This window comes from Actinosynnema pretiosum, from assembly GCF_024171695.1.
Taxonomy (GTDB): Bacteria; Actinomycetota; Actinomycetes; order Mycobacteriales; family Pseudonocardiaceae; genus Actinosynnema; species Actinosynnema pretiosum.
The window spans coordinates 291,352-349,022 of sequence record NZ_JAMTCF010000008.1 but is presented as its reverse complement, the minus strand read 5'-3'; the positions used below and the strand labels follow the sequence as shown (position 1 = coordinate 349,022).

The window sequence follows — 57,671 nt, the reverse complement described above, 5'->3', positions numbered from 1 at the left end:
TCCTTGGACGCCCCCTCGATCTGGAACGCCGCTGTCGCGGCCCCCCACACGAAGCCCTCGGGAAAGGAAATGGACTCCACAACTACCCCTTCACAGCACCCTGCATGATCCCGGCGACGATCTGCCGCCCGAGTACGAGGAACACGATCAGCACCGGGACGGTGGCCATCGTGGTCCCGGCGAGCACGAGCGAGTTGTTGATGTAGTAACCGCTCTTGAGCTTCTCCAGCGCGACCTGGATGGTCGGGTTCTCGGCGTTCAGCGCGATCAGCGGCCAGAGGAAGTCGTTCCAGGACGTCATGAACGTGAAGATGCCGAGCATCGCCGCCGCCGGGCGGACCGCGGGCAGGCACACGTGCCAGTAGGTGCTGAGGAGGCTGCAACCGTCCATGCGGGCCGCTTCGACGAGCTCGTCCGGCACGGCGTCCGCGATGAACTGGCGCATCCAGAACACGCCGAAGGCGGTGATCAGGTTCGGCACGATCACCGCGCCCAGCTCACCGGCCCAGCCGAACTCGGACATCGCCATGTACAGCGGGATGATCCCCAGCTGGGTCGGCACCGCGAGGGTCGCGACGACGAACAGCAGCAGCGGGCCCCGGCCCTTGAAGCGCAGCTTGGCGAAGGCGAAGCCGGCCAGGCTGGAGAGGAACACGACCGAGACGGTCACCGTCGAGGAGACGATGAGGCTGTTGCCCAGCGCCTTCCAGAACTCGATCTTGTCCAGGACGTCGCGGGCGTTGACCAGGAAGTTGCCGCCGGGGAGCCAGGGCTGCTCGGCCTTGAAGTGCGCGTCGTCGTGGCTGCCGACCAGGAAGGCCCAGTAGAACGGGAAGGCCGACGCGATGATGAACGCGATCAGCGGTCCGTAGACCGCGAAACCGGGGCGCTTCTCCGACACGGTCTAGTCCTCCCCACTGGAGGCGATCCGGCGGGTGAGCATGAAGTTGATCCCGGCGATCGCGATGACGACGACGAACAGCACCCAGGCCACCGCGGAGGCGTAACCGAGCTCGTACTTGCTGTAGAAGGCCTGGTACATGTAGAGCATCACCGTCTGGAACTGGTTGCTGGCGCCACCGTTGGCGCTGCCGCCGCCAGGCTCGAACAGCAGCGGCTCGGTGAAGATCTGCAGGCCGCCGATGGTCGAGGTGATGACGACGAAGATGATCGTCGGGCGGAGCATGGGCAGCGTGACGCTGAAGAAGCGCCGCATGGTGCCCGCGCCGTCGACGACCGCGGCCTCGTACACGTCGCGCGGGATGGCCTGCATGGCGGCGAGCACGATGAGCGCGTTGTAGCCGGTCCAGCGCCAGTCGACCATGGTGGCGATGGCGACGTGGCTCCACCAGCGCTCGGCCTGCCAGTTGATCCGGTCGAAGCCGATGGCCTCAAGCCAGTCGTTGATCATGCCGTACTGGACGCCGAACAGGTCGCCGAAGATCAGGGTGAGCGCGACGAGGCTGGCCACGTAGGGCAGCAGCACGCCCATGCGCCACAACGTGCGCCCGCGCAGCGCGGTGTTGAGCAGCGCGGCGATCAGGACGGCGACGATGATCTGCGGCACGCTCGACATCAGGAAGATGCTGAACGTGTTGACCATCGCGTTCCAGAACTGCGGGTCGCTGAGCAGCTCGACGTAGTTGTCGAGGCCGATGAACTCGCCGTCCAGCCCCATCTCCCAGTCGAACAGGGAGATGTAGGCGGTGTACAGCAGCGGGAACAGGCCGACGACCGTGAACAGCAGGAAGAACGGCGCCACGAACAGGTAAGGCGAGTACTTCGCGTCGAGGTTGCTGAACCGGTAGCGGCGGGTGGGGTCGACGAGCCCCACCGAGTCGTCTCCCTCAGGACGCCGCGGCGGGCGGGGCGAAGCGCCCCGCCCGCTCGCCACCGAGGTGTCGGTGGTCACTTGGTCGCCTTCTGGGCGTCCTCGACGACCTTCTTCCACGCCTCGTCCGCGTTGGTGCCCTGCTCGACGGAGATCAGCGCCGGGCCGACGATGTCGTCCTGGATCTGGCCGTCCTTCGGGCCCTTGTACTGGGCCACGTCGACCTTCTTGGCCTGCTCCGCGTAGAGCTTGCCGACCTGCTGGCCGAAGTACTCGTTGGTGCTCTCGGTCAGCTCGGGGTTGTCGAGCGCCTCGAGCTGGCTCGGGAAGGTGTTCTTGGCCTTGAACGCCTTGATCTGCTGCTCGGGCGCGGTCAGCCAGGCAGCCAGCTCAGCGGCTTCCTTCGGGTGCTTGCTCTGCTTGGGCACGGTCAGGAACGAGCCGCCCCAGTTGCCGCCGCCGTCGGGGAAGGAGCCGGTGACGACCCACTTGCCCTTGTGCTCGGGGCCGGAGTTCTTCTCGATGTTGCCGAGGAGCCACGCCGGGCAGGTCTTGGTGGCGAAGGCCGACTCGCGGAAGCCGGTCTCCCACTCGGGGGTCCACGCCTTGAGCTTGGCGGACTGGCCCTGGGCGACGGCGGTGGTCACCTTGCCCCAGATGGCCTTGTCGCCGTTCGAGTCGATGACGAGCTTGTCGTCCTTGTCGAAGTAGCCCAGCTCGGCCTGGTTGTGCATCGGGTTGAAGATCTGCGCGGCCGAGTCGAACCAGGCCTTGCCGGTCTTCTCCGCGTACTGCTTGCCCGCGGCGAAGTACGAGTCCCAGGTGGCGAAGGTGGCGGTGATGCTCGCCTCGTCGGTGGCGATGCCACCGGCCTCCAGGAGGTCCTTGCGGTAGCACATGGCCAGCGGGCCGATGTCCGTGCCGTAGCCGATCAGCTCGCCGCCCTTGGCGGTGACCGACTCGGTCTTCCAGTCCAGCCAGCGGCCGTCGACGTTCGGGCCGATCTCCTTGAGGTTGTTGAACTGGCCCGCGCGGGTCATGACCTGGCTGAGGTAGCCCTCCTCGACGCCCTCGATGTCGGAGAGGCCGGAGCCCGCCGCCATCTTGGTGAAGAGGTTCTTGTGGTGGTCAGCGGCCTGGCCGGTCTTGCGCTCGCTCACCTTGATGTTGGGGTGAGCCGCCTCGTACTCCTTGAGGAGCTCCTCGTACCCGAACTGGTTGAACGTGGCGACGGTGAGTTCGATCTTGCCATCGGCACTGGTCCCACTGTCCGAACCGCAGGCGGTGGTGACCGCTGCGAGCACTGCGGTGCAGGCCAGGAGGCTACCCAGGCCTGCTCGACGGTTGCGCACGAGAACTCCTCGATGAGATCGGCGGTGTTGTTCTGGGAGCGCTCCCAGGTTGTGGGCGAGTGTGGTTCGCGCCACGGAGGCATGTCAAGCGTCTGTATCCACGCTGTTACCGGCATTGCGCCTTTTGCCCACCTGAACCGATTCCGTAAACCCCGTTCCAGTGAGCCGTTCGACCACCCCAGGTAGTCCCGAGGGTCCAAAACCGGACAGTGCGACCGGAGCATCCGACTAACGCCGCAGCGGGATGCGCGTTCGAGTGACGGCCGAACCGGTGAACGCTTCCAGGGGCTCCGTCCCGCGTCATCGCAGTCCCCTTCCAGGAGGTCCCCTCATGGCGCCACAGCGACCTTCCACCCGCGGGCGGGTTGGCACCACCCCTGGAAGCGGTAACAGGGGTGCGTCTCAACGGGGGCGGGGGTGGGCGGATTGGCGGGGTGGGTGGGGAGTGGGGGGTGGGGCGGCATCGGGGCGGGCGGGATCGGTTCAGCACGCACGGTCATCGCGCACGGGCACCCGCGATGGGGCGAGCGAGGTCACGGCGGGTGACAGCGGGCGGGTGGGGGTGGAGGCGGGTGGGGGGCGCCAGTTGGCGCCGGACGCACGGCGGGGGCAGGGCGGACCGGATATCGGGCGGCGGGGGTTGTTGCCGAACGGGAGGACGACGAGCAGGCAGACGGCGGGGCGGGCGGCGGCGGGCGATGGACAGGCGGGCGGGCGGCGGACGGCGGGTGGCGGACAGCGAGCAGCAGGCAGCGGGCGGCGGGCAGCGAGCAGCAGGCGGCGGCCGACGGGGGGGCGGCCGACGGGTGACGGACAGCGGGCAGCGAGCAGCGGACGGCTGCCGACGGGTGGCGGGCAGGATGGGACGGGTGGCGGGCAGGATGGATGGGCGCACGGGCCCGAGAGTCGAAAGGCAACGAGGCGGAGGGCAGCAAGGCGGTTCACCGAGCCTCGAACAGGACCGGCCCACGAGCGAACAGCACATACCCACGAGCGAGCGGCGCCTAGGCGGAAAGCGCTTGCCAAACACCTGATCGTCCTCGGCTCGACACCCCTCCCGGACAGCCGCCGAAGTCGAGTTGCGGAAAGCGCTTACCACAAGGGGTTCAAGGCTGCTCCGGCGGGTGAGTTGCTTGCCGCACAGCGACTTGTCGACAAAGCAACCTCACGACACCCCTCGTTTGGAAAGCGCTTGCCAAAGCCGGGCGAACAGCCCCCTCAGCCCGAAAGTTGTCGACAAAGCGACCCGATCTTCCCTAGGAAAGCGCTTGCCCACCACAACGTGAAAGGGGCGGCGGGCCAATGGCCCACCGCCCCTTTCACACCAGCCTGCTCAGCAACCCCGGAGCCAGCTCACCGGCGCTACCCGCTCAGCGCCGCAGACCACGGCACCGCCGGTTCAGCCCCACCGGCCCAGCCCCACCGGTTCAGCGCCGCAGACCACGGCACCACCGGTCCAGCCCCACCGGTCCAGCCCCACCGGTCCAGCCCCACCGGTCCAGCCCCACCGGCCCAGCATCACCGGCCAAGTCCCGCCAGCCCAACCCCACCGGCCCGGCCCCAGCGCCCCAACCTCAACGCCGGTCCTCCAAATCCCCCTCCGTGCTCAAGTACACCGCCCGCAGCGCCTCCAGCGTCGCCTCCTCCGGGTGCTCCCACAGCCCCCGGTCCGCCGCCTCCAGCAACCGCTCCGCGATCCCGTGCAGCGCCCACGGGTTGCTCTCGTTCAAGAACCGCTGGTTCTCCTCGTCGAGCACATAGGCCTCGGTCAGCTTCTCGTACATCCAGTCCGCGACGACCCCGGTCGTGGCGTCGTACCCGAACAGGTAGTCCACCGTCGCCGCCAGCTCGAACGCGCCCTTGTACCCGTGCCTGCGCATCGCGGCCAACCACCGGGGGTTCACCACGCGGGCCCGGAAGATCCGGTTCGTCTCCTCGTGCAGGGTCCGCGTGCGCACCGCGTCGGGCCTCGTGCTGTCACCCACGTACGCCTTCGGCGCCTTCCCCGTCAGCGCCCGCACCGTCGCGACCATGCCGCCGTGGTACTGGAAGTAGTCGTCCGAGTCGATGACGTCGTGCTCGCGGGTGTCGATGTTCTTCGCCGCCACCGCGATCCGCTTGTACGCGGTCTCCATGTCCGGCCTGGCCTGCACGCCGTCGAGCCCGCGCCCGTACGCGTACCCGCCCCACACCGCGTACACCTCGGCCAGGTCGGCGTCGTCGCGCCAGTTCCGGCTGTCGATCAGCGGCAGCAGCCCCGCGCCGTACGCGCCCGGCTTGGAGCCGAAGATGCGCATGGTGGCCCGCCGGTCGTCGCCGTGCTCGTCCAGCGCCGCGCGGACGTGGGCGCGCACGAAGTTGTCCGCGTCCGACTCGTCCAGGTCCGAGACCAGCCGCACCGCGTCGTCCAGCAGCGCCACCACGTGCGGGAACGCGTCGCGGAAGAAGCCGCTGATGCGCACGGTCACGTCGATGCGCGGCCTGCCCAGCTCCTCCAGGTCCACGACCTCAAGGCCGGTCACCCGGCGGGACTGCTCGTCCCACACCGGCCGCACGCCCAGCAGCGCCAGCACCTCGGCGATGTCGTCGCCGGAGGTGCGCATGGCGGACGTGCCCCACACCGACAGCCCCACCGACGGCGGCCACTCCCCCGTCTCGGAGCGGTAGCGCTCCAGCAGCGAGTCGGCCATGGCCTGCCCGGTCTCCCAGGCCAGCCTGGACGGCACGGCCTTCGGGTCGACCGAGTAGAAGTTCCGGCCGGTCGGCAGCACGTTCACCAGGCCGCGCAGCGGCGAACCGCTCGGGCCCGCGGGCACGTACCCGCCGTTGAGGGCGTGCAGCACGTGCGTCATCTCGTCGGTGGTCCTGGCGAGCCTGGGCACGACCTCGCGGGCGCCGAACTCCAGGATGCTGACGACGTCCCGGTCGTCCGTGAGCGTCTCGGCGTGCTCGGGCGCCCAGTCGGCGTCCTCCATCGCCTGCACCAGCTCGCGCGCCTGCTGCTCGGCGGCGTCCGTGTCGACGCGGTCCGCGCCCTGCTTGAGGCCCAGCGCGTCGCGCAGGCCGGGGAGCGCGGCGACCTGCCCTGCCCACACCTGCGGGGCCTGGAGGATCGCCAGCACCAGGTTGACCCGCGCCGCGCCGACCGGCGGCTCGCCGAGCACGTGCAGGCCGTCGCGGATCTGCACGTCCTTGATCTCGCACAGCCAGCCGTCGACGTGCAGGATCAGCTCGTCGAACTCGGCGTCGTGCGGCCGGTCGGTCAGGCCGAGGTCGTGGTCGAGCTTGGCGGCCTGGATGAGGGTCCAGATCTGGGCCCGGATGGCGGGCAGCTTCGCCGGGTCCATCGCGGCGATGTTGCCGTGCTCGTCCAGCAGCTGCTCCAGGCGCGCGATGTCGCCGTAGCTGTCCGAGCGGGCCATCGGCGGCACCAGGTGGTCGACGAGGGTGGCGTGCGCGCGGCGCTTGGCCTGGGTGCCCTCGCCGGGGTCGTTGACCAGGAACGGGTAGATCAGCGGCAGGTCGCCGAGCGCCGCGTCGGGGCCGCAGCCCGCCGACAGGCCGACGGTCTTGCCGGGCAGCCACTCCAGGTTGCCGTGCTTGCCGACGTGCACGACCGCGTCGGCGCCGAACTCGGCCTCCAGCCAGCGGTACGCGCCCAGGTAGTGGTGGCTGGGCGGCAGGTCCGGGTCGTGGTAGATCGCGATGGGGTTCTCGCCGAAGCCGCGCGGCGGCTGCACCATGACCACGACGTTGCCCGAGCGCAGGGCGGCCAGCACGATCTCGCCGTCGCGGTCGCGGGAGCGGTCCACGAACAGCTCGCCGGGCGCGGGGCCCCAGTGCCGCTCCATGTCCTCGCGGGCGTCCTCGGGCAGCGTCGCGTACCACTCGCGGTAGCGGGCGGCGGGCAGCCGCACCGGGTTGCCCTGGAGCTGCTCCTCGGTGAGCCAGTCCGGGTCCTGGCCGCCTGCGGCGATCAGGGCGTGGATGAGCGCGTCGCCGTTGAGGTCGTCCAGGCCGGGGAAGCCCTCGCCGAGGTCGTAGCCCTGCTCGCGCAGCGCGGCGAGCAGCCGGACCGCGCTGGCCGGGGTGTCCAGGCCGACCGCGTTGCCGATGCGGGAGTGCTTGGTCGGGTAGGCCGACAGCATGAGCACGACCTTGCGGTCGGCGGGCGGGGTGTGCCGGAGCTTGCCGTGCCGCACCGCGATGCCCGCGACGCGCAGCGCCCGCTCGGGGTCGGCGACGTACACGGTCAGGCCGTCCTCATCGATCTCCTTGAAGGAGAACGGGACGGTGATGATGCGGCCGTCGAACTCGGGGATCGCGACCTGGGTGGCGGTGTCGAGCGGCGAGAGGCCGTCGTCGTTGTCGTCCCAGTCGGCGCGGCTGCTGGTCAGGCACAGGCCCTGCAGGATCGGCACGTCCAGCTCGGCGAGCGCGCCCACGTCCCAGGCGTCGTCGTCGCCACCGGCGGAGGCCGTCGCGGGCTTGGTGCCACCGGCGGCGAGCACGGTGACCACGAGCGCGTCGGCCTTGCGCAGCTCGGCGAGCAGCTCGGGCTCGGCGGTGCGCAGCGAGGAGCAGAAGATCGGCAGCGGTCGGCCGCCCTTGGCCTCGATCGCGTCGCACAGCGAGTGCACGAACGCGGTGTTCCCGGCCACGTGGTGGGCGCGGTAGTAGAGCACCGCGACGGTGGGCCGCGCGCCCCCGTCCGGGTCGCCGGTGGGCTCGGGGCGCTCCAGCAGGCCCCAGTTGGGCGCGGCCACGGGCGGCTCGAAGCCGACTCCGGTCAGCAGGACGGTGTCGGACAGGAACGCGTGCAGCTGCGCGAGGTTCGCGGAACCGCCGTGGGCCAGATAAGTGTGCGCTTCCGCACACACCCCGCCGGGCACGGTGGACAGCTCCATCAGCTCGGCGTCCGGGTTCTGCTCGCCGCCCAGCACGACGACCGGCCTGGGGCCCGCGAGGAGGTGGTCAAGACCCTCCTCCCAGATGCGCCTGCCGCCCAGGATGCGCACCACCACCAGGTCGGCGCCCTCGACGAGTTCGGGCAGGTCGTCGACGCCGAGCCTGGCCGGGTTGCCGAGCCGGTAGTCGGCTCCGCTGGCTCGTGCGGACAGCAGGTCCGTGTCGGAGGTCGACAGCAGCAGGATCACGTGCGGGCTCCATCCCTCGGGGGTCCTCGCCCCAAGTCGTAGGGGACGGCGTGCGGAGTTCCTGACTCCCCGGGTTTCCCCAGGTCACAGTGGCGGGACCGCGCCGGTTTCGCACCGGCTTCCTCCTGTTGCTTCGCCGTTCAGGCCTCACACTAACTCGGAGTTAGCATCCAGCCCATGTCCCCAGACCGCGATCGCCCTGACGCCTGCCCCGGCGCCGTCGACGTGTTCCAGGCCTCGGACGGCGGGCTCGCCCGCGTCCGCGTGCCCGGCGGCACGATCGACGCCGAGAGGTTCGACGTCCTCCGCCTGGCAGCGCTGGAGCTGGGAGACGGCTGGATAGAGCTGACCTCGCGGTCGAACCTCCAGGTCAGGGGCCTGGCGGAGGGCGCGGAGCTGGAGCTGGGCAGGCGGCTGTCGGCGGCCGGGCTGCTGCCGACGCGCACCCACGAGCGGATGCGCAACATCATCGGCGACCCGCTGGACCCCGGTTCGCAGGCGCTGTGCGACGAGCTGGACCTGGCGCTGCGGTCGGTGCCTTCGCTGGGCGGGCTTCCCGGCCGGTTCATGCTCACCGCGGGCCACTCGGTGTCGGGTCTGGGCTGCGACATCGGCGTGGCCGGTGACGTGCTGCTGCTGGCCGGTCAGGACTCCGGCGTGCGCGTGTCGGACCCGGTCGCGGCGGTGGTCGCGGCGGCGCTGGCGTTCCAGAAGGCGCGCGGCGCGGCCTGGCGTCTGTCCGAAGTGGACTTCGGGGTGGCGAAGGTCACGGCGGCCGTGGTGGCGACCGCGCCGGGTGCCGCCACGAGCGCGGAGCGCTACACCCCGGCCGTGACGCCGGTCGTGCCCGGCCCCGTCCCCGGCCGCGACCTGGTGGTCGCCGGGGTGCCCCTCGGCAGGCTCGACGCCCGCCTCCTGCCTGGCACGGCGGTGCGCGTGACCCCGTGGCGCGCGCTCGTGCTGCCCTCCTCGGCCGACACCACCGGCCTGATCACCGACCCGGACTCGCCGCTGTGGGGCGTCGGCTCGTGCGCCGGTAGCCCCGGTTGCGCGAAGTCGCTCGCGGACGTGCGGACCGACGCCGTGGCCTGGGCGCGCACGCGCACCGACCGCGGTCCCGCACACTGGTCCGGTTGCGCCCGGCGGTGCGGTCGGCCGGCGGGCGAGGTCAGGGAGTTCGTCGCCACAGGCGGCGGTTACGAGGAGATCGGTTGAGCGAGTACGTCAAGGACGGCGCGGAGATATACCGCAGGTCCTTCGCGACCATCCGCGCCGAGGCGCGCCTGGACGGGCTGCCGCCCGACGTGGCGCGCGTGGTGGTCCGGATGATCCACGCCTGCGGCATGGTCGACCTGGTCGGGGACGTGGCCTTCTCGCCGGGGGTGGTGTCGTCCGCGCGGGCGGCGCTGCTCGCGGGCGCGCCGGTGCTGTGCGACGCGCAGATGGTCGCGTCCGGGATCACCAGGAAGCGGCTGCCCGCCGACAACGACGTGCTGTGCCTGCTCGGCGACCCGGCGGTGCCCGCGCTGGCGGCGGAGATCGGCAACACCCGCAGCGCGGCGGCGCTGGAGCTGTGGGGCGAGCGGATGGGCGGGGCGGTCGTGGCGATCGGCAACGCGCCCACCGCGCTGTTCCACCTGCTCGACCTGATCGCGGCGGGCGCCCCGAAGCCCGCCGCCGTGCTGGGCGTCCCGGTGGGCTTCATCGGGGCGGCCGAGTCGAAGGACGCGCTGGCCGCGAACGACCTGGGGCTGGAGTACCTGGTGGTGCGGGGTCGGCGCGGTGGCAGCGCGATGACCGCCGCCGCCGTGAACGCGATCGCGAGCGAGGACGAATGACCGGCAGGCTCTACGGCGTCGGGGTCGGACCGGGTGACCCGGAGCTGGTGACGGTGAAGGCCGCGCGGCTGATCGGCGAGGCGGACGTGGTGGTGTTCCACAGCGCGCGGCACGGCCGCAGCGTGGCGCGCCGGACGGCCGAGCCGTACCTGCGGGAGGGGCAGCTGCACGAGCAGCTGGTCTACCCGGTCACCACCGAGGACTCGGACGACTACCAGGGCGAGATCGACGCGTTCTACGCCGAGTGCGCGGAGCGGTTGGCGGCGCACCTGGACGCGGGGCGGACCGTGGTGGTGCTGGCGGCGGGCGACCCGCTGTTCTACGGGTCGTACATGCACCTGCACAAGCGGTTGGCGCACCGGTACCCGGCCGAGGTGGTGCCGGGGGTGACCTCGGTGAGCGCGGCCTCCGCCGTGCTGGGGAAGCCGCTGGTGGAGCGGGACGAGGTGCTGACCGTGCTGCCGGGCACGCTGCCGGTGGACGAGCTGGCCGGGCGGCTGGCCGGGGACGACCCGGTGGCGGTCATGAAGCTGGGGCGGACGTTCCCGAACGTGCGGGAGGCGCTGGAGCGGGCCGGGCGGCTGGACGAGGCCTGGTACGTGGAGCGGGCCACCACGCGCGGGGAGCGGACGGCGCGGCTGTCCGACGTGGACGCCGACGAGGTGCCGTACTTCTCGCTGGCGGTGCTGCCGAGCAGGGCGGGCGCTCCGGTGGACGCGGCGGACGCGGCGCCTGCCGTGTCCACTGTGGATGGTATGGAACCGTTGGCGGGTAAGGGGCTCGGCGAGGTCGTGGTCGTCGGGCTCGGTCCGGCCGGGCCGGAGTGGTTGACGCCGCAGGCCCGCGAGGCGCTGGAGGCGGCCGACGACCTGGTCGGGTACGTGACGTACCTGAACCGGGTGCCGGACAGCCCGCGCAGGCGCAAGCACGCCTCGGACAACAAGGTCGAGGCGGAGCGGGCGGCGTTCGCGCTGGAGCTGGCCGGGCGCGGCAGGCGGGTGGCGGTGGTGTCCTCGGGTGATCCGGGGGTGTTCGCGATGGCCGCCGCCGTGCTGGAGGTCGCGGAGGGCTACCCGGACGTGCCGGTGCGGGTGCTGCCCGGCATGACGGCCGCGCACGCGGTCGCGAGCCGGGTGGGCGCGCCGCTGGGGCACGACTACTGCGTGGTGTCGCTGTCGGACCGGCTCAAGCCGTGGGAGGTCATCGCCGAGCGGTTGGCGGCGGCGGCGAAGGCGGATCTGGTGCTGGCGCTGTACAACCCGGCGTCGCGCAGCCGCACCTGGCAGGTGGCGGCGATGCGGGACCTGCTGCTGGAGCACCGGTCGCCGGACACGCCCGTGGTGATCGGGCGGGACGTGGGCGGGCCGCAGGAGAGCGTGCGCGTGCTGCGCCTGGCCGACCTGGACCCGACGACCGTGGACATGCGGTGCCTGCTGCTGATCGGGTCCTCGCAGACGCGGGTCTCGCCCAGTGGCAAGGTGTTCACGCCCCGGACCTACCCGACGGGCTGAGCCCTCACCCGAGTCGGGCGCGCACCCAGGCGGCGGCTTCCTCCGGGGAGGCCGCCGTCCTGGCGTCCGGGGGCGGTGGCGGGCGGCGGACCAGGACCACCGGGATCTTCAGGACGCGGGCGGCGTCGAGCTTGGCGGAGGTCATGCCGCCGCCGCTGTCCTTGGTCACCAGGACCTGGATGTCGTTGTCCCGCAACAGGTCCAGCTCTGATTCGAGGGTGTACGGCCCCCGGTCGAGCAGCACGCGCAGGCCGGGGGCGACCTCGTCGGGCGGGTCGACCATGCGCGCGAGGCCGCGCCGGAACGCGCCGACGCCCTGGCGGCCGGTGGTGATGAGCGCCCTGCGGTCCCCGATCGCGGCCGAGGCCTCGGCCAGGGAGTCGACCCACGTCCAGTCGTCACCGGGCCGCTCGGTCCAGCCGGGGCGGCGCAGCACGAGCAGCGGGACGCCGGTGCGCGCGGACGCGGCGGCGGCGTTGGCGGTGATCCGCTCGGCGAACGGGTGCGTGGCGTCGACCAGCGCGGTGACGCCCTCGGCCCGCAGGTGGTCGACCAGCCCGTCGACCCCGCCGAACCCGCCGACGCGCACCTCGCCGACCGGCAGGCGCGGGTTGGCGACCCGCCCGGCCAGCGAGGACACCACGCGCAGGCCGGGCACGGCGGCGAGGAGGGCGGCCAGCTCGCGGCCCTCGCCCGTGCCGCCGAGGACCAGGACGGTGGCCGGGCGCGCGCCGGGCTCGGCAGGCCTGGCGACGGCACCCGGCTCGGCGGCGGCACCCGGCCCAGCGGCGACGTCCAACCCGGCGGGTGCGTCGGGAGAAGGACTCCCGGCGGGTTCGGCAGCGGCCTCCGGCCCGGCAGACGCGACAGCAACACCTGCCCGCACCGGCTCGACGGCGGCACCCGCGCCAGCCCGCACAGCCACAGCACCCCGCCCGGCAGGCTCGACGGCAACACCCGCCCGCACCGGCTCGACGGCGGCACCCGCGCCAGCCCGCACAGCCACAGCACCCCGCCCGGCAGGCTCGACAGCAACACCCGCACCAGCCCGCACGGCAGCGTCCCCCGCCCACGCGGACCCGGCAGCGTCCCCGAGCCCGGCAGGAGCCCCTGCCCCGGCAAGCCGGGTGGCGCGCGCCTGCCCGCCAGGCCCGCCCGTCCCCATCAGGCTTCCGGCACCCGGCAGCGGTTCGCCGAGTACAGGTGGCTGTCCGGGAAGCCCTCCGCCGCCAGCACGCGCCCGACGACGATCACCGCCGTACGCTTCACCCCGGCCGCGCGCACCTGCGCGGCGATGTCGGCGAGCGTGCCGCGCAGCACCAGCTCGTCCTCCCGGCTCGCCCGCGCCACCACGGCCACCGGGCAGTCCGCGCCGTAGTTCGGCACCAGCTCCGCGACGACCTCGTCGATCCGCTGCACCGCCAGGTGCAGCACCATCGTGGCCCTCGACGCGCCCAGGGTCGTCAGGTCCTCGCCCTCCGGCATGGGCGTGGCGCGCGCGGAGGTCCTGGTCAGCACCACGGTCTGCCCGACGCCCGGCACGGTCAGCTCCCGGCCCAGCGCGGCAGCCGCGGCGGCGAACGCGGGAACGCCCGGCACCACCTCGTACGGCACGCCCTCGGCGTCGAGCCTGCGCATCTGCTCGGCGACGGCGCTGAACACCGACGGGTCGCCGGAGTGCAGCCTGGCCACGTCGTGCCCGGCCCGGTGCGCCTCCACCAGCTCGTGCACGATCTCGTCGAGCGTCAGGTTCGCGGTGTCCACGAGCTTCGCGCCGGGCGGGCAGTGCTCCAGCACCGCGACGGGCACGAGCGCCCCCGCGTACAGGCACACCGGGGAGGTGGTGATGCGCTGCACGGCCCGCACGGTGAGCAGGTCGGCCGCGCCCGGCCCGGCGCCGATGAAGTGGACGGTCACTCGTTCTCCTTCGTCACGGCCCACACCGTCACCGGCAGGTGCGGGCGCCACCCGGTGAAGCCGCCGACCGGCGCGGCCCGGCTGACCGAGAGCCTGGTCAGCGTTCCGCCCAGCTCGGCGTGCCAGCGCGCGAGGACGCCCTCGGACTCGATCGTCACGGCGTTCGCGACGAGCCTGCCGCCGGGCTTCACAGCGGCCCAGCAGCGCTCGACCACGCCGGGGGCGGTGACGCCGCCGCCGACGAACACCGCGTCGGGCCGCTCGAGGCCGTCCAGCGCGTCCGGGCTCGCGCCCTCCACGACCCGGACGGCGGTGGGCACGCCCAGCGCGGTGGCGTTGCGGGTGACGCGGGCGGCCCGCTCGGGGTGCTTCTCGATCGCGAGGGCGCGGCAGGCGGGGTGCGTGCGGCACCACTCGACGGCGATGCTGCCCGCGCCCGCGCCGACGTCCCACAGCAGCTCGCCGACCCTGGGCCCGAGCAGGGCGAGGCTGACCGCGCGCACCTCGCGCTTGGTGATCTGGCCGTCGTGCTCGAACGCGCCGTCGGGCAGTCCGGTGGCCCTGGACAGGCCGCCGGGACCGCACTCGACGGCGAGCACGTGCAGCGGGTCGGCGGCGTCGAGGTCGTGGTGGACGCGCTCGGCCGGTCCGCCGAGCTGCTCCAGGACGGTGATCCGGGCGTCGGGGGCCAGCTCGGCGACGGCGCGCGGGTCGGCGCCCAGGAGCAGCAGCCTGCGGTGCGGCTGGAGGTGCGGCACGAGCAGCGCCACCGGGCGGCCGACCAGGCTGACCACCTCGGTGCGGTCGAGCGCCCAGCCGAGCCTGGCGCAGGCGAGCGAGGCGGACGACGGGTGCGGCACGACGGCGACGCGGTCCGCGCCGAGCAACCGGACCAGGGTGGCGCCGATGCCGTGGAACAGCGGGTCGCCGCTGGCCAGCACGCACACCCGGCGACCGGCGTGCTCGGCGAGCAGGCCGGGCAGGGCGGGCAGCAGCGGGGACGGCCAGGCGATCCTGGTCATGTCGCCGGGGACGAGGTCGAGCTGGCGGGTGGCGCCCATGAGCACCTCGGCGGAGGCGATCTCGTGGCGGGCGCGGTCGGTCAGGCCCTCCCAGCCGTCCGCGCCGACGCCGACGACGGTGATCACGTCGGGTCTCGCGCTCACCTCAGGCCCAGCACCCTGGTGATCGCGATCTCGATGACCACGCGCTCCGGGTTCTCCCTGGGCACGCGGTAGCGCTCGGCGTAGCGCCGCACGGCGTCCGCGACCGACTCGGCGTCCTGCCGCACCACCGCACGTCCTTCCAGGGTCGACCAGCGGGCGCCCTCGAACTGGCACACCGCGACGAGCGCGCCCGCCTCACCGGCCGCGAGCACGTGGCGCACCTTATGCGAGCCGCGCGAGCTGATCACCCGGGCTGTCGCGGAGGCCACATCGAGGGTGACGCCGACCGGGGTGACGTGCGGCGTGCCGTCGCGGCGCAGGGTGGTGAGGGTGCAGACGCGCCGCTCGGTCCAGAAGCGGACGAAGTCGGCGGATTTCGCGGCGAGCATGGGTGAATCATGCGACACGGGCGGGTCCGCGCACGACGGCGCGGGTGTGCCGGTGGACACGCTCGCGCTGGCCCCGGAGGCGTCTCAACAGGATGTTGAAAAACGACGAGGGACGGGCCCGCTGCCGGGTCCCGCCCCTCGTCACGCCTGTTCCCGCCACCGCGCGCCGTCCGCGTCGCGGGAGGGTCCGCGCTCCGGGCCGGGCAGCCCGCGCGTCCACTCCCCCGCGTCTCCGGTCCGCGCCGGTCGGCCGGGGTCCGTGCTCCGCTCGCCCCGCTCAGCCCTTGGTCGCGGGCTCGCTGTCGGCGCTCTCCTCGTCCTGCTGCTCGGCGACCTGCTTGCGGACCTCGTCCATGTCCACGTCGCGGGCCTGCTGGATCAGGTCCTCCAGCGCGGTCTCGGGCAGGGCGCCGGGCTGGGCGTAGAGCACCACGCCGTCGCGGACGATCATCAGCGTGGGGATCGAGCGCACCTGGAAGGCCTGCGCGAGCTGCTGCTGGTCCTCGGTGTCGACCTTGCCGAAGACGATGTCCGAGTGCTTCTCGGCGGCCTTGTCGTAGACCGGGGCGAACTGGCGGCACGGGCCGCACCAGCCCGCCCAGAAGTCGACCAGGACCATGTCGGAGCCACCGACCACCTCGTCGAAGTTCTCCGTGGTCAGCTCCACCGTGGCCATGCGCTCTCCTCGCTAGTCGGCTTCGGGGTTCGTCCCCCGACTACCCCGTTCAACGGATCACCTACCCCCCGGATTCCCTTCAACAGGAAGTCGAAGGCTTCAACAAGACGTAGACAGCTTCAACAAAAAGTTGTAACTTCCGGGGACCCGAAGCCAGGAGGTGCCCATGGCCGTGCGCCGTACCGCTCTGACCACCGCTTTCGCCGCCCTGCTCCTGCTGTCCGCCTGCGGCGGCGGCGACGGTGGCGGGTCGGGGTCCTCGGGGACGCCCGGCGTCTCGGACGACCTGCCCGCCACCGGCGCGATCGTGGACGCGGTCACCAAGGACGACGCCCTGGCCGCGTCGCTGCCGCCCGAGGTGACGAGCGCGGGCAAGCTCAAGGTCGGGTCGAACGTCCAGAGCCCGCCCAACAACTTCTACGCGGCCGACGGCAAGACCCCGGTCGGCTCCGAGGTCGACCTGATCAAGGCCGTGGGCAAGCGCCTCGGCGTCGAGGTCGCGCACGAGGACATGGCGTTCGGCTCGCTGATCACGAGCCTCCAGGCGGGCCGCGTCGACCTGACGATGGCCGCGATGAACGACACCGAGGCGCGCCAGGAGCAGATCAGCTTCGTGGACTACTTCACCTCGGGCATCACGATCATGGTGCAGAAGGGCAACCCCACCGGCATCAAGGGCCCGGACGACCTGTGCGGCAAGGCCGTCGCGGTCGCGCTGGGCACCAGCCAGGAGGCGTTCGCCAAGGAGCAGAGCGGCAAGTGCACCGGCGCGGGCAAGGAGGCCGTGACGGTCACCGCGACCGACAGCGACACGCAGAACCAGAACCAGCTGCGCACCGGCCGCGTCGCCGCGATCGTCAACGACCTGCCCACCGCCGTGTACGTGTCCAAGACCGCGGGCAAGGGCGAGTACTTCGAGGCGGTCGACTACGCGCCCATCAACGGCGGCCCGTACGGCATCGGCGTGCGCAAGGACGCCGGGCAGCTCGCCACCGCCCTGCAGGGCGCCGTGCAGTCCCTGATCGACGACGGCACCTACGGCAAGATCATGGACGCCTGGGGCGTCGCGCAGGGCTCGGTCACCAAGGCCACGATCAATGGCGAGTGATCCGGTGAGCACCGAAGTGGGAGCCGGGAAGCGGGACGACCTGGTCGTCGTCCCGCTGCGGCACTGGGGCCGCTGGGTCGGCGCGGTCGTGCTGCTGGCGCTGCTGGGCTCGCTGGGCTGGGCGCTGGCGGGCGCGCAGATCGACTACGCCGCCGTGCCCGGCTTCTTCACCCACGAGATCATGCTGCGCGGCCTGGCGAACACGGTCGTGCTGGCCGTGGTGGCGCAGGCGGGCGCGATCGTGCTGGGCGTGGGCATCGCGCTGCTGCGCCGCTCGGCGAACCCGGTGGCCCGCTGGTTCGCCGCCGGGTACGTGTGGCTGTTCCGGGGGCTGCCGGTGCTGCTGCAGATCCTGCTGTGGTTCAACCTGGCGCTGGTGTTCGACACCATCTCGATCCCGATGGTGTTCGAGGTGCAGACGAACGTGCTGATCACCGCGTTCGTCGCCGCGCTGCTGGGGCTCGGGCTCAACGAGAGCGCGTACATGGCCGAGATCGTCCGCGCGGGCCTGAACAGCGTGGACCACGGGCAGGTCGAGGCGGCGAAGGCGATCGGCATGACGCCCGCGACGACGTTGCGCAGGGTCGTGCTGCCGCAGGCGATGCGGGTGATCATCCCGCCGACCGGCAACAACTTCATCAACATGCTCAAGGGCACCTCGATGGCCTCGGTCATCGGGTTCCTGGAGCTGATCCACGCGGCGAACAACATCGCGTCGCACAACCTCCAGATCATGGAGACGCTGCTCGCCGCCGCCGCCTGGTACATGGTCGTGGTGAGCGTGGCCAGCGTCGGCCAGCACTTCCTGGAGCGCGCCTACGGCAAGGGGGTGGCCCGATGAGCCTGGTCAGGGCCGTCGGAGTGCGGAAGTCCTTCGGGAGCACCGAGGTGCTCAGCGGCATCGACCTGGAGGTCGAGGCCGGGCAGGTGTGGTGCCTGCTGGGGCCGTCCGGGGCGGGCAAGAGCACGTTCCTGCGCTGCGTGAACCACCTGGAGACCATCGACTCCGGCCGGATCTGGGTCGACGGCGAGCCGGTCGGGTTCGCCAGCAGGGGCGGGAAGCTGCACGAGCTGCGCGAGCGCGAGGTGGCCAAGCAGCGGCGCGGCACCGGCATGGTGTTCCAGCGCTTCAACCTGTTCCCGCACCGCACCGCGCTGGAGAACATCACCGAGGGGCCGGTGCAGGTGCTCCGCGAGTCCAAGGCGGACGCCGTCGCGCACGCCCGCGAGCTGCTGGAGAAGGTGGGGCTGGCCGACAAGGCGGGCGCCTACCCGAACCAGCTCTCCGGCGGGCAGCAGCAGCGGGTGGCGATCGCGCGGGCGCTGGCCATGCGGCCCAAGGTGATGCTGTTCGACGAGCCCACCTCCGCGCTGGACCCGGAGCTGGTGGGCGACGTGCTGGACGTGATGGCGGGGCTCGCGGCGGACGGCATGACGATGCTGGTGGTCACGCACGAGATCGGGTTCGCCAGGCAGGTCGCGGACGAGGTGGCGTTCCTGGACGGCGGGGTCGTGGTCGAGTCCGGGCCGCCCGACCAGGTGCTGGAGAATCCGCGTGAACCCAGGACCCGGCAGTTCCTCTCGAAGGTGCTCTAGCGATGCGCATCCCCTCCTCCTACCTCGTCACCTTCCGCGAACCGGAGGGCTACCTGGACTTCGGCCGCTTCGGGCCGCCCTCGCAGGCCGTGCTGGAGGCGTCCACCCGGATGCTGGAGCAGGCGACCGCCGCCGGACCGTCCACCGTGGACGACCTGATGCGGCACGAGCTGCGCGCGATGGCGGCGGCGGCGCGGTTGTGCGGCAGCGACACCGACCACGTGGTGCCGCTGCCGAACACGAGCACCGGCTTGTTCCAGGTCTCGCTGGGCCTGGTCGGCGAGGTGGTCGTGTCGCCCGCCGAGTTCCCGGCCAACACGTACCCGTGGGTGCGGGCCGGGCGGGCGCGGGTGAACTGGCTGCCCGCCGGGCCGGTGACGCCCGAGGCGGTGCGGGCGGCGCTCACGCCGGAGACGACGGCGGTGTCGGTGAGCGCGGTGGACTTCCGCACCGGGTACCGGGCCGACCTGGCGGCGCTGCGCGAGGTCGTCGGCGACCGGCTGCTGGTGGTCGACGGCATCCAGGGGTTCGGGGTCGTGGACGAGCCGTGGCAGGTCGCCGACGTGCTGGTGGTCGGCGGGCAGAAGTGGGTGCGGGCCGGGTGGTCGACCGGGTTCATGGCGCTGTCGGACCGGGCGCTGGAGCGGTTGGAGCCGGTGGCGTCGGGGTGGACCGGGGCGCTGGACCCAGGGCTGTTCGACGGTTCGGTGCACCCGGTGGGCGAGGGCGCGGCGGCGTGGTCGCTGACGAACCTGAACCCGATCGCGTCCGGCGCGTTCGCGACCGCGCTGGAGCTGGTGGAGCTGGGCGGGGTGCCCGCGATCGGGGCGCGGATCGGGCAGCGGTTGGACGAGCTGGGCGAGGCGGTCGAGGCCGCTGGCGGGGTCGTCGTGTCCGCGCGGGACCGGCGCGGCGGGATCATGGCGTTCGAGGTGCCGGGGGTGCCGTCGTCGGCCGTGGGGGCGGCGCTGGTGGACGCCGGGGTGACCGCGACGGTGCGACCGGAGCACGTCCGGTTGACGCCGCACGCCTCGACCACGCCGGAGACGGTGGCGCGGTTCGCCGGTGCGCTGCGGGAGCTGCGGTCGCCCGCGCCCGTCGTGGTGGACGTCGGGGTCGGGTCGGTCGCCGCGGGGCCGGTGCGCGGGAACGTGCTGGACGCGCTGGCGCCGACCGTGGCAGGCCTGGCTCCGGCGCTCGGGCCGGGGACCGAGGTGGTGCTGCACGACCTGTCCGCGCTGCCGAACTCGATCGTGGCGATCGCGGGTGGGCTGACCGGGCGGCAGGTCGGTGGGCCGATGACGGACCTGCTGCTGGGGCTGGTGCGGCGGGGGACGACCCAGGACCTGCCGGGGTACGACACCTACGCGCCGGACGGTCGGCTGATCCGGTCGTCCACGGTGTTCCTGCGCGACGAGCGCGGGGTCGCGGTGGGGTGCTTGTGCGTGAACAGCGACCCCGGCGCGGGCGGGGGCGCCGGGCAGGGCGGGCACTCGGTGGAGGCGTTCCCCGGTGACGTGGACACGTTGCAGAAGCTGCTGGTGGAACGGGCCGTTGAGGCGGTCGGGGTGCCGGTGGGGCTGATGAAGAAGGCGCACAAGTCCGAGGTCGTGCGGGTGCTGGACGAGTCGGGGTTGTTCCTGATCCGGGACTCGGTGGACTACCTGGCCGGGGTGCTGGGGGTCACGCGGTACACGATCTACAACTACCTGAACGAGATCCGGGGGTAGCGGGGGCGCCGGGCGGGTGGTCCCACCGCCGGTCAGCCGTGGTCGTGCCCGTCGTGCGGGTCGTGCGCGGGTCCCGACATGACCCGCCGGGCGTTCGCCTCCGCCGCGCGCTCGAAGCGGTCGCCGGGGTCGGACACGTTCAGGCCCGAGCCGTCGTCCGTCCCGGCCACCGGGCCCTGGCGCTGCTGGATCACGTGGGTCAGCTCGTGCGCCAGGGTGTGCTTGTCGCCGCCGCCCTCGCCGAGCACGACGTCCGCCCCCGACGTGTAGGCCCGCGCGCCCAGCTCCGCCGCCGAGCGCTGGGCCGCCGCGCCGGTGTGCACGCGCACGTCCGAGAAGTCCGCGCCCAGCCTGCTCTCCATCTCGCCCCTCAGCGCGGTGTCCAGCGGCCTCCCCGACGACGCGAGCACCTCGTGGGCCGTTGAGCGCTGCACCGGGTCGGGTTCCCCGGCGCGCTGGGCGGTGATCAGGCGCGCGACGGCGGTGTTGCCGATCGAGCGCTGCAGCGACTCCACCTCACCGGGGCTCATCGGGCCGAGGGTGGTCCGCTGCTCGGTTTCCTGGTGCCGCACCGGGGTGGTGGCCGGAGCGGGCTTGGGGGACGGCTCCTTGGCGTGCATGGGCACCATGCTGGCCGTCTCGGGGAGGTGGGCACAGGCCCTGGAGGGCAGCGGCGGGGCACCGTCGCTGCCCTCCCCCGCTCGCGGTCACGCGGCGGGCGTGCTCGTCACCCCCTCCTGCTGCTGGCGCGCCGCGCGCTGGGCGGCCAGCAGGACGCGGCCGGTGTGCTGGAGCGCGGCGTCCATCGCCACCCCGACGAGCAGGGCGGTGCAGGCCAGCCAGATCCACGCCATGATCACGACGAGGCCGATGATCGAGCCGTACACCCGGTCGTAGGACCCCGCGTACGCCGCGTACACGCCGACGCCGAACGTCGCCACCAGGCAGATGACCAGCGCGAGCAGCGCGCCCGGCGTGATGCCGAGCCTGCCCGGCCTGCGGGTGGCGGGCGGCGCGGCGAACAGCAGCCGCACCGCGCAGCCGGCCAGCAGGACCAGCACCGGCCACTTGGCGACGTCCCACAGCTGGACCGTCGACGGCCGCACCCCGGCCAGCGCCGCGACCTCGTCGGCGATGTCGCCGGTGAACGCCACCACGCCCACGACCAGCATGAACAGCACCAGGACACCCAGGGTGAGCCCGACCCGCAGCGGCACGAGCTTCCAGAGCGAGCGGTGCTCCTTCACGCCGTTGCAGGCCGCGCAGGCGCGCAGGAAGGCGCCCGCGAACCGGTAGGCCGACCAGACCGCCACGAGCAGGCACACCGCGGCGAGCGGACCGGCGACCGCCGGGCGCAGGCCGTCGAGCGCGACCACGAGGATGCCGTGCACCCGGCTGGGGGCCAGCGGGGAGATGACGGTCATGACCTTGGAGCGGGTGTCCTCGCCCAGGAACCCGACGAGCGCGACGGGCAGCAGGGCTCCGGAGAGCATCACGAGCACGGTGTAGTGCGTGAGGGCTGCCGCGCGGTCCGAGAGGTGGTGCTCCCGGTACCACACGACGGTTGTGCGGAACACCGTCCACCACGACCTTCTGGGTGGACGCGTAGGTGCTTCGAGAGCCTGGGCCATACCCGAATGATTGCCCGTTCGGAGGATGGGCATGACGGGGGGTTGACCCTGCGGGGTCGCGGGTAGTCGAGGGGCGGGCCCACCTGGGCCGATGCCTGCGGGGGCGGGCGGCCGGGTGGTATAGGGGTGCGGGGGCTGTTCGGCGGTGACGCCGGGCGGGTGAGCGCGGGCGTGGGCCGAGTGGTCGACGCGGTTGAACGGTTGAGGCGAAGGGGCGCGGTGCGGGTGGACGACAGGGTGGCGGGACCGGGCGGTGCGGGGTCGGGCGGGAGCGGGTCCGGCGGGCGCGAACCGGGCTGGACCGGACCCGGTGGGGCCGGGGGTCCGGGCGCGAGCGCGAGCGGTTCGGGTGGCTCGGGTGGCGTGGGCGGCTCGGGTGGCCCCGGTGGTCTTGGCGGCCCTGGTTCCGGTGACGCCGAGGGCGCGGGGTCCGGGCCTGCCGGGACCGGTGGCGCCGAGCGGACGACCGGCACCGATCCGCACACGGCCAGGTACGCGGGCAACCCGATGGCCGAGCCGAACCCGAAGAACCTCCCCAAGACCAGGCGCGCCCCCGCCGAGGAGCAGGACTTCCCGGCCGAGTGGCCCGCCGAGGAGAGCGACGTCGAGGAGACCGGGTCGGCCTGGCGGCAGCCGGGGACGCCGGATCCGCGTCGGGCGGACGCTGATCGGACGGTTGAAAGCGGGCATTCGGGGCACACCAAGCTTTCGAGTGACACCGCACTTCCGGGTGTCACCGGTCAGGAGAGTGACACCAAGCAGGCGGAGAGCGCCGAGCGGACGGGGGAACGAGTGCGCGAAGACGAGGCGGGGAAGGTCGAGCGGATCGCCGGGAAGGCGGCTGACGGGACCACCCGGATCACCGCCCAGACCGGCGCGGCGGCGGCTCAGGCTGCGGCGACCGCGAGCAGCGCGGTCATCCGCGCGGGTGAGAAGGCGGACTCGGGCACGGCGAAGCCGGGTGACAAGGCGGACGTCACCGCAGCCGAAGGCGCGGCCCAGGTCCACGCGGCCAGCGAGAAGGCCGAGGGGAAGACCGACGAGAAGGCGGGCGAGAAGGCGGACCGGACGGCGGGCGGAACGGCGGGCACGACCGGAACCGGCAGCGGGACCGGGGCAGGCAGCGGGACCGGGATCGGTGCCGCGTCCGGAGCTGGCACTGCGGCTGGAGCTGGCACCACGGCCGGAGCCGGCACTGCGACCGGGGCTGGCCACACGCCTGGATCAGGCACCACGACCGGGACTGGCACTGCGGCTGGGGCTACGGGCGCTGGCCAGAGCCATGCGGCCGGGGCCGAGAGCAAGGGCTCCGCCCAGGGCCACAGGGCCGGGAGCGAGCGCTCCGCCCAGAGCCACGGAACCGGGAGCGGGAGCAAGGGCTCCGCCCAGGGGCACGGGACCGGCGGTGAGTCGGGCTCGGTGGTCGACCGGGGTGCGGACCGGGCGGACGCCGCCGTGGCGAAGGCCGGGGACCGGGCCGAGAGCGCCGCGAGCGTGTTGGGCGACAAGGCCGACCACGCCGCCACCCGGTTGGGCGACAAGGCCGAGAGCACGGCGGAGCGGGTCGGTGACGGGGCGGGCGCTTCGGCGGCGGGTGTCGCCGCGAAGTCCGACGCGGCTGCCGGGAAGCTCGCCGCGAAGTCCGAGGCGACCGGCGCGCGCGTTGGCGAGAAGGCCACCGAGACCGCCGCCCAGGTGGGCGGCAAGGCGGGCGCCGCTGCCGCCGGGATGAGCGCCAAGGCCACCGAAGCGGGTGAGAAGGCCGGTGCTGCCGCCACCGCCGCGGGCGAGAAGGCCGGTGCTGCCGCTGCCGGGGTGAGCGAGAAGGTGGGCGAGGCGGGCCAGAAGGCCGCCGCCGCCGCTGCCGTGGCGGGCGAGAAGGTGGGCGACGTCGCCGCCGAGGCCGGTGAGAAGGCGGGCAACGCCGCTGCCGCCGCAGGCCAGAAGGCGGGCGCCGCTGCCGCCGACGTGAGCGGGAAGGCCGCCGCCACCGCCGCGCGGGTCAGCGAGAAGGCCGGTGAGGTCGCCGAGCAGGTGGCCGGGAAGTCCGGCGAGGTCGCGGCCCAGGTCAGCGGGAAGGCGGGCGCCGTCGCCGCGCGCGTCGCCGACCAGGCGGGCACGACCGCCGCCCAGGTGGGCGAGAAGGCCGCTGCCGCCGCCGCGCGGATCAGCGAGCGGGCCGGGGTCGCGGCGGGCGAGGTCGGTGAGCGGGCGAGCGTGGTCGCGTCCAAGGTCGGCGACCAGGCCGGGGTGGTCGCGGAGCGGTTGCCCGCGTCGGTCAGGGGCGCGATCGCGAAGGCGCGGCAGCACCCGGTGCTGACCGCGTCCGGGTTGATCACGGCGTTGTTGGTGCTGCGGAAGCTGCTGCGAGGAGGTCGCTGATGGCGGGCAAGTTGGTCTACCGGGGGTTCAGCACGGGCGTGAGCCTGCTGGGCGGTTACCTGGCGGGCAAGGTGTTCGGGCAGGTGTGGAAGCTGATCAGCGGTGACCGGCTGGCCCCCGAGCCCACCCAGCGCGACCGGGGCTGGGGCGAGGTGCTGCTGGCCGCCGCCGTGCAGGGCGCGATCTTCGGCCTGGTCAGGGCCGCGATCGACCGGGGTGGCGCCACCGGGTTCAGCAAGGTCACCGGCGAGTGGCCGGGTGAGACCGCCGACGTGGACTGACCCCACCTCCCACGGGCACCGCTGACGCCGCCCGCCCCCGCGCCGCGACCGCTCCCGCCAGGCCCGCCACCACGGTGACCGGCCGACCGGAGCGGTGGGCCGCGCGGGGGCGGGCGGCGTCGTGGTGGGGAACGGGCAGGCAACCGGTTTCCCCGCACGGGGGGCGGGCGGCCTCGTGGGGAGGACCGGGCACGGCAACCCGTTCCCTGCACGGGGGCGGGCGGCCTCGTGGAGGCACCGACGCGGCAACCCGTTCCCCGGCAGGGGGCTGGGCGGCCTCGTGGGGGCACCGGCGCGGCAACCTGTTCTCCGGCAGGGGGCCGGGCGGCCTCGTGGGGGCACCGGCGCGGCAACCCGTTCCCCGGCAGGGGGCCGGGCGGCCTCGTGAAGGCACCGGCGCGGCAACTCGTTCACCGACGCGGGCAACCCCACCTCCCGGTGGGGTTCGGCCGCCGGTGGGCGTGGGTATACCCGGCGGCATGACCGAACCGGAAGAGCCCAGGGTCAACCCCGACCCGCCGCAGCCGCCCGGCACGCCGGAGGTGCCCGACCTGGACGTCGACGTCACCGAGTTCATCAGCGAGGAGGACCAGCCCGAATCGCCGGGGCCCGGCACCGAGCCCTCGTGACCCGGCGCGGGACCGGGCGATCCGGTCCCGCCCCTCCGGCCCCCGGCCACGCTGCGCCACTGTGGAAAATTCCGTCCGCCATCAGGGCGAAGGATGATCCACGATCAGGCGACAGCCCCTAACATCGTGCTCATGCCCCAGCCCCAGGGAGCCGAGCTGGCCGCGCTCAGCGCACGTCGGGACGCCTTGCGCGAGCGCTACCTCCACCGCTCGGCGGCCGGGAGCGGGACCCCGGTGCGCGGGGTGCACCACATCGCCCTCATCTGCCGCGACGTCGAGCAGACCATCCGGTTCTACCAGGAGTTCCTCGGCTTCCCGCTGGTGGAGCTGGTCGAGAACCGGGACTACAACGGCTCCAGCCACTTCTTCTTCGACCTCGGCAACCGGAACCTGCTCGGGTTCTTCGACTTCCCCGGTCACGCCCACCCCGAGCACCGGGAGACCATCGGCGCGGTGCAGCACTTGGCGCTGTCCGTCGACGGGGCCGCGTTCGAGGAGCTCAAGCGCCGACTGGACGCCGCGGGGGTCGAGTACCTGGGGCCGGCGCGCGGGTCCGCCGACAGCATGTACATCCGCGACCCCAACGGCATCGGGCTGGAGTTCTACCGGCAGGAGCTCGGCCGCTTCGAGGGCCGCCCGCTGCTCGGGGACGCCCGCAGGGCGCTGGGCGAGGAGACCGCCTGACCGGGCGGCACCCGAAGGGCTCAGAACACCGGCGCCCGCTTCTCCAGGAACGCCGCCACCCCCTCCGCGTACTCGGCGCTGCGCACCGCCGCGTCGTACAGCCGGGCGACCTCGGCGCTCTCCTCCCGCTCCCCCGCCACCACCCGATCCACGATCTCCTTCATCCCCAGCACGCTCACCGGCGCCCGCGACGCGAGCACCCCGGCCAGCTCGGCCGTCCGCGCCCCCAGGTCGTCGACCACCTCGTTGACCAGCCCGATCCGCAGCGCCACCGCCGCGTCCACCAGCTCACCGGTGAGCAGGACCTGCTTGGCCCACGACGGCCCCACCACGTCCACCAGCCGCTTGGTCGACGTCAGCGGGTACACGATCCCGAGCTTGGCGGGCGTGATCCCGAACCGGGCCCGCGCGGACGCGATCCGGATGTCGCACGCCAGCGCCAGCTGGCACCCGCCGCCGACGCAGAACCCGTCCACGGACGCGATCGTCGGCTTCTCCAGGGTGGCCAGCGCCTGCTCGCCCGCGTGCACGACCGCGCTGTACCGGGCGGTCGCCTCGACCCCGCGCCGCAGCTCGCCGAACTCGCCGATGTCGGCCCCGGCGGAGAAGTGCTCGCCGCCGCGCACGACGAGCACCCGCACCGCGTCGTCCGCGCGCACCCGCTCGACCAGCGCGGGCACCTCGCTCCACATCGCGAAGCTCAGCGCGTTGCGCTTGTCGGGCCGGTCGATGGTCAGGGTGGCGATCCGGCCGTCCAGGTCCAGGCGCAGGGTCATGACCGCAGGGTATCCACGCGACGCGGCCAGGACGATCAGTTTCGTTCCACACTGAAGGAATAGAGTGGAATAACCGGGCGGGCCCCCTCAGGCCGCCGGGAACATCCGCGCCATCCCCGGCGGCGGCGCGAACCGGCGCCACCGGCCGCGCGGCTGCGCCAACCGGTCGGCCACCAGCCACAGCACCGACGTGTTGTGGCAGTACCCGAGGTGGCTGGACGCGACCTGCACGCTCTGCCGCCTCCGCCCCTCCTCCTCCAGGCACGCCCGCCACGGCACGATCCCGTCAGACCGCGAGTACACCGACGTCGCGGGCACCGGCACCGGCGGTCGCTCGGACTCCGGCGGCGGGACGTCGGAGGCGGCCTCGTAGAACATCGCCAGCAGCCGGAACACCGGGTTCACCCGCGTGCACCGGGCGTCGCGCAGCGCGTACGGGCTCCCGAGGGTGATCACCTGCCGCACCAGCTCGGGCCGCTCGCGCGCCAGCTCGCGGGCGAACACCCCGCCCAGGCTCCACCCCACCAGGCTCACCTTGCCGCGCTCTGCGGCCACCCGCTCCAGCAGCGCGCGCGTCCCGTCGACGGTGGCGGCGGACGGCCCGAGGTTGCGGCCAAGGCCCCACCCGCGCACGTCGTAGCCGAGCCCGGACAGGAACTTGCGCAGCACCGCCGTGGACCCGTCCGCGCCGCCCAGCCCCGGCAGCACGATCACGGTGTGCCCGTCGCCGCTGGGCGCGGCGCGCAGCAGCTGCCGCGCGGCGGCGTACTGGCCGAGGTCGACGACGGCGCGGGTCGGCTCGGTGAGGTACCAGAGCAGGCCGGGCGCGTGGGGCGCCTCGGGTTCGGATCCCGGTTCGGGGAGGGCTTCGGGCAGGGGCTCGGGGACGACGGCGGGAACGGCGTCCGGGACGGCGGCCAGCGGGGGCGCGGCCCGGTCCTCGGACGCGGGCGGCGGGAATTCCGGCAGAGCTGTCACAGCCCCTCCCCTCGCTCGGCGTTGAGCGCTCCTGTCCCATGGTGTTTCCCCGAACCTCCCCCGGCTAGTCCTCGCCGGTTGCGATCCGGTCGCGCTTCCCCGAAGCCCTCGCGTCCCCACCGGCGGGAATACCGGGCCCGGCGCGCCGCCTTGTGCGGAGTCGACCGACGAACCGATGTGGGGGTTGCCGTGGAGTACCGTCCGTTCGGACGAACCGGTGTGCGGGTGAGCCCGCTGACGCTGGGCGCGATGCAGTTCGGCGACGCCAACCGCGAGGACGGCGTCCGGGTGATCCACCGGGCGCTGGACGCCGGGGTGAACGTCGTCGACACCGCCGACGTGTACAAGGGCGGGCAGAGCGAGCAGGTGGTGGGCGCGGCGCTGGTGGGGCGGCGGGACTCGGTCTTCCTGGCCACGAAGTTCCACGGCGCCATGGGCGAGAACCCGAACCGGCGGGGCAACTCGCGGCGCTGGATCGCCCAGGCCGTTGAGGACAGCCTGCGCAGGCTCGGCACCGACTGGATCGACCTCTACCAGGTGCACCGGCCCGACCCGGACACCGACTTCGAGGAGACCCTGTCCGCGCTGACCGACCTGGTGCGCGCCGGGAAGATCCGCTATATCGGCACGTCCACGTTCCCGGCCTCGGAGGTCGTGGAGGGGCAGTGGACCGCCGAGCGGCGCGGGCTGGCGCGGCCGGTGGCCGAGCAGCCGCCGTACTCGATCCTGGCCAGGGGCGTGGAGCGGGAGGTGCTGCCGGTCGCCCAGCGGTACGGGATGGCCGTGCTGCCGTGGAGCCCGCTGGCGGGCGGGTGGCTGGGCGGCGGGTACCGCAGGGGCGTGGAGCGGGCCGAGACGCCGCGCATGGGCGGCCACCCCGAGTGGTTCTCCACCACCGCGCCCCGGCACGCCGAGCGGATGGACGCGCTCGACGCGCTCACCGCGCTGGCGGACGGGGCCGGGATCACGCTGGCGCACCTGGCGCTGGCGTTCGTGATCCGGCACCCGGCGGTCACCTCGGCGATCATCGGGCCGAGGACGCTGGAGCACCTGGAGAAGTCGCTGGGCGCGGTGGACGTGGTGCTGTCCGACGACGTGCTGGACGAGATCGACCGGATCGTGCCGCCGGGGTTCTCCTTGCCGCAGGGCGACTTCGGCTACGACCCACCGTCCATCTCGGACTCTTCGACGCGCCGCAGGTGAGCCGGGGCTAGTGGAACGGGCGCCGCCCGGCTCCCCGAGGGGAACCGGGCGGCGCGCGTCACGCGGGGATCAGGGCCGGGTCACTTGCCCAGACCGGCCCTGCGCAGGGCCTCCGCCATCGCGTTGTTGGCGGGCGGGCGCTCCTGCTGCTGGCGCCCCCGGTTGCCGCCACCGCCGTTGCCGCCACCGCGCCGGTCGCCGCCGCCGCGCTGGCCGCCACCGCCGCCGCGCCGCTCGCCCTGCTGGTCCTTGGGCTTGCGGCCGGGCTCGTCGGTCAGGCGCAGGGTCAGGCCGATGCGCTTGCGCGGGATGTCGACCTCCAGCACCTTCACCCGCACCACGTCGCCGGACTTGACCACGTCGCGCGGGTCCTTGACGTAGTTGTCGGACAGCGCCGAGATGTGCACGAGGCCGTCCTGGTGCACGCCGACGTCGACGAACGCGCCGAACGCGGCCACGTTCGTCACCACGCCCTCCAGCACCATGCCGGGCTTGAGGTCGGCGATCTTCTCGACGCCGTCGGCGAACGTGGCGGTCTTGAACGCCGGGCGCGGGTCGCGGCCGGGCTTCTCCAGCTCGCGCAGGATGTCGGTGACCGTCGGCAGGCCGAACTTGTCGTCCACGAAGTCGTCGGGCCGCAACGACTTCAGCACCGCCGTGTTGCCGATGAGCTGGTCGGCGCCCGCGCGCTCCTGGATGCGCCGCACCACCGGGTAGGCCTCGGGGTGCACCGAGGACGCGTCCAGCGGGTCCTCGCCGTCGCGGATGCGCAGGAAGCCCGCGCACTGCTCGAAGGCCTTGGGGCCCAGGCGCGCCACGTCCTTGAGCGCCTTGCGGGTCCGGAACGGGCCGTTGCCGTCGCGGTGCTGCACGATGTTCTCCGCGAGACCGGCGGTGATGCCGGAGACGCGGGTCAGCAGCGGCGCGGACGCGGTGTTCAGGTCGACGCCGACCGCGTTCACGCAGTCCTCGACCACCGCGTCGAGCGAGCGGGACAGCTTCGACTCGGACAGGTCGTGCTGGTACTGGCCGACGCCGATCGACTTCGGGTCGATCTTGACCAGCTCGGCGAGCGGGTCCTGGAGCCTGCGGGCGATGGACACCGCGCCGCGCAGCGACACGTCCATGCCGGGCAGCTCGGCCGAGGCGAACGCGGACGCGGAGTACACCGACGCGCCCGCCTCGGACACGACGACCTTGGTGAGCTTGAGGTCCGGGTGCTTCTTGAGCAGGTCGCCCGCGAGCTTGTCGGTCTCGCGCGAGGCGGTGCCGTTGCCGATGGCGATCAGCTCGACGTCGTGCTTCTTGGCGAGCGCGGCGAGCTTGGCGATCGACTCGTCCCAGCGGTTCGCGGGCACGTGCGGGTAGATCACGTCGGTGGCGACGGCCTTGCCGGTCGCGTCGACCACGGCGACCTTCACGCCGGTGCGGAAACCGGGGTCGAGGCCCATCGTGGCGCGGGTGCCCGCCGGGGCGGCGAGCAGCAGGTCGCGCAGGTTCGAGGCGAACACGCGCACGGCCTCGTCCTCGGCGAACTGGCGCAGCCGCGAGCGCAGGTCGATGCCCAGGTGCACGAGGATGCGGGTGCGCCAGGCCCAGCGGACGGTGTCGGTGAGCCAGCGGTCGGCCGGGCGGCCCCGGTCGTCGACGCCGAAGCGGGCGGCGATCGCGACCTCGTAGCCGCTCGGGCCGTCCTCGGGGGTGTCGCCGGGCTCGAACTGGAGGTCGAGGACCTCCTCCTTCTCGCCGCGCAGCAGCGCCAGGATGCGGTGCGACGGCAGCTTCGCGAACGGCTCGGAGAACTCGAAGTAGTCGGCGAACTTGGCGCCGTCCTCCTCCTTGCCCTCGCGGACCTTCGAGCCGACCTGGCCGAGGCCCCACATGCGCTCGCGCAGCTCGCCGATCAGGTCGCCGTCCTCGCCGAAGCGCTCGACCAGGATGGCGCGCGCGCCCTGCAGCGCGGCGGCGGCGTCGGCGACCTCCTCGGTCAGGTAGCCGGCGGCGGTGTCCTGCGGGTTGAGCGTCGGGTCGTTCAGCAGCGCGTCGGCGAGCGGTTCGAGGCCCTGCTCGCGGGCGATCTGGGCCTTGGTGCGGCGCTTGGGCTTGTACGGCAGGTAGAGGTCCTCTAGCCGGGCCTTCGAGTCGGCGGCGAGGATCTGGGCTTCGAGGGCGTCGTCGAGCTTGCCCTGGGAGCGGATGGACTCCAGGACGGAGGCGCGGCGGTCCTCCAGCTCGCGGAGGTAGCCGAGCCGCTCCTCCAGAGAGCGGAGCTGCGCGTCGTCCAGCGCCCCGGTCGCCTCCTTGCGGTAGCGGGCGATGAACGGAACGGTCGAACCGCCGTCGAGGAGGTCGACGGCGGCGGACACCTGGTTCGCGCGCACGCCGAGCTCTTCGGCGATCCTCTGGTGAATGGCTGTCGTCACAGCGGGCCATTGTGCCCGTGCGGGGTGGAGCGGGGTTCGCGGGCTCCGGGCGGGGGTGGGTGATCTTGGGGGGTGGAGGGGTGGGGAGCTGCGGGAACGGGGCGGGCTGGGCGTTGGGCGGGGTGAGGAGCTGGTGGCGGGGCGGGGGTTGACCGATCGGGTGGGGCGGGTGGCCCGGAACGCGACCGGGCTCGGTGGCGCTGGACGGGCGTGGTGGCGCTGGGCGGGTGCGGCGGCGCTGGACGAGCGCGAGCCCGCCGGGAGGGCGGGAGGGGGGTGACTGGGCGAGCGCCAGGACGCGGGCGGGCCGGGCTCGGCCGGGATGCGGACGTGATCCGGCCGGGGTGTGATCGGGTCGGCCGGGGCGCGGGCACGCGCGAGCCGGGGTGATCTTCGGGTGAGAGGCGTCCGGGCAGGTGTGCGGGCGGCGGTGGCGGGTAGCGCAAGGGGTGGGGCGATCCGGCCCCTCCGGTGGAACGGGTGAGGAGCGCGGTGCTGGGTTCAGCGGGTGACGAGGTTGACGTGGTGGTCGTCGGGGCCGGGCCCAACGGGCTGGTCGCCGCCGCGCTGCTGGCCGACGCGGGGTGGGACGTCGCCGTGCTGGAGGCCGGGGACCGGCCGGGCGGGGCGGTGCGGACCGAGGAGTTCGTGGCGCCCGGCTTCCGCAGCGACGTGTTCAGCTCGTTCTACCCGCTCGGCGCCGGGTCGCCGGTGATCGCGGGGCTGGGGCTGGAGGAGCACGGGCTGCGGTGGCGGCGGGCGCCGGAGGTGCTGGCGCACGTGCTGCCGGACGACCGGGTCGCGGTGCTGTCGGACGAGGTGGAGCGCACCGCCGCGTCGCTGGAGGCGTTCGGCGCCGGGGACGGGCAGGCGTGGCGGGACGAGTTCGCGCTGTGGGAGCGGGTGCGCGAGCACCTGCTGGACTCGCTGCTGCGGCCGTTCCCGCCGGTGCGGGCGGGCGCGGGGCTGCTGGGGGCGCTGGGGGCCGGGGACGCGCTGCGGCTGGTCCGCTCGCTCGTGCTGTCGGTGCGGGCGTTCGGGGCCGAGCGGTTCGCGGGCGAGGGCGGGACGCTGCTGCTCGCGGGCAACGCGATGCACACCGACCTCGGGCCCGACCAGGCGGCGGGCACGGCGTTCGGGTGGCTGCTGTCGATGCTCGGGCAGGACGTGGGCTACCCGGTGCCCGAGGGCGGCGCGGGGGCGCTCGCGGAGGCGCTCACCCGGCGGTTCGGCGGGGCGGTGCACCTGGGGCGGCCGGTCGAGCGGATCGTGGTGGCGGGCGGTCGGGCGCTGGGCGTGCGGGACGCGGCGGGCGGGTTCGTGCGGGCGCGCAAGGCCGTGCTGGCGGACGTCCCGGCGCCCGCGCTGTACCTGGACCTGGTCGGGGCCGAGCACCTGCCCGCGCGGCTGGTGTCGGACCTGGCGGCGTTCGAGTGGGACGACGCGACGGTGAAGGTGGACTGGGCGCTGTCCGGGCCGATCCCGTGGACCGCCGAGGCCGCGCGCCGGGCCGGGACCGTGCACGTGGGCGGTGATCTGAACGGGCTGGCGGTGGGCGCGACGCAGATCGCCTGCGGGCGGGTGCCCGACGACCCGTTCCTGATCATGGGCCAGATGACGACCGCCGACCCGACCCGCTCCCCCGAGGGCACGGAGGCCGCCTGGGCCTACACGCACGTGCCGCGCGGGCTGAGCTGGGGCCGGGACGAGCTGGAGCGGTACGCGGACCGGGTCGAGGCGGTCGTGGAGGCGCGCGCGCCGGGGTTCCGGGACCTGGTGCTGGGGCGGGTCGTGCAGGGGCCGGAGGACCTCAAGGACCGCAACCCGAGCCTGCTGGGCGGGTCGACCAACTCCGGGACGGCGGCGATCCACCAGCAGCTGGTGTTCCGGCCGGTGCCGGGGCTGGGGCGGGCGGACACGCCGGTGGACCGGCTGTACCTGGCGAGCGCGTCGGCGCACCCCGGCGGCGGGGTGCACGGGGCGGCGGGCGCGAACGCGGCGCGGGCCGCGCTGGCGCGGGGCGGGCTGGGCGGGGACGGGTACCGGCTGCTGGTGCAGGGGTTGCAGCGGGCGCTGTACCGGTAGCCGAGGACGGGGGCGGCGGCCGGTCGTGAACGGGCCGCCGCCCAGGGGGACGGCGGGGCGTGGAACGGGCCGCCGCCCTGGGGACGACGGGGCGTGGAACGGGTCGGACCCGGCTAGTTCAGGGCGCCGCTCTCCCTGCGGACGGCCAGCGCGGCCAGCCTGCGCAGGCTCTCCCGGTTCCTCGGCGCCAGGAACAGCGCCTGGACCGGCTTGGGCAGCAGCCCGAGCGGGCCCCTGGTGATCTCCTCGGCCATCAGCACGTCGGTGCCCCCGGCGGTCTCGGTCAGCTCCAGCCTGATCCTGGCCTGGCCCAGCGGCCACAGCCCCGCGTCCAGCTCCAGGAACCGGCCGGGCTCGCCCGCGCGGGCGGTGCTGGTGTCCTTCACCTGCACGGGCCAGGCGCCGAGGCTGTGGTGGATGCGGGTGCCCACGCGGGGCCACCCGGTGTCCACCTGGCGGATGTGGGACGCGCCGACCACCCAGCCCGCGTAGGACCAGCCGTCGGCCAGCACCGCGAACACCTCGTCCGGGGTGGCGGGGACGTGCAGCTTCACCTCGATCACGACCGGCGGTTTCCCCCTGCGCGGCGGGGAAAACCCGGAGGTCGCGAGCGGCACACCGGCCGAGGGCGCGCCCCGGTCGCGGGAGCGCCCGGCGGGTGGGCAGGACTGCCCACGCCGGGACGGCTCCGAGCGGCGCCCAGGGGTCCGTTCAGGGGGTCGTTCAGGCGCGGGGCCGCCAGCGCTTCCACAGCGCCACCGCCTCCGCGCGCGGCTTGCCGTCCCACCACAGGGACACCTCGGCGGTCATCTGCTTCTCGTCCGCCTCCACGACCTCCGCGCGCAGCTCGACCTCCTCGGTCAGCGGCGCGGGCCGCAGGTAGCGCACGTCCAGGCCCGCCGTCACGTACGCCAGCGCGGCGCCGCCCAGCGGGCGCCAGCCGCGCTCGTCGGCCTCGGCCATCACCGCCGCCGCGCTGTGGCAGTCGAGCACCGTGCCGATCACGCCGCCGTTCAGGTAGCCGAGGCCGTTGTCGTGCTCCGGCCACGGCGTGAACGCCGCGGTGACCAGCCCGCCCTCCCCCCGGTAGCTGCGCAGGCGCAGCCCCTTGGGGTTGGCCTGGCCGCAGCCGAAGCAGGGCAGTTCCGGGTAGAGGCGTTCCTGGATGCTGGTCACGACCGGCACCCTAGGCGCTCCGGGCATTCTCCGGGGTTCGCCGCGCACAATCGGCAGCGAACTCCGGAGGGTCCCCCAGAAAATTGCTCACCCGAATAGCCGCACCATTCCAGTGCGACCACCACGGCCCGTATTCGGATTAGGACCCCCGACTCCGCCGCTAGTGCGAACGGGGCAGGGGGAACTCGAATCCCGACTACAGGTAGGAGCGCTGACCCCACGGCATGGCCGCGGCGAGCTGCGCCCGTCGGCCGATGTCGAGCTTGCGGTAGATCCTGGTGATGTGGAGCTCGACCGCGCGGGTGGACACCGAGAAGTGCTCGGCGATCTGCCGGTTGGTCATGCCCTCCAGCATCATCAGCGCGATGCGGTGCTCGTGGGGCGTGAGCGGCTCCTTCGAGCGATCGGCGCTCTGGCCGTCGCGAGGTCGGACCACGGACGGGACCCGCTCGTGGTCGGGCAGGCCGAGCAGCACGTGCCACTGCCTGATCCGCACCTCGGCCACCGACTGGGACCGCACGTAGGGGTCGCCGCGCACCAGGTCGCGCGCCGCCGCCTCGTCCGGCACCTGGCAGACGAGCAGCACTCCGCTGCCGTCGGCCCACGGCCCGGTGCCGACCAGCACGCCCTGCTCGGCGAGCGGTCGCCAGTATTCGCGGTGCGCGAGGTGAATCGATCTGCGCACCTGTCGCGCGTCGCGAAAAGTCAACTCCACTGCGAAAGCCACTGGACTGATCCCCATTTCATATCCGCGGCCCAACTTTCGGCACTACTCAACTGTGAGGCATTAAACCTGTCAAGTGAGTCAGATCACACGTGTTATATCGAAACCCGATGGGACCTATAGCCCCTTTCCGAACCAGTGGTGGGCGTGGGGGTCGTCGTTGAAGGGCGCCACCTCGCGGTAGCCGAGCGCGGCGTACATGGCCCTGGCCTCGATCAGGTCGCTCCTGGTGTCCAAACGCGCCTGTCGCGCGCCGAGGTCGCGGGCGGCCCGCTCGACCGCCTCGACCAGGGCCCGGCCGAGCCCCTGACCCCGGTGTTCCCGCAGGACGTGGACTCGCTTGAGCTCAATCGTGTCCTCCGTCACCATCCGGAAGGCGGCGCACCCGACCGGCTCACCGGCCACCTCGGCGGCGAAGAACCCGGCCAGGTCGTCGGTCGGGTCGTCCGCGACGGCGAGGTCCACCTCCGCCTCGGTGGCGGGCCGCCCGTGGTACCGGGAGACGATGTCGTGCAAGTACGCCCGCACCAGGGCGGAAGCGGTGTCGCCGAACGGGTCGACGGGCCGAACGGACCAATTGCCCATGATCGGACCGTGGCAGGGAATGGGCCGTTCGGACAACTGCTTTGCCGCGTGGGCCGCGTGTAGAGTCCGGCCACGTGCCTGAGCAACTGGTCCGCGTGGCGCGGGACGCGGCGGGGCTGGCCGTGCTGACGGTCGACGCTCCCCCGCTGAACCTCTACACCGCCGAGTTGCGCGAGCTGCTCGCCGACGCCGTGGACGACCTCGCGGCGCGACCGGCGCGGGCGCTGCTGGTGCGCGCCGAGGGCCGGGTGGTCAGCGGCGGCGTGGACGTCGCCCTGTTCGCCGAGCAGGACGGCCCCGAGGAGGCCGAGGCGCTCCTCGACGAGATGATCGACCTCACCGAGCGGGTCGCCGAGCTGCCCTTCCCCACCGTCTTCGCCGCCCACGGGCTGTGCCTGACCTGGGCGTTCGAGGTGGCGCTGGCGTGCGACGTGCTGCTGGCGGCGCGCAGCGCGGAGTTCGGGCTGGTCGAGCGGGTCATCGGCATGACGCCCGCGATGGGCGGCACCCAGCGGCTCGCGGCGCGGGCCGGGGTCGGGCGGGCCAAGGAGCTGGTGATGACCGGCGAGCGCTACCCGGCCGAGGTGCTGGAGCGGTGGAACGTGGTCAACCGGGTGCTGCCCGACGAGGGGTTCGACGAGGCGGCGCTGGCGTTCGCGCAGTCGCTGGCGGCGGGGCCGACCCGCGCGCACGCGGCCACCAAGCGGGTGCTCGCGCACTACGAGGCCGGTGGGGTGGCGCAGGCCGACGAGCACGTGGCGACGATCGCGGCCGGGCTGTTCGCGACCGAGGACCTGCGGGGCGCGGTGCGCTCGTTCCTGGCCGACGGGCCGGGGAAGGCGACGTTCGCGGGGCGGTGACGGCGGGCGGCGCCTGACGGGCGTTGTCGGCTGAGCGGTGACGGCGGGACGGCGCCTGGTAGGCGGAGCCTGACGGGCGATACCGGCTGAGCGGTGACGCGGGCGGTGCCCGGCGGGCGATACCGGCTGAGCGGTGACGGCGGGGCGGCCACGCCTGGGCGGTGCCTGACGGGCGGTGACCAGTGGGCGGGGACGCCAAGTCGGCGATGACGGGGCGGTGGCGTCGAGCGCGGGAGCGCCGGTCCGGTGACCGCCCGGCTGCCCGATCGCGGCTGACCGGCGACCGGTTCCGGCCCGGTCCTGGCCCGGTGGACCTCGCGGCCCGTGGAGCTGTGCGGCGGGCAGCGCACGGGCCCGGCCCCGAAGACGCGCGTGAGCGCCGAGCGGGGGCCTGTCCGCTCGGCGCTCACGCCGCCGCCGGGTGGTGACCGGCGGCGGTCGACCGCTTCGCCCCGGCCCCTCGACGGGGCGGCGGCGGTCGGGTTCCGGAAGTGGTTCGGAGCTCGGGGGTGGTCCGGTTCAGGAGAGCCGGAAGCGCCCGACCAGCTCCTGCAGCTGCCCGCTCATCCGGTTCAGCTCGGAGGCCGCGCGGCGGGACTCGTCGACGTCGCGGGTGGTCGACGCGGTGGCGTCCGCGACGCCCGCGATGTTCGACGCGATCTCCCTGCTGCCGTCGGCGGCCTGCGCGACGCGGCGCGCGATCTCGCCGGTGGTCGCGGTCTGCTCCTCCACGGCGGCGGCGATCACGGTCTGGAAGCCGCTGATCCGGTCGATGATCGCGGCGATGCTCGCGATCGCCTCGACGGCGCCCGAGGTGTCCTCCTGGATGACCTGCACGCGCCGGGTGATGTCCTCGGTGGCGCGGGCGGTCTCCTGCGCCAGCTCCTTGACCTCGCTGGCCACCACGGCGAAGCCCTTGCCCGCGTCACCGGCGCGCGCAGCTTCGATCGTGGCGTTCAGGGCCAGCAGGTTGGTCTGCTCGGCGATCGAGGTGATCACCTTGACCACCTCGGCGATCTCGGTGGACGACGCGCCCAGCCGGGCGACGGTGGTGTTGGTGCGCTCGGCGACGGCGACCGCCTCGGCGGCCACGGCGACGGCCTCGCCCGCGTTCTTGGACACCTCGCGGATCGCGATGCCCATCTCGTCGGTGCCCTGGGTGACCGCGTCAACGTCGCCGGACACCTGGGTGGCGGTGGCGCTGGCGGCGCCCGCGCGGTCGCTGGCGCTGCCCGCCGACCCGGAGATGCGGGTGGCGGTCCGGTCCAGCTCGGCGGAGGCGTCGGCGAGCGAGTGCGCGTGCTCGCTCAGCGAGCCGACGGTGCCGCGCAGCGAGTCGGAGGTGCGGTTGAGCGCGCCGCCGAGCCTGCCCAGCTCGTCCCGGCGGTCGACCTCGACGCGGGCGGTCAGGTCGCCGTCCGCGAGCCGGTCGAGCGCGCCGACGACGTCGCCGAGCGGGCGCACCACCGAGCGGGTGGCGCGCAGGCCCAGGAAGACGGCCAGCGCGAGGGCGACGACGAGCGCGCCCAGCAGCACCAGGAGGTTCTGCTCGCGGGCGGCGTCGGCGTCGGCGCGCAGGGTCTCGATGCGGGCGTTGACGGACTTGTCCAGGTCGGCGGCGATCGCCAGCACCTGGCCGTAGGCCTTGGAGGCGTCACCGCCGTTGATGCTGGTCATGGCCTCGGCCAGGCCGGACGGGTCGTCGGAGGCGACCCACTGCATGACCTTGGTGTCCCAGGAGAAGAAGTCGTCCCACGCGGGCTTCAGCTGCGCGAACAGGGCGCGCTCGGAGTCGGTGAGGTGCTCGGTGCGGGCGGCGGACAGCTCGGTGTAGACGGCGTCCTTCGCGGCCAGCTCGCCCTTGCGGTTGTAGCCCTGCTCGCCGAGGGCGTAGGCGGAGCCGAACGCGCCGACGTCGGCGACCACGAGGCCCTGCCAGCCGGAGACGTCGGCGGCGCGGTAGGCGGCGGCCTTGATGTCGTCGCGCACGAGCTGGAGGTGGTCGAGCCGCTCCTGCGTGGTCGCCTCCTCGCTCAGGCCGAGCCAGCCGACGCCCGCCGCGACGGCGATCAGGGCGGACAGGGAGGCGAACGAGAGGCCGAGCCTCTTGCCAACGCTCAGATCTCGGACGCGCACGACGGCTCCCGCAGGGGTGAGGTTCTTGGTCGGGGAACCTCATGAACGGCACGCGTGGAGTAGAGCTGAGGGGGTCTCGGATCTCGGGGACGTGACGTGCGACCGGGTCGGTCGGCGGGGACGGGAGAGGCGGACGCCGCTCGACAGCCCGGAAAGCACGACGCGGACCGGGCCACGGGGGCGCGGTCCGCGTCAGCGGGTCGGTCGTCAGCGGATCGGTCGGTTCCGGTTGGCCCGGAAGGGTTCCGCTTGGTGCGGAAGGGTTTCCGGGTGCGTGGAAATTCCGGTGGAGATCAGTGCGGGTCGTACGCGGCGCCGCCGTACCAGGCGAGCGCCGAGCGCAGCTCGACCACGTCGCGGTCGCGCCGCTTGCCGTGCCGCTCGTGCGAGATCGGGTACATCCGCATCCCGCCCTGGTACGGGGTGAAGCTGCCCCGGCCCATCGGCTCGGGCACCTTCGCGCCGCTCTTGAGCCACACCACCAGCCACGGCCTGCTGCGGTGCGACTCGACCCGGATGCGGTTGACCGCGTACCAGGGCACCAGCTGCTTGTCCTCGCCGTTGGAGAGCGTGACGCCCTCGGCGCCCACGTCGAGCTCGAGCGGTTTCTGGAGCGTGCTCACGAACAGCCTGGCCGCCGTCGCCAGCAGGCCGATGCAGGCGATGATGGCGGCCAGCTTCACCACGTCGGTGGGGTCGCTGAGCTGGAACTCCTGCAGCTGGCCGGTGGACGGGCCCTCCGCCGCCACGGCGACCGCGCCGGTCACGGCGACGCCGAGGCCGTAGAAGGCGGTCCAGCCGTAGGCGACCAGGCTGGAGGTGGCGAAGCGGGTGCCCGACGGCTTGACCGACTTGCCGCGCTTCTCGGCGGCGGCGGCGGGTGGGGAGGCGGGCTTGGGGGCGGGCTTGGTGGGCGGCTTGACCGCCGGGACGGCCTGGGGCGCGGCGGGGTCCTGGGCGTTCTCCCGCGACATCGCCAGGGTCGGCGGCTTGACCGGGTCGGGCTGGGGCGGCTGGTTCTCCAGCAGCGTGGGCGTGGGACCGGGCGTGGGGCCGGGTGGGACGCCGCCGTCTCCGGGGGTGCCGGGGTAGGAGCGCAGCTCGGTGCGGCGCGCCTCCACCAGGGTGCGCACCCGGTCGGGCAGCCAGGAGCCGTCCGCGCGGGGGGTGCCGATGGCCTCCAGGAGGCGCTCCGGGGTGGGCCGGTTGGCCGGGTCGCGCACGAGCATCGGCACGATCAGCGGCACCAGGCCCGGCGGGACCTTCGACAGGTCCGGTTCCTGGTGGACGACCCGGTAGACCAGCGCGGACGTGGAGCCCTCGCCGAACGGGCCCTCGCCGGTGGCGGCGAACACCAGGACGGAGCCGAGGGCGAACACGTCGCTCTGCGGGCCGACCGGCTCGCCGACGACCTGCTCGGGCGAGAGGTAGCCGGGGGTGCCGAAGACGATGCCCGCCTCGGTGAGCGCGGAGTGCTCCAGGGCGCGGGCGATGCCGAAGTCGATGACGCGGGGGCCGTCGTCGGCGAGCAGGACGTTGGACGGCTTGAGGTCGCGGTGCACCAGGCCCGCGCCGTGGATCGCGATGAGCGCCTCGGCGAGCCCGCCCGCGAGCCTGCGCACGGCCTTCTGCGGCAGCGGGCCCTGGTCGACGACGACCTGCTGGAGGTTGGGGCCCGGCACGTACTCGGTGGCCATCCAGGGCCGGTCGGCCTCGGGATCGGCGTCCACGACGATCGCGGTCCAGAACCCGCCGACCGCGCGCGCCATCTCCACCTCGCGGCGGAAGCGCTCGCGGAACTGCGGGTTGTCGGCCAGCTCCGGCCTGGCGACCTTGACCGCCAGGGGGCGACCGCCTCGGGAGCGCGCCAGGTAGACCGATCCCATCGCGCCGCGACCCAGCATGGCCAGCAACGGGTAGTCGCCCACTCGTTGCGGAGCGTTGGGGGGAAGTGGCTGCACGCCCCCCAGACTAGTTGTGACCGGTCGGGCGTTCCGGTCACCCTGCGGAACCAGGGGTGCGCGCTGCGGCGGGCCGGGCGGGTGACGTGGGGGAAGGGCAGGTCATGCGGGTGGCGCGAGGTGGGGTGGCGGGGTTCGGCCGACCGCAGCGGGCGGCCCTCCGGGGTGCGGAAGGCCGCCCGTGCGGGGCTGGTCACCCGGCGGTGGGGTGGTGCGGGGTGGTGCGGGCGCCCTCGGCGAGGTCGCGGAGCACGCCCGCGCGGGAGAGCCAGGAGTACGGCAGCACGGACGCGCGGAGCTGGTCGGGGGGCTTGGGCGCGCCGTGCTCCAGGGCCTCGCGGACGGCCGCGACGAACGTGGTGTGGTCGGCGGCGGCGCGGACGCGGTCGCGGTAGGCGTCCAGCTCGGCGAACTCGGTCGAGACCACCGGCAGGCCGAGGGCCAGGTACTCCTTGAGCTTGATCGGGTTGGAGTGCTTGATCCAGTTGTTGTCCTGCCAGGGCATGATCGCCACGTCGAACGCCGAGCCGCAGGCCGGGATCACGTCGTAGGGCTTGAACCCCAGCCAGTGCACGTTCGGGTACTTCGCGAACCGCTCCATCGGGTGAGTGGCATCGCCGATGAGCAGGAGTGAGACGTCCGGCAGTTCGGCGGCCACCCGTTCGAGGAGGTCGAAGTCGACGACGAAGTCGTCCAGCGCCCCGAAGAACCCGACCCTGGGACCGGGCACGGCGCGCACGTCGGCGGGCCACTGGACCTGCGGGCGGGCGGTGAAGTGGTCGACGTCGACGCCGTGGTCGAGGAAGTGCGCGCGGTCGCCGGTGAGGGCGGCCTCCTCGGCCATCAGGGCGTGGCTGACGTAGACGACGTGGTCGGAGTTGCGCAGCAGCTCGCGCTCCAGTGCGGCGATGGCCTCCCGGTCGGCCTCGGGGAAGTCCGAGTGCCGGTCGGAGCGGTTGAACACCAGGCTGGTGCGGCGCATGGGCGCGACGACGTCCCAGGCGGTCGGAATGGTCACCATGACGACCGGGGCGTCCAGCCGGAGCAGGGCGCAGACCAGGCGGACCTGGGCGCGGACCAGGACGGCGTTGACCTTGCGCAGGGTGGGGTTGCCGTAGAACGGCAGCGGGAGCGGGGACATGACGTAGAAGTTCGGCTCGGGGCGGCGCAGGAACTTCGCGATCGACTTGAGCTTGCGCAGGACGCGGCGGGCGACGTGCGTGCTGTTGCCCCTGGTGGGCATCCGCATCCCGATGCTGTTGACCACCAGGACCTTCCTGCGGCGCGCCATCGAGCGCATGAGCTGGAAGTCGGAGTGGGCGCGGTTGTGGTACCACCAGTCCTGGGCGGAGAAGCAGACCCAGCCGGGTTCGTCGGCGGCCGAGCGGGCGCGCGCGGCGGCCGGGGTGAGCGGGGTCGCGGTGGCCGGGCGGGCGGGCCAGCGGCGCCAGCGCAGCAGGTCGGCGGTGGCCGCGCGGTGCTTGGGGTGGCGGGGCAGCCGGAGCAGCTCGTTGAGCAGCACGGCGAGCCAGGTGGCGGCGGCGGCGAGGCGGCCGGAGCGCTCGCGGGCCATGCGGACCCGGTTGGTGGTGGCCATCGACCACAGCCAGGGAGACGTGGACTGCTCGCCGCCCAGGTGCACGGCGCGGGCGCGCGGCTCGAAGCGGATCGCGTGGCCCCGGTCGCCCGCGCGGAGCATGTACTCGGTCTCCTCGGAGTAGAGGAAGTACCGCTCCTCCAGGACGCCGGTGTCGGCGCGGCAGGCCGAGGAGACGAGCCAGGCTGCGCCGGTGGCCCAGTCGGCGGTCCCGGCGGCGCGGTAGGCGCGCGGGTCGACGACCAGCTCGCCCAGGGCGGGGGTGCGACCGGCGCGCTCGCCGCCGAGGACGGCCTCGCCGAGTGCGCGGAGGGGGGTGGGGGCGCGGCGGAGGGAGAGCTGGTGGTGGCCGTCCTCGCCTTCGAGCCTGGGGACGGCGACGCCGGTGCCGGGGACGGCGAGGGCGGCCTTGAGGAGGTCGATCGCGTCGGGGGCCAGGCGGACGTCCGGGTTGAGGACGAGGACGTCGCAGCCGGGGGCCGCGGCGAAGCCGGCGTTGACCCCGGCGGCGAAGCCGTCGTTGGTCGGGCGGGCGACGACGGTCGCTTCGGGAGCGGTGGCGCGGACTACGTCGAGGGTGTTGTCGGGGGAGGCGTTGTCCACGACGACGATCCGGCTGTCCGGGGTGGACTCCAGCGCGACGGTGACCGAGCGGAGGCAGTCGGCGACCACGTCGGCGCTGCGGTGGGTCACCACGACCACGGCTAGCGGCACGGTCAGCTCTCCCTGGAGTTGGTGGAGTTGGTGGAACGAGTGGAGTCAGTGGAACGAGTGGAGTCAGTGGAACGAGTGGAGTCAGTGGAACGAGTGGGGCGGAGGCGGGTGTGGACGGCGCCTGCGAGGAGGCGGAGGGCGAAGGGGAGGTCGTCGCGCAGGTAGCGGCGGGCCAGGCGGCGGGGTTCTAGGGCTAGGCGGTGGAGCCACTCGCCGCCTGCTCTTTGGACGAGGCCGGGGGCGCGGCGGAACTCGCCTGCGGCCATCGGGATGCCCGCGCCGCAGCCGAGGAACCAGGCGTCGGGGAGGCGTTCGCGGAGCAGTTCGATGAGGCGCTCCTGCTTCGGGAAGCCGAGTCCGACGAGGACCAGGTCGGGGTTCGCGGCGGCGCAGGCGGCGACGGCGCGCTCGGTCAGCTCGGGGTCGGTCTCGAAGCCGAACGGGGGCGAGTCGGTGCCCGCTACGCGGAGGCCGGGGTAGCGGGCGGTGAGCGCGCGGGCGGCGGCCTCGGGGACGCCGGGGTTGCCGCCGAGGAGGTAGACGGAGCGGCCCGCGCGGGCGGCGGCCTCGGAGAGGGTGAACACGAGCGAGGAGCCCGTGACCCGCTCGGGGACCTTCGCGCCCGCGATGCGGCCTGCCCAGACCACGGGCATCCCGTCCGCGACCACGACCTCGGAGCGGGCGATGAGCGCGGCGAGCGCGGGGTCGCGGGTCGCGGCGCGGACGATGTCCACGTTGGCGGTGACGATGGCGCCGCCCTCCCCGTCGCTCCAGGCGGCGGAGACGTGCCGGGCGAGGTCGCGCTCGCTCACGGACCACACCGTGACAGCGCCCACCGGGACGCGGGCCTGCGGGTACGAAGGCATAACCGCGACATCGGCCGGGTGGTAGGGGTCGTTACGGGACGTGTTCCTCGCCCCAAACTCGTAACAGGCACGGTGAGTAGTCGATTAGGGGGGTATGTACGTCGCATCCGTCCGTCCCGCTGAGCGAGTGAAGGGGCGGGTGCCTGGCACCGTTTTCGCCCTGGGCGCGGTGAGCCTGCTCACCGACGTGTCGGCGGAGATGGTGACCGCCTTCCTCCCCGCGTACCTGCTGTTCACGCTCCAGATGAGCTATGCGCAGTTCGGCGTGCTGGACGGGTTGTACACCGGGGCCACGGCCGTGCTGAGGCTGGTGGGCGGGCACCTGTCGGACAAGACGCAGCGGCACAAGGCCGTCGCGGTGGTCGGGTACGGGTTGTCCGCGGTGACGAAGCTGGTGTTCCCGGCGGTGGGGGCGTCGGCGTTCGGGATCGGGGCGGCGATGGCCGCCGACCGGGCGGGCAAGGGGATGCGGACGGCGCCGCGCGACGCGCTGATCTCGTTGTCGACGCCGCCGGACCGGTTGGGGGCGGCTTTCGGGCTGCACCGGACGATGGACACGGCGGGGGCGCTGCTCGGGCCGCTGGTGACGTTCTTGCTGATGACGAACATCGGGATCGTGGCCGGGCCGGTTTTTGCGGTCAGCGCTTGTTTTGCGTTTGTTGGCGTGATCGTGCTGGTCGCTTTCGTGCGGGAGAACCGGGCGGCCAAGCCTGCGGGGCCCGCGCCGTCGATCCGGGCCGGGGTCGGGTTGTTGCGGGACGCCCGGTACCGGCGGGTGGCGGTCGCCACGGGGTTGCTGGGGTTGGCGACGTTGTCGGACGCGTTTGTCTTCATCCTGGTGCAGAAGGCCACCGGGATTCCGCAGGGGTTGTTGCCGTTGTTGCCGTTGGGGACGGCGTTGGTCTTCCTGGTCGCGGCCACGCCCATGGGGCGGTTGTCGGACAAGGTGGGGAGTTGGAACGTGTTCCTCGGGGGGCACGTGTTGCTGCTGGTGGTTTATCTGCTGTTGCTGGTGCCGGGGAGCGGGTACGCGGGGGCCGTGGTCGCGCTGGTGCTGCACGGGTTGTTCTACGCGTGCAGCGACGGGGTGTTGTCGGCTCGGGTCAGCCCGTTGGTTCCGGAGTCGTTGCGGGCTTCCGGGTTGGCGGTGGTGCAGACGGGGCAGGCTTTGACCCGGACTGTTTCTTCGGTCGGGTTCGGGGTTTTGTTGCAGTTCGCGGTTTTTGGGGTTGCGGTGTGGACTGCGATCGCGGCTCTGGTTGTCGGGGTTGGCGTGGCTTGGTGGTTGACGGTTCGGGGTGGGGCGGCGGAAGCGGAAGTGGCGGAGGCGGAGCGGGCTGGTTGAGGGCTCCTTCGCCGGGGGTGACCCGGTGCGCGGCGATCGGTCAGCGCTGCGCACCAGGTCGATCGGTCAGAGGAACACGGAGCGGTACTGCGGTGCGAGGTCGGCTGCGCGCTTGCGGCGGTCGGCCTGCTCTTCAGGGGTGAGCTGGGGCGCGGGGGCGTCCCTGCCCTCGATGACGTCGCCGATCCGCAGGAAGTACTCGTCCTGGCCTGCGGGCGTGCACATGCACAGCATCCGGGCGGGGGCGCCGGAGGTGTTGCGGAAGTTGTGCGGGGCGTTGGCCGGGATGTTGATGGTGGTCCCGGCGGGCACGACGTGCTTCTCGCCCCGGAAGGTGAACTCGATCTCGCCCTCCAGGACGGTGAACATCTCCTCGAAGTCGTGGCGGTGCGGGGGCGGGCCGCCGCCGTCGGGGACGCGCATCTCGATCAGGCAGTACTGGCCGTTCGTCTGCTCGCCGGTGATCAGCATCGCGTAGGTGTTGCCCACGAGTGAGACGTGGGTGGTGCCGGGGGCGTCGGGGTTCGCGATGGTGAGGGAGCGGGACTGGTCGTCTTCGGGGATCACAGCGGGTTCTCCTGGTGAGGGGGGAAGGGGGAGGACGGGGGTGGGGGTGAAGGTCAGGCGGTGACGAGGACGATGGTCTTGCCGGGCAGGCTGCCCTTGGCTGCTTGGGCGTGGAGTGCGGGCAGGTCGGCCAGCTTCACCCGCTGGGCCACCTCGACGTGCAGCTCGCCGGTGCTGACGCGGGCTGCCAGGTCGGCGAGCTGGTCGGCGTCGCTGCGGACGAAGAGGTCGATGCCGCGCACTCCCCTGGCCTCGTCGGAGGGGGCGGGCATCCAGACGGTGGTGTTCACCAGGACGCCGCCGTCGCGGATCAGCGGGACCAGCGCGGCCAGCTGCTCCGGGGTGACCGGGGCGAGGTTGAGCACGAGATCCACCGGGTCGGTCACCGCCGAGGGCACGTCGGTGGTGGTGTGGTCGATCACCTGGTCGGCGCCTGCGGCTTCGACGCGCGCGGCGCTGCCGGGGCCTGCGGTGGCGATCACGTGGGCGCGCAGCTCCTTGGCCAGCTGCACGGCGTAGCCGCCGACCGCCCCGCCCGCGCCGTTGACGAGGACCCGCTGGCCTGCGGTCAGGCCGCCGTGGTCGAACAGCGCCTGCCAGGCGGTCAGGCCCACCAGCGGGAGCGCCGCCGCGTCGGCGAGCGGGATGCCCTTGGGGGCGCCGGTGAGGGCTTCTGCCGGGGCGATCACGTGCTCGGCTGCGGCGCCGGGGGCGGTCATCGGGAGGAAGCCGATGACCTCGTCGCCGACCGCCAGGTCGGTCACGCCGTCACCGAGCGCGTCGACGGTGCCCGCGACGTCGATGCCGGGGGTGTGGGGCAGCTCAACCGGGATGGGGCCCTGCATGAACCCGGCGCGGATGTTGCCGTCGACGCCGTTGAACGAGGTCGCGGCCACGCGGATCCGGACCTGTCCAGGGCCGGGGGTGGGCTGCTCGACGTCCTCGTGGACGAGGACCTCGGGACCGCCGAACTGGTGGAAGCGCACTGCCTTCATGGTGGGACCTGCTTCGTTAGTGACGTCAACGGCTTCGTGGGCTGGACCGGTGTCCAGCTCGTGAAGGCCTCCGGTCCCGCTGACCCGCGGCCACCCTGAGGTGGCTGCTGGATCGGTGGTTCCTGAAGACGAGGACTAATTTCGCAGTGTCCGGCGCGGTTATCCTGGGCCGCGCTGGCCCACCTTCGTGATGGTGGGTTGACCGGCGCTCTCGACCAGCTCGGCGAGCCGTGCCGCGTCGGCAGAGCCGGGGGCGGCGGTGAGCATGAGGGCGGCCAGGTCGTCGCCGGGGATGGCGAGCAGGTTGCCGACGAGCGTGACGGCGTCGCCGTCGGGGTTGACGAACGCGGCGCTGCTCTCGTAGGCGGTCACCGGGCGTGGTTCGCGCCAGAGGGTGTCGAACAGGCCGCTGCGGCTGCGCATCTCGTCGATCAGGGCGGCGAGCTGGGCGTCGGCCGGGTAGCGCAGGAGTGCGGTGCGCAGGCGGGCCACCAGGACGGTTTCGTGATCGGTGGCGTCTGCGGCGGACTGGCGGAAGCCGTTGAACGGGTCGCAGAAGGTGCGCCAGGCCACGTTCCAGTCCCAGGGGTCGCCGGTGAGGTCCCAGTGGCCCAGGGCGAGGAAGGCGCTGTTCACGGCGATGATGTTCATGGCGGCGTCGGAGACGAACATCGGGGTGTCGGTGAACCGCTCCAGCAGCCTCGTCGCGCCGGAGCCGATCTCGGTGGGAACCTGGCCGTCCACGGCGGCGTAACCGGCCAGGGCGCAGAGGCGTTCGTAGTCCGCCCGGCTGGCGCGGAGGGCGCGGGCCAGGGCGTTCACGATTCCGGCTGATGGGTGGCTGCGGCCCTGCTCCAGGCGGCGGACGTAGTCGGCGGACATGCCGGCCAGTTCGCCGAGCTCTTCACGGCGCAGGCCCCGCACCCGTCTGCGGCCTTCGGGGAGCCCGAGCGCGGAGGGGGGTGTGCTTTCCCGCAGCTGGCGCACGGCGTCACCGAACTCTTGGTGTTTCACGTTCTGGAGTCTGCCGGAGGGGGTGTGGGGTGGGGGGGGAAGGGCAAGAGCTGAAGGGCTCGCCTCGCCGGCGGGGCAGACCTCCAAAAAAGAGGGGACACGGGCTCTGCCGGCCGGTGACCGTTTCGGGGGTGGTTGCGTTTACCACTGCGGTGGGTGGGGTCCCACTTCTCCGTGTGGCCTCCTTTCAGGCAAGCACAGGCGTCAAGACGCCGTATGACTCGGGCGGTCTGCCGCACAGTGCGGCGGCATCTTGACACCTGCGCTCGGGCTTCGCCAGGCCACACGGAGAAGAGGGACGCGGGAGTGGGGCTGCGTGGGCTCGCTTCGCTCGCCCCGCAGCCCGCGAAGCGGTCTGGGCTGTGGGCTGGGAGTGCGGTGAGCTTGCCGGTGCGTGCGGGGTGGGGTTCGCGTGCCACCGCGTCCCACCTCCGGTGTGGGGTGGTGTTCGCGTACGACCGCGCCCCACCTCCGGTGTGGAGGTGGGGCGCGGTGGTGTGGGTGGTGCGGGTGGTGCTGGTCAGCCCAGGTAGTTCCAGCCGCGTGCGACGGACTTGCCGTGGGCGGTGTCGCCTGCGTAGGACGCGGTGTAGCCGCCCAGGATTGCGGACAGGCCGACGATGATCAGGACCTTCGCGTCGCACTTCGCCACGCCTGCCGCGTTCGTCTTCGCGGTGCAGAGCTTGGTGCCCTTCAGGGTGGTGAAGGTGATTTCCTTGCCCGCCACCGGCTTGCCGGAGTTGGTCTCGACGAGAGTCGCGGTCAGGTTGTTGATGGTGGTGCCGAACAGGCGGAACTTCACGGTCGCCTTGCCTGCCGTCAGGGTGGTCGCGGCGTCGGCGATGGTGTGGACGGCCACGCCCACCGGGTTGGTGCCCACCGGGACGGTGGCGGTGACGGACAGGGTTTGGGTGTCCAGGACCGAGACGGAGTTGCTGTTGAAGTTCGTGACGTACGCCTTGCGGCCGTCCGGGGTCAGGGCGACGCCGATCGGGCGGTCGCCCACCGCGATGTCGGTGACCGGGGCCAGCTTGTCCAGGTCGAGGACGGTGACCGAGTCGGACTCGCTGTTGGTCACGAAGGCGCGCTTGCCGTCGGCCGCGACGGCGATGCCGTGGGGCACCCAGCCGACCGGGATGGTGGCGACGACCTTGCTGTTGGTGAGCAGGCCGGTCAGGTTGACGACGACGACGTTGGTCGACATCTTGTTGACCACGAGCAGCTTGGAGCCGTCCGGGGTGACCGCGACGTCGGTCGGGGTGGCGCCGGTCGGGATGTCCAGGAGCTGGAGGTTCGTGGTGGTGTCGACGACCGAGACGGTGCCCTGGCCGGGGACGTCGTGGGCGACGAACAGGCGCGCGCCGTCCGGGCTGAGGGTGACGCCGTCCGCGTTCGGGCCGACGGCGATGGTGTCCGTGGTGGTCAGGGTGGCGGTGTCGACCACCGAGACGGTGCCGGAGCGGTAGTTGCTCACGTAGACCTGGGCGCCGGTCGGCGAGACCACGACGCCCGCCGGGCCGTCGCCCACCGGGACGTTCGCCTCGACGGCGTTCGTGACGGTGTTGAAGACGGTCAGGGTGTTGTCGCGGACGTTGGTGACGTAGCCGCGCGCGCCGTCGAAGGCGACCTCGACGCCGTACGGCGAGTTCGCGCCGTCGCCGCCGTTGACGGTGCTGGTCACCTGGTCGGTCGCGGTGTCCAGGACGGACACGCCGCCGCCGTTGTTGGCGACGTAGCCGAGCACGCGCGACGCGGGCGCGGCGGCGGTCTTCTGGGCGGGCGCGGCGAGCGCGGCGCCGGGGGCCAGCAGGAGGGTCGCTCCCACGGCAGCTGCGCCGCACACCGCGGTCGCCTTGTGGAACTGCTTCAGCACTCTCCGGCCTTCCTGTTGACGGGTCCCGCAACGACCCATCGCAGGCTCACCCGAACGTGTTTCAGTCCGGAGAGGACAGAGCGTGACCGACCCGTGTCGGGGGAGGACTTCCAGGCACAGAAGGATCTTCGTCGGACCCCGTTCGAGTGGGGATCGTCACGGGTGAGCGATTAAGATCCACAAAGGACGGTTGGGAGGGGCGGGGGCGGACAGCAGTCGGCCCGGTCACCTGAGGTGACCGGGCCGGTGCGGTGGGAAGTGGGAAGTGGGGTGGTAGGGAGCGGTGGGAGTGGGGAGCGGAGCGGTGGGGAGTGGGGTTAGAAGCGGTAGATGTGGACGCCGTAGGGGGCGAAGTCGTCTACCAGTTTGCCGTTCTTGATCTCCACGGTGCGGTTCTCGCCCTCGACGGTGGCGGTGCCGGACGTCAGGGGGACGGAGAGTTCGACCTCGGCGGCCTTGCTCTTGGGGTTCTCGGCGTTGCCGTCGGTCTGGGCGATGACCCAGTGCTTGCCGCCGGACACCTTGTGCAGGGTGGAGACCGGGATGCCGTTGTCGCTCTTCGCGGAGACGCCGGCCAGGCTTGGCGAGTTCAGCACGGGGGCCAGGGACTTCAGGCGCTCGTTGACCGACTTGACGCGTTCGCGGACGTCGTCCCTGGTCAGGAGGCTGGCGTACTCGCCGGTGCCGTCGGTGTGGAAGCTGTGCGCGAAGTAGTTGATGCCGGTCGCGCCGTGCAGGATGGTGTTCCAGACGGCCGATTCCAGCTGGTCGGGCGTGATGGTCTCGCCCTTGTCGTGCGGGTGGCCGGTCTCCACGAAGCCGTAGATCGGCTTGTCGGGGCCGCACCACTTGCGCATGGTGTCGATGACCTCGCCGTACGTGTAGGCGCCGACCCGGTGGTCGCGGTCGGGGTGGGTCCAGCCGTAGAAGTCGGCCGAGACTAGGTCGGCGGCGGAGCAGTAGGTCCGCATGTCCTCCTCGTACGACTTCTCGATGTAGCCGTAGCCGACGCCGCCGCCGGGGGTGCCCATCCACGGGCTGAAGTTGAGGTAGGTCGGGCGGGACGGGTCCTTCGCCCGGATCTCGTTCGCCTCCTCGAGGATGGCCGAGGGCTGCATGTCGGGGTGGAACTCGTCGCCGTAGGCCTTGTTCATGTCGGGCTCGTCGGCGACCAGGTACCCGACGTAGTTGCGGGCGTGCGCGGTGTCGCCGAGGACGACGTCGGCGCGCTGCGGGTCGACGAAGGCGCGCCAGTTGGTGGCCAGCAGGCCCTCTCGGCGCAGGTACCACCACTCGTCGTCCCACAGGCCGATGGTGAAGTCGACGCCGACCTGCGGGTACGCGGCGCCGAGCTTGACGCCGTCCTCGATGCCGGACGGGTCCTGCATCCACACCGAGATGGGGAAGATCGACGGGTCACCGGTCGGGTTGGGGCCGTTGGACCACTGCTTGTAGTAGTCCAGGGTGGGGCCGGGCAGGCGTCGGTCGTCGAGGCCGGGGACGGTCTCGGCGGTCGCCGTGCAGCCCGCGAGCGCCAGGACGGCGGCGGCAGCGGCCAGTAAACGAGCACGAACCACAGTCGTGCGCTCCTTCAGTTCCGGGGTGGCCCGTCAGCCGGTCACGCTCGGCCGCGGGAGGCGATGGCCTTCTTGGCCTTCTCGAAGCCGTCGGCGCCGAGCAGGCGCATCGCCGCGGTCTTGGCGACGAATCTCGCGCTGTCCCGTGCCACCCGCAAGGGGTGTCCCACGAACCGGTCACGGGCAAGCACGCTTTGTGCGGGTTCCGGGACGTCGTTGAGGGCTTCGCCGAACAGCGGACGGTAGGGGGATGGCGCGGTCAGGCGACCCCTGGTCCGGTTGCTGACGTTACCCCCGTGCACCACCTGCAACCAGCCAGGAGCGCCCCCGAGGGAGGCGACGGCGGCGTGCCGGTGGAGGCGGTTGTGCCAGTCCGCCCAGCAGGTGATCGGGGCGTCCCACGGCTCGCGGATGGAGGCGAACGCATTGTCGCGGTCGTGGTGCAGGTACAGCCCGTCCGGGCTCTTGACCAGGCCGTTCGCCAGGTAGTAAGCCGTGCGCGGGGCGCGCGGGACCTCGGCCTGGAGGCGGGCGACGAAGTTCGCGGCGAGGCCGTCGTCGTTGTCCAGGTTGGTGGTGATGAGCTCGTCGCCGCGCTCCGGGAACAGGGCGGTGATGTCGGACACCAGATCATCCCTGCTCACGGACTCGCGGAACACCGGCGTGTAGGTGTCGCCGTGGGTGGCGACGCGGTCCTTGAGCCAGGTCGGGCTCTCCGGGTCGAAGTAGATCAACCAGGTGAAGTTCCGCGAGGTCTGCGCCCGCACCGAGGGCAGGCAGTAGCGCTCGAACAGCCCGATGCGCTCGGTGAGCCAGCCCTCGCGCGCCCGCACGACGCTCTCCGCGCCGGGCGAGGGCAGGTTGAAGCGCGTCAAGATCACGTGGTCCATCGAACCCCTTCCGGTAACCACCCCCTACATCGGCCGGGAGGGGCCCGCGTTAACGAACCGGGGGCGCGGGCGATGAGTAGGGCGTGACTCGAGACCCGGCACGTCCCACGGTCGATGTCGTCATACCCTGCTACAACTACGCCAGGTTCCTGCGCGCTTGCGTGCGCAGCGCGCTCGACCAGCCGGGCGTGGACGTGCGGGTGCTGATCATCGACGACACCTCAAGCGACGAGACCCCGCAGGTCATGGCCGAGCTGGTGGCCGAGGACCCCCGCGTGGAGGGCCGTCGGCACGAGGTCAACAAGGGGCACATCGCCACCTACAACGAGGGCCTGCTGGAGTGGGCCAAGGCCGACTACACGGTGCTGCTGTCGGCGGACGACCTGCTCGCGCCCGGTTCGCTGGCCCGCGCGGCGGAGGTGTTCCGGGACAACCCGAGGGTCGGCATGGTCTACGGCCGGGTCGTCTACTACCAGGACCACGACGACCTTCCCTCGATCGTGGCCGCGCCCGCCGGGACCACCGTGTGGTCCGGTGTGGACTGGATCGAGCGCCGTTGCCGCACCGGTCAGAACGTGCTGTCCTCTCCTGAGGCGGTCGTGCGCACCTCGGTCCAGCAGGCCGTCGGCGGCTACCGCCCCGACCTCCCGCACGCGGGGGACCTGGAGATGTGGATGCGCATCGCGGCGGTGTCGGACATCGGGTACGTGCGGGGCGCGCCCGCCGCGTACTACCGGGTGCACCAGCAGAGCATGTTCCGCACCCAGTTCTCCTCGGTGTTCGCGGACCTGGAGCAGCGGCAGGCGGTGTTCGACCGGTTCTTCTCCGAGCACCCGGACCTGCCCGGCGCGGGGATGCTGCGGGCGCTCGCGAAGCGGTCGATCGCGAAGGACGCCCTGTGGCGGGCCGTGCGCGCCTACGACCGGGACAAGCTGGCCGAGATCCCGGCGGACGAGCTGGCCGAGTTCGCGGAGGAGGTCTACGGCGGGGCGCGGAACCTGCCCGAGTTCCGGGCGCTGGGCAGGCGGAAGGCGCTCGGGCCGAAGGTGTGCAGCCGGACCCAGCTGTTCGTGGGCTCGCACCTGGCCAAGCGCGGGATGGGCTGGGTGGGCAAGCAAGTGTGGAAGTGGCGCGGGCAGTGACCGGACCGGGCGGCGGGGCAGGGTCAGGAGCGGGGAGCGAGACAGGGGCAGGGGCCCTCGATCCCGCCTCCGGGGCAGGGGCCGCCGATCCCGCCACCGGCTCCGGCCTGGGCGGTCGGGTCGGGTCGGCGATCCGGTGGAGCGCGATCAACAGCCTGCTCCAGCGGGTCAGCCAGGTCGGGATCGGGGTGCTGCTGGCGCGGTTGATCGCGCCCGAGCAGTTCGGCGTGTTCGCGGTGGCGCTCGTGGTGCTCAACATCGTGCTGAGCGTCAGCGAGATGGGCGTCAGCGTGGCGCTGGTGCGCACCGACGACCCGGTGGAGGACCTGGCGCCGACGGTGACGACGCTGTCGATCCTGTCCGGGTGCCTGCTGTTCGGGATCTGCGTGGTCGGGGCGCCGTACTTCGCCGAGGCGATGGACACGCCCGAGGCGACCGGGGTGATCCGGCTGATGTCGTTCGCGCTGGTCATCGCGGGGGCGTCGGCGGTTCCGGGCGCGCTGCTCCAGCGCGAGTTCCGGCAGGACCACAAGTTCGCGGCCGACACCTCGGCGTTCGTCGTCGGCACCACCGTGGTGGTCGTCATGGCGCTGATGGGGTTCGGCGCGTGGAGCCTGGCGTGGTCGCGGATCGCGACGAACCTGACCGCCGCCGTGGTGATGTTCGCGTTCACCAAGCAGCGGTACCGGCCGGGGTTCGACCCGGTGAAGGCGCGCGAGGCGCTGTCGTTCGGGTTGCCGCTGGCCGGGGCGAGCCTGCTGGTGTTCGGGGTGCTGAACGTCGACTACATCATGGTCGGGCACCTGCTGGGGACCACCGCGCTCGGCTTCTACATGATGGCGTTCAACCTGGCGAACTGGCCGGTCGGCGCGTTCTCGCAGCCGGTGCGCAGCGTGTCACTGGCAGCGTTCTCGCAGGTCAGGAGCGATCAGGAGCGGTTCGCGGCGACGTTCGCGCGGGCGCTGCGGCTGCTGGCGCTGGTGACCGTGCCCGCGTGCGTGCTGCTCGGCTCGCTGAGCGACCCGATCGTGCGGGTGGTGTACGGGGAGCGGTGGGCGCCGTCGGCGGCGCCGCTGGCGCTGCTCGTGCTGCTGGGGGCGCTGCGGGTGGCGCTGGAGCTGGGCTACGACTACCTGGCGAGCGCCGGGCGGTCGAAGGCGATCCTGTACATCCACGTGCTGTGGTTGGCGGCGCTGGTGCCGCTGCTCGCGCTGGGCGCGCACCTGGACGGGATCCGGGGGGTCGCGGCGGCGCAGAGCGTGGTGGTGCTGCTGTTCATCGTGCCCGCGTACCTGGTGGCGTTCAGGCCGTACGGGCTGCGGCCGGGGATGCTGGGCGCGGCGGTGGCCCGGCCGGTGCTGGGCGGCGTGGTGATGGGCGCGGTGGCGATCGGGGTGCAGTGGGCGGTGGACGAGCCGCTGCTGCGGTTGCTGGTCGGCGGCGCGCTGTCGTCGCTGGCCTACCTGGCGGTCGTGTACCCGCTCCGGGGTGAGGTCGTGGGCGTGCTGCGGAGGGGCGGGGCGTGAGCGTTCGGCGGCGGGTGCACCAGGTCGCGAACATCGTTCGGGACGGCGGGGTGCGGGAGTTGGGCGCGCGGGCGCTCGGGAAGGTCGCGGCCCGGCTGGGCGGGGACGGGGAGGTGTTCCCGGTCCGGCTGGAGGACGTGCGGGCCGCCGACGTGACCCGGCGACCGCCGGTGGTCGTGCCGCCGGTGCCGCCGGACGGGCGGCTGGTGGTGAACTGGGTGTGCACGCCCCCCTCCCCCGGCTCGGGCGGGCACACCACGATGTTCCGGCTGATCGAGCACCTGGAGGCGGCCGGGCACACGTGCAGGCTGTACCTGTACGACGTGTACGGCAGCCGCGCGGCGGACCACGAGCCGGGCGTCCGGGCCGCCTATCCGGGGTTCCGGGGCGAGATCCGGGACGTGCTGGACGGGATGGCGGACGCGCACGCGGTGTTCGCCACGGCCTGGATGACGGCCTACCCGGTGTTCACCGACCCGTGCGCGGGCAAGCGGTTCTACCTGGTGCAGGACTACGAGCCGTGGTTCTTCCCGCGCGGCGGGCTGTCGGCGCTGGCCGAGAACACCTACCGGATGGGGTTCCACGGGTTCACCGCCGGGCGGTTCCTGGCCGGGAAGCTGCGGGACGACGCCGGGATGGCGGCGGACTCGTTCGACTTCGGCTGCGACGTGGAGCGGTACCGGCTGCTGGACGGGGTGCGGCGGGACGGCGTGGTGTTCTACGCGCGGCGGCTCGCGCCCCGGCGGGCGATCGAGGTGGGGCTGCTGGCGCTGGAGGTGTTCGCGCGGGAGCACCCGGAGGTCGTGGTGCACACGTACGGGGAGAAGATCGGGTCGCTCGGGGGTGGGCACGTTGACCACGGGCTGGTCTCCCCCGACGAGCTGAACCGGATCTACAACCGGTGCTACGCGGGGTTGTCGCTGTCGATGACGAACGTGTCGCTGGTGCCGCACGAGATGCTGGCGGCCGGGTGCGTGCCGGTGGTGAACGAGGCCGAGCACAACCGGGTGGTGCTGGACAACGAGTTCGTCCGGTACGCGGGCGCGACCCCGCACGAGCTGGCGCGGGCGATGGGGGACGTGGTGGGAACGGCGGACTTCGACGCGCTGGCGCGGAAGGCGGCGGGGAGCGTGGTCGGGCGGTCGTGGGAGGACGCCGGGCGGGAGTTGGAGCGGGTGCTCCGGCGGGAGTTGGGTGTGGAGGCGTAGCTGGCGGGGGCGTAGCCAGCGGGGGCGTTCCGGGGAGCCCTCGGGAGCGTCCCCCGGCAGCCTCCGGAGGTTTCCCTGCACCGGCAGCCTCCGAGGGGAAGCGTTGTCGGGGCAGGCCGGTGGTGGCAGGGTGTTCGGGACCCGCGCCGCGCGGGGCCCGAACGACCGGGGAGGCGCTCCGCGATGACCGCTGTGCTGGAGGTCGACCGCGCTGCCGTGCTGGCGCACCGGGTGGCCGTTCAGCAGTTCGACCGGTCGGTCGGGCGGGTCGCCGACCTGGCCGTGCTGGACGTCGGGGTGCAGGACACGCCGCACGGGTCGGCGGGCGCCGCGCTGGTGGCCCGGTTGGACGGGGTTCCCGAGGTCGGGGACGGGGTCGGGCTGGTGTGGGCCGCGCGCGGGGCCCCGCACCTGCACCGGGTCGGCGAGCTGGGGACGGTGGCCGCGGCGTTGTGGCCGATGTCCGACGCGGACGCGACGGCCCGGATCAGGAGTGGGCAGATCAAGGCGGGGGCGGAGCTGGGGCTGGCCGCCTTCGAGGCCGCGGCGGTCGCGCTGCGCGGTGCGGTGACCGGGGAGACCGGCAAGGGGGACGCGAGCGCGGCGGTGAGCGCGGCGGTTCCGGAGTCGTTGACGTTCGACTGCGCGGGGTGCGGGTCCCGGCACGTGTCGGGAGCGCTGTTCCAGCAGGTCGGGGCGGCTGCGGGGGTGCTGCTGGAGGTGTCGGGGCGGGGCACGTCGCTGGTGCCCGCGCCTGGGCGCGGGGCGCCTCCGGAGCGGGCGCGGGGTGTGGCGGGGTTGATCGGGACGCTGCTGCGGGTGCTCGGACCTGCGGGGCCCGCCGAGGTCGCCAGGCACCTGGGGGCGCGGGCTCGGGACGTGCGGGAGGTGTGGCCGTCCGGGCTGGTGGAGGTCCGGGTCGGGGGGTGGAGCGGGTACCTGCCTGCGGACTCGGCCGAGGCGCTGCGGGTGGCGCACGAGGCGCGGGTGGTGCGGTTGCTGCCGCCGGGTGATCCCTTTTTGCAGGGGGTCGACCGGGAGTTCCTGGTGCCGGGGAAGGCGCACCGGGGCCTGGTGTGGCGGGCGTTGGGCGCGCCGGGGGCGCTGCTCGTGGACGGCGAGGTCGCCGGGGTGTGGCGGAGCAGGCTCGGGAGCGGGGGGAAGGCGCTGCGGATCGCCGTCACGCCGTTCGCTGCGCTCGACGCGCGGGTCACCGCCGGGGTGGAGGACGAGGGGCTGCGGCTGGCGCGGGCGCGCGGGTTGCCGGGGATCGAGCTGGTCGTCGGGTGAGGCGCGCCCGCCCGCCGCGCTGGACGTGCGCGGCGGGCGGGCTTCCGGGCGGGGAGAAGCCCGGCGTCCCGCCTCAGCGGGCCGTGTAGCCGGCGTCCGCGTGGATCGTGGTGCCGGTCAGGTAGGAGGAGGCGTCGCTGGCCAGCCACAGGCTCGCCTGCGCGATCTCGCGGCCCTGGCCGAAGCGGCCGAGCAGGCTCAGCTGGGGGGCGAACTCCTCGGCGGTCTGGCCGGTCTCGGCCAGCGCGGCGTGCAGCATCGGGGTGTCGATGGCGCCGGGGGC

The 57,671-nt window shown here is 73.2% G+C and carries 49 protein-coding genes and 1 riboswitch (2 of these 50 only partly in view); of the genes, 19 read left to right on the top strand and 30 right to left on the bottom strand.

Annotated elements, in window-relative coordinates:
- From LV78_RS18885 to cobN, 5 genes are all read right to left on the bottom strand, one after another.
- Window positions 1–80 carry the start of a GH1 family beta-glucosidase gene (locus tag LV78_RS18885; protein ID WP_253846576.1) on the bottom strand. It extends 1,339 nt beyond the left edge of the window, so the window shows 80 of its 1,419 coding nt (coding positions 1–80); the start codon lies at window positions 78–80; its stop codon lies beyond the left edge, outside the window.
- A 2-nt stretch (window positions 81–82) separates the two neighbouring features.
- On the bottom strand, window positions 83–901 hold the full coding sequence (locus LV78_RS18880) for a carbohydrate ABC transporter permease (protein ID WP_253846575.1): 819 nt from the start codon (window positions 899–901) through the stop codon (window positions 83–85).
- Window positions 902–904: 3 nt separating this feature from the next.
- Window positions 905–1,834, bottom strand: coding sequence for a carbohydrate ABC transporter permease (locus tag LV78_RS18875; protein WP_253846574.1), 930 nt, complete (start codon window positions 1,832–1,834; stop codon window positions 905–907).
- A gap of 74 nt (window positions 1,835–1,908) precedes the next feature.
- Window positions 1,909–3,183, bottom strand: a complete 1,275-nt coding sequence (locus LV78_RS18870) for an ABC transporter substrate-binding protein (protein ID WP_253846573.1) — start codon at window positions 3,181–3,183, stop codon at window positions 1,909–1,911.
- 1,574 nt (window positions 3,184–4,757) lie between these two features.
- On the bottom strand, window positions 4,758–8,339 hold the full coding sequence (cobN, locus tag LV78_RS18865) for a cobaltochelatase subunit CobN (RefSeq protein ID WP_253846572.1): 3,582 nt from the start codon (window positions 8,337–8,339) through the stop codon (window positions 4,758–4,760).
- 35 nt (window positions 8,340–8,374) lie between these two features.
- A riboswitch (cobalamin riboswitch) is annotated at window positions 8,375–8,506 on the bottom strand.
- A gap of 10 nt (window positions 8,507–8,516) precedes the next feature.
- On the opposite strand from cobN, the gene LV78_RS18860 reads away from it, so the two are divergent.
- From LV78_RS18860 to cobJ, 3 genes are read left to right on the top strand one after another with little or no spacing between them, the layout of a single operon-like run.
- The gene (locus LV78_RS18860; RefSeq protein WP_253846571.1) at window positions 8,517–9,554 is read left to right on the top strand and encodes a ferredoxin-like domain-containing protein; all 1,038 of its coding nucleotides are present in this window, start codon (window positions 8,517–8,519) and stop codon (window positions 9,552–9,554) included.
- Window positions 9,551–10,177, top strand: a complete 627-nt coding sequence (locus LV78_RS18855; protein ID WP_253846570.1) for a precorrin-8X methylmutase — start codon at window positions 9,551–9,553, stop codon at window positions 10,175–10,177. Before LV78_RS18860 ends, LV78_RS18855 begins: the two co-directional genes overlap by 4 nt.
- Window positions 10,174–11,688: a precorrin-3B C(17)-methyltransferase gene (cobJ, locus tag LV78_RS18850; RefSeq protein ID WP_253846569.1), complete on the top strand. Its 1,515-nt coding sequence runs from the start codon at window positions 10,174–10,176 to the stop codon at window positions 11,686–11,688. The genes LV78_RS18855 and cobJ overlap by 4 nt, the downstream gene beginning before the upstream one ends.
- Before the next feature lie 4 nt (window positions 11,689–11,692).
- Here cobJ and LV78_RS18845 read toward each other — a convergent pair whose 3' ends face one another.
- From LV78_RS18845 to trxA, 5 genes are all read right to left on the bottom strand, one after another.
- Window positions 11,693–12,400: a cobalt-precorrin-6A reductase gene (locus LV78_RS18845; RefSeq protein WP_253846655.1), complete on the bottom strand. Its 708-nt coding sequence runs from the start codon at window positions 12,398–12,400 to the stop codon at window positions 11,693–11,695.
- Window positions 12,401–12,852: 452 nt separating this feature from the next.
- Complete coding sequence (gene cobM, locus LV78_RS18840; RefSeq protein WP_253846568.1) at window positions 12,853–13,605, bottom strand: precorrin-4 C(11)-methyltransferase; 753 nt, start codon at window positions 13,603–13,605, stop codon at window positions 12,853–12,855.
- Window positions 13,602–14,771: a precorrin-6y C5,15-methyltransferase (decarboxylating) subunit CbiE gene (cbiE, locus tag LV78_RS18835; protein ID WP_253846567.1), complete on the bottom strand. Its 1,170-nt coding sequence runs from the start codon at window positions 14,769–14,771 to the stop codon at window positions 13,602–13,604. The genes cobM and cbiE overlap by 4 nt, the downstream gene beginning before the upstream one ends.
- A complete protein-coding gene (locus LV78_RS18830; RefSeq protein WP_253846566.1) occupies window positions 14,768–15,160 on the bottom strand; it encodes a pyridoxamine 5'-phosphate oxidase family protein in 393 nt (130 codons plus the stop codon). The genes cbiE and LV78_RS18830 overlap by 4 nt, the downstream gene beginning before the upstream one ends.
- A 277-nt stretch (window positions 15,161–15,437) precedes the next feature.
- Window positions 15,438–15,836, bottom strand: coding sequence for a thioredoxin (gene trxA, locus LV78_RS18825; RefSeq protein WP_253846565.1), 399 nt, complete (start codon window positions 15,834–15,836; stop codon window positions 15,438–15,440).
- A 166-nt stretch (window positions 15,837–16,002) separates the two neighbouring features.
- On the opposite strand from trxA, the gene LV78_RS18820 reads away from it, so the two are divergent.
- From LV78_RS18820 to LV78_RS18805, 4 genes are read left to right on the top strand one after another with little or no spacing between them, the layout of a single operon-like run.
- Window positions 16,003–16,944, top strand: a complete 942-nt coding sequence (locus tag LV78_RS18820; RefSeq protein WP_253846564.1) for an ABC transporter substrate-binding protein — start codon at window positions 16,003–16,005, stop codon at window positions 16,942–16,944.
- On the top strand, window positions 16,934–17,785 hold the full coding sequence (locus LV78_RS18815; protein ID WP_372494958.1) for an amino acid ABC transporter permease: 852 nt from the start codon (window positions 16,934–16,936) through the stop codon (window positions 17,783–17,785). The genes LV78_RS18820 and LV78_RS18815 overlap by 11 nt, the downstream gene beginning before the upstream one ends.
- Window positions 17,782–18,540 (top strand): amino acid ABC transporter ATP-binding protein, encoded by a 759-nt coding sequence (locus tag LV78_RS18810; RefSeq protein WP_253846562.1) that lies wholly within the window; start codon window positions 17,782–17,784, stop codon window positions 18,538–18,540. Before LV78_RS18815 ends, LV78_RS18810 begins: the two co-directional genes overlap by 4 nt.
- Window positions 18,541–18,542: 2 nt before the next feature.
- Window positions 18,543–20,270 carry an aminotransferase class V-fold PLP-dependent enzyme gene (locus tag LV78_RS18805; protein ID WP_253846561.1) on the top strand — a complete coding sequence of 576 codons (1,728 nt, stop codon included), beginning with the start codon at window positions 18,543–18,545 and terminating at the stop codon, window positions 20,268–20,270.
- Window positions 20,271–20,302: 32 nt separating this feature from the next.
- On the opposite strand, the gene LV78_RS18800 is transcribed toward LV78_RS18805, so the two are convergent.
- Together LV78_RS18800 and LV78_RS18795 are read right to left on the bottom strand one after the other, a co-directional pair.
- Entirely contained in the window at window positions 20,303–20,890 is a 588-nt protein-coding gene (locus LV78_RS18800) for an eCIS core domain-containing protein (RefSeq protein WP_253846560.1), read from the bottom strand.
- Between the two features lie 87 nt (window positions 20,891–20,977).
- Window positions 20,978–21,847, bottom strand: a complete 870-nt coding sequence (locus LV78_RS18795; RefSeq protein WP_253846559.1) for a YihY/virulence factor BrkB family protein — start codon at window positions 21,845–21,847, stop codon at window positions 20,978–20,980.
- Window positions 21,848–22,264: 417 nt separating this feature from the next.
- Here LV78_RS18795 and LV78_RS18790 point away from each other — a divergent pair, with 417 nt between their 5' ends.
- From LV78_RS18790 to LV78_RS18775, 4 genes are all read left to right on the top strand, one after another.
- Window positions 22,265–24,283 carry a hypothetical protein gene (locus tag LV78_RS18790; protein WP_253846558.1) on the top strand — a complete coding sequence of 673 codons (2,019 nt, stop codon included), beginning with the start codon at window positions 22,265–22,267 and terminating at the stop codon, window positions 24,281–24,283.
- A complete protein-coding gene (locus LV78_RS18785) occupies window positions 24,283–24,564 on the top strand; it encodes a DUF4235 domain-containing protein (protein ID WP_253846557.1) in 282 nt (93 codons plus the stop codon). Before LV78_RS18790 ends, LV78_RS18785 begins: the two co-directional genes overlap by 1 nt.
- 479 nt (window positions 24,565–25,043) lie before the next feature.
- Window positions 25,044–25,193 (top strand): hypothetical protein, encoded by a 150-nt coding sequence (locus LV78_RS18780; RefSeq protein WP_253846556.1) that lies wholly within the window; start codon window positions 25,044–25,046, stop codon window positions 25,191–25,193.
- Between the two features lie 132 nt (window positions 25,194–25,325).
- Window positions 25,326–25,877: a VOC family protein gene (locus LV78_RS18775; RefSeq protein WP_253846555.1), complete on the top strand. Its 552-nt coding sequence runs from the start codon at window positions 25,326–25,328 to the stop codon at window positions 25,875–25,877.
- 20 nt (window positions 25,878–25,897) lie between these two features.
- On the opposite strand, the gene LV78_RS18770 is transcribed toward LV78_RS18775, so the two are convergent.
- Window positions 25,898–26,653: an enoyl-CoA hydratase/isomerase family protein gene (locus LV78_RS18770; protein WP_253846554.1), complete on the bottom strand. Its 756-nt coding sequence runs from the start codon at window positions 26,651–26,653 to the stop codon at window positions 25,898–25,900.
- A gap of 87 nt (window positions 26,654–26,740) precedes the next feature.
- Window positions 26,741–27,631 carry an esterase/lipase family protein gene (locus LV78_RS18765; protein WP_253846553.1) on the bottom strand — a complete coding sequence of 297 codons (891 nt, stop codon included), beginning with the start codon at window positions 27,629–27,631 and terminating at the stop codon, window positions 26,741–26,743.
- Between the two features lie 189 nt (window positions 27,632–27,820).
- Here LV78_RS18765 and LV78_RS18760 point away from each other — a divergent pair, with 189 nt between their 5' ends.
- Complete coding sequence (locus LV78_RS18760) at window positions 27,821–28,834, top strand: aldo/keto reductase (protein WP_253846552.1); 1,014 nt, start codon at window positions 27,821–27,823, stop codon at window positions 28,832–28,834.
- A gap of 80 nt (window positions 28,835–28,914) precedes the next feature.
- Here the strand turns inward: LV78_RS18760 and LV78_RS18755 are convergent, their stop codons facing one another.
- Window positions 28,915–31,257: a Tex family protein gene (locus LV78_RS18755; RefSeq protein WP_253846551.1), complete on the bottom strand. Its 2,343-nt coding sequence runs from the start codon at window positions 31,255–31,257 to the stop codon at window positions 28,915–28,917.
- 492 nt (window positions 31,258–31,749) lie between these two features.
- Between LV78_RS18755 and LV78_RS18750 the strand changes: the two genes are divergently transcribed.
- Window positions 31,750–33,342, top strand: coding sequence for a phytoene desaturase family protein (locus tag LV78_RS18750; protein ID WP_253846550.1), 1,593 nt, complete (start codon window positions 31,750–31,752; stop codon window positions 33,340–33,342).
- A gap of 113 nt (window positions 33,343–33,455) precedes the next feature.
- On the opposite strand, the gene LV78_RS18745 is transcribed toward LV78_RS18750, so the two are convergent.
- From LV78_RS18745 to LV78_RS18730, 4 genes are all read right to left on the bottom strand, one after another.
- Window positions 33,456–33,905: an SRPBCC family protein gene (locus LV78_RS18745; protein ID WP_253846549.1), complete on the bottom strand. Its 450-nt coding sequence runs from the start codon at window positions 33,903–33,905 to the stop codon at window positions 33,456–33,458.
- 160 nt (window positions 33,906–34,065) lie between these two features.
- A complete protein-coding gene (locus LV78_RS18740; protein ID WP_253846548.1) occupies window positions 34,066–34,518 on the bottom strand; it encodes a PaaI family thioesterase in 453 nt (150 codons plus the stop codon).
- 196 nt (window positions 34,519–34,714) lie between these two features.
- On the bottom strand, window positions 34,715–35,203 hold the full coding sequence (locus LV78_RS18735) for a LuxR C-terminal-related transcriptional regulator (RefSeq protein ID WP_232519760.1): 489 nt from the start codon (window positions 35,201–35,203) through the stop codon (window positions 34,715–34,717).
- A 156-nt stretch (window positions 35,204–35,359) separates the two neighbouring features.
- Window positions 35,360–35,827 carry a GNAT family N-acetyltransferase gene (locus tag LV78_RS18730; protein WP_253846547.1) on the bottom strand — a complete coding sequence of 156 codons (468 nt, stop codon included), beginning with the start codon at window positions 35,825–35,827 and terminating at the stop codon, window positions 35,360–35,362.
- Between the two features lie 74 nt (window positions 35,828–35,901).
- On the opposite strand from LV78_RS18730, the gene LV78_RS18725 reads away from it, so the two are divergent.
- Window positions 35,902–36,687, top strand: a complete 786-nt coding sequence (locus LV78_RS18725; protein WP_253846546.1) for an enoyl-CoA hydratase/isomerase family protein — start codon at window positions 35,902–35,904, stop codon at window positions 36,685–36,687.
- Window positions 36,688–37,206: 519 nt separating this feature from the next.
- Here LV78_RS18725 and LV78_RS18720 read toward each other — a convergent pair.
- The 4 genes from LV78_RS18720 to LV78_RS18705 all read right to left on the bottom strand — a co-directional run bounded on the left by LV78_RS18720 (window position 37,207) and on the right by LV78_RS18705 (window position 43,961).
- The gene (locus LV78_RS18720; RefSeq protein WP_253846545.1) at window positions 37,207–38,823 is read right to left on the bottom strand and encodes a methyl-accepting chemotaxis protein; all 1,617 of its coding nucleotides are present in this window, start codon (window positions 38,821–38,823) and stop codon (window positions 37,207–37,209) included.
- 293 nt (window positions 38,824–39,116) lie between these two features.
- Entirely contained in the window at window positions 39,117–40,784 is a 1,668-nt protein-coding gene (locus LV78_RS18715; RefSeq protein WP_253846544.1) for a serine/threonine-protein kinase, read from the bottom strand.
- Window positions 40,785–40,977: 193 nt separating this feature from the next.
- Window positions 40,978–43,095 (bottom strand): glycosyltransferase, encoded by a 2,118-nt coding sequence (locus tag LV78_RS18710; protein ID WP_253846543.1) that lies wholly within the window; start codon window positions 43,093–43,095, stop codon window positions 40,978–40,980.
- A gap of 2 nt (window positions 43,096–43,097) precedes the next feature.
- Entirely contained in the window at window positions 43,098–43,961 is an 864-nt protein-coding gene (locus tag LV78_RS18705) for a WecB/TagA/CpsF family glycosyltransferase (RefSeq protein WP_301306771.1), read from the bottom strand.
- A 94-nt stretch (window positions 43,962–44,055) separates the two neighbouring features.
- Between LV78_RS18705 and LV78_RS18700 the strand changes: the two genes are divergently transcribed.
- Window positions 44,056–45,306 carry an MFS transporter gene (locus LV78_RS18700; protein ID WP_301306770.1) on the top strand — a complete coding sequence of 417 codons (1,251 nt, stop codon included), beginning with the start codon at window positions 44,056–44,058 and terminating at the stop codon, window positions 45,304–45,306.
- Between the two features lie 66 nt (window positions 45,307–45,372).
- On the opposite strand, the gene LV78_RS18695 is transcribed toward LV78_RS18700, so the two are convergent.
- The 6 genes from LV78_RS18695 to LV78_RS18670 all read right to left on the bottom strand — a co-directional run bounded on the left by LV78_RS18695 (window position 45,373) and on the right by LV78_RS18670 (window position 52,222).
- Window positions 45,373–45,873: a cupin domain-containing protein gene (locus LV78_RS18695; protein WP_253846540.1), complete on the bottom strand. Its 501-nt coding sequence runs from the start codon at window positions 45,871–45,873 to the stop codon at window positions 45,373–45,375.
- Window positions 45,874–45,926: 53 nt separating this feature from the next.
- Entirely contained in the window at window positions 45,927–46,868 is a 942-nt protein-coding gene (locus LV78_RS18690; protein ID WP_253846539.1) for an NADP-dependent oxidoreductase, read from the bottom strand.
- A gap of 159 nt (window positions 46,869–47,027) precedes the next feature.
- Window positions 47,028–47,882 carry a helix-turn-helix domain-containing protein gene (locus LV78_RS18685; protein WP_253846538.1) on the bottom strand — a complete coding sequence of 285 codons (855 nt, stop codon included), beginning with the start codon at window positions 47,880–47,882 and terminating at the stop codon, window positions 47,028–47,030.
- 520 nt (window positions 47,883–48,402) lie between these two features.
- Entirely contained in the window at window positions 48,403–49,707 is a 1,305-nt protein-coding gene (locus tag LV78_RS18680) for a beta-propeller fold lactonase family protein (protein ID WP_253846537.1), read from the bottom strand.
- 365 nt (window positions 49,708–50,072) lie between these two features.
- Window positions 50,073–51,332, bottom strand: a complete 1,260-nt coding sequence (locus LV78_RS18675; RefSeq protein WP_253846536.1) for a hypothetical protein — start codon at window positions 51,330–51,332, stop codon at window positions 50,073–50,075.
- A gap of 41 nt (window positions 51,333–51,373) precedes the next feature.
- Complete coding sequence (locus LV78_RS18670) at window positions 51,374–52,222, bottom strand: glycosyltransferase (RefSeq protein WP_253846535.1); 849 nt, start codon at window positions 52,220–52,222, stop codon at window positions 51,374–51,376.
- Between the two features lie 83 nt (window positions 52,223–52,305).
- On the opposite strand from LV78_RS18670, the gene LV78_RS18665 reads away from it, so the two are divergent.
- The 4 genes from LV78_RS18665 (at window position 52,306) to LV78_RS18650 (ending at window position 57,388) form a co-directional block, all read left to right on the top strand.
- Entirely contained in the window at window positions 52,306–53,364 is a 1,059-nt protein-coding gene (locus tag LV78_RS18665; RefSeq protein ID WP_253846534.1) for a glycosyltransferase family 2 protein, read from the top strand.
- Window positions 53,349–54,890 carry a lipopolysaccharide biosynthesis protein gene (locus LV78_RS18660; RefSeq protein WP_253846533.1) on the top strand — a complete coding sequence of 514 codons (1,542 nt, stop codon included), beginning with the start codon at window positions 53,349–53,351 and terminating at the stop codon, window positions 54,888–54,890. Before LV78_RS18665 ends, LV78_RS18660 begins: the two co-directional genes overlap by 16 nt.
- Window positions 54,887–56,098, top strand: a complete 1,212-nt coding sequence (locus LV78_RS18655) for a rhamnosyltransferase WsaF family glycosyltransferase (protein ID WP_253846532.1) — start codon at window positions 54,887–54,889, stop codon at window positions 56,096–56,098. The genes LV78_RS18660 and LV78_RS18655 overlap by 4 nt, the downstream gene beginning before the upstream one ends.
- A 183-nt stretch (window positions 56,099–56,281) precedes the next feature.
- Window positions 56,282–57,388 carry a DNA glycosylase AlkZ-like family protein gene (locus LV78_RS18650; protein WP_253846531.1) on the top strand — a complete coding sequence of 369 codons (1,107 nt, stop codon included), beginning with the start codon at window positions 56,282–56,284 and terminating at the stop codon, window positions 57,386–57,388.
- 73 nt (window positions 57,389–57,461) lie between these two features.
- Here the strand turns inward: LV78_RS18650 and LV78_RS18645 are convergent, their stop codons facing one another.
- Window positions 57,462–57,671 carry the 3' portion of an SDR family NAD(P)-dependent oxidoreductase gene (locus tag LV78_RS18645; protein WP_253846530.1) on the bottom strand. Its footprint extends 561 nt past the window's final position, so 210 of the gene's 771 nt are visible here — the last part of the coding sequence; the start codon falls outside the window, past its right edge — the gene reads right to left on this strand; the stop codon is at window positions 57,462–57,464.

Bases quoted from the DNA above. Each gene is read 5' to 3' on its own strand.
- LV78_RS18705 (WP_301306771.1), bottom strand. From the start codon at position 43,961: ATGCCTTCGTACCCGCAGGCCCGCGTCCCGGTGGGCGCTGTCACGGTG.
- LV78_RS18860 (WP_253846571.1), top strand. From the start codon at position 8,517: ATGTCCCCAGACCGCGATCGCCCTGACGCCTGCCCCGGCGCCGTCGAC.
- LV78_RS18775 (WP_253846555.1), top strand. From the start codon at position 25,326: ATGCCCCAGCCCCAGGGAGCCGAGCTGGCCGCGCTCAGCGCACGTCGG.
- LV78_RS18780 (WP_253846556.1), top strand. From the start codon at position 25,044: ATGACCGAACCGGAAGAGCCCAGGGTCAACCCCGACCCGCCGCAGCCG.
- LV78_RS18810 (WP_253846562.1), top strand. From the start codon at position 17,782: ATGAGCCTGGTCAGGGCCGTCGGAGTGCGGAAGTCCTTCGGGAGCACC.
- LV78_RS18770 (WP_253846554.1), bottom strand. From the start codon at position 26,653: ATGACCCTGCGCCTGGACCTGGACGGCCGGATCGCCACCCTGACCATC.
- LV78_RS18730 (WP_253846547.1), bottom strand. From the start codon at position 35,827: ATGGGCAATTGGTCCGTTCGGCCCGTCGACCCGTTCGGCGACACCGCT.
- LV78_RS18800 (WP_253846560.1), bottom strand. From the start codon at position 20,890: ATGCACGCCAAGGAGCCGTCCCCCAAGCCCGCTCCGGCCACCACCCCG.
- LV78_RS18805 (WP_253846561.1), top strand. From the start codon at position 18,543: ATGCGCATCCCCTCCTCCTACCTCGTCACCTTCCGCGAACCGGAGGGC.
- LV78_RS18650 (WP_253846531.1), top strand. From the start codon at position 56,282: ATGACCGCTGTGCTGGAGGTCGACCGCGCTGCCGTGCTGGCGCACCGG.
- LV78_RS18815 (WP_372494958.1), top strand. From the start codon at position 16,934: ATGGCGAGTGATCCGGTGAGCACCGAAGTGGGAGCCGGGAAGCGGGAC.
- LV78_RS18690 (WP_253846539.1), bottom strand. From the start codon at position 46,868: ATGAAGGCAGTGCGCTTCCACCAGTTCGGCGGTCCCGAGGTCCTCGTC.
- trxA (WP_253846565.1), bottom strand. From the start codon at position 15,836: ATGGCCACGGTGGAGCTGACCACGGAGAACTTCGACGAGGTGGTCGGT.
- LV78_RS18785 (WP_253846557.1), top strand. From the start codon at position 24,283: ATGGCGGGCAAGTTGGTCTACCGGGGGTTCAGCACGGGCGTGAGCCTG.
- LV78_RS18830 (WP_253846566.1), bottom strand. From the start codon at position 15,160: ATGCTCGCCGCGAAATCCGCCGACTTCGTCCGCTTCTGGACCGAGCGG.
- LV78_RS18820 (WP_253846564.1), top strand. From the start codon at position 16,003: ATGGCCGTGCGCCGTACCGCTCTGACCACCGCTTTCGCCGCCCTGCTC.
- cobJ (WP_253846569.1), top strand. From the start codon at position 10,174: ATGACCGGCAGGCTCTACGGCGTCGGGGTCGGACCGGGTGACCCGGAG.
- LV78_RS18700 (WP_301306770.1), top strand. From the start codon at position 44,056: ATGTACGTCGCATCCGTCCGTCCCGCTGAGCGAGTGAAGGGGCGGGTG.
- LV78_RS18670 (WP_253846535.1), bottom strand. From the start codon at position 52,222: ATGGACCACGTGATCTTGACGCGCTTCAACCTGCCCTCGCCCGGCGCG.